Origin of the sequence: Luteimonas salinilitoris, from assembly GCF_041300785.1 — a bacterium.
In the GTDB taxonomy this organism is placed as follows: domain Bacteria; phylum Pseudomonadota; class Gammaproteobacteria; order Xanthomonadales; family Xanthomonadaceae; genus Luteimonas; species Luteimonas salinilitoris.
This window is the reverse complement of record NZ_JBFWIB010000007.1, coordinates 1-57671: the sequence shown is the minus strand read 5'-3', so window position 1 is coordinate 57671 and position 57671 is coordinate 1. Positions and strand designations below refer to the sequence as shown.

At 69.8% G+C, this 57671-nt stretch carries 43 protein-coding genes and 1 pseudogene (1 of these 44 running past the window's edge); 18 read left to right on the top strand and 26 right to left on the bottom strand.

Annotated features, from left to right (window positions below):
• From AB5T46_RS12080 to coxB, 5 genes and pseudogenes are all read right to left on the bottom strand, one after another.
• Positions 1-262, bottom strand: partial view of a cytochrome c oxidase subunit 3 gene (locus AB5T46_RS12080; RefSeq protein WP_370564218.1) — the start only. 629 nt of this gene lie to the left of the window's left edge; only the first 262 of its 891 coding nucleotides appear in the window; its start codon is at positions 260-262; its stop codon lies off the left edge, out of view.
• Between the two features lie 42 nt (positions 263-304).
• The gene (locus AB5T46_RS12075) at positions 305-892 is read right to left on the bottom strand and encodes a cytochrome c oxidase assembly protein (RefSeq protein ID WP_370564216.1); all 588 of its coding nucleotides are present in this window, start codon (positions 890-892) and stop codon (positions 305-307) included.
• The gene (locus AB5T46_RS12070; protein ID WP_370564215.1) at positions 889-1038 is read right to left on the bottom strand and encodes a hypothetical protein; all 150 of its coding nucleotides are present in this window, start codon (positions 1036-1038) and stop codon (positions 889-891) included. Before AB5T46_RS12070 ends, AB5T46_RS12075 begins: the two co-directional genes overlap by 4 nt.
• Positions 1039-1087: 49 nt before the next feature.
• Positions 1088-2704, bottom strand: a pseudogene (gene ctaD, locus AB5T46_RS12065) (cytochrome c oxidase subunit I); the annotation flags it as partial.
• A 35-nt stretch (positions 2705-2739) separates the two neighbouring features.
• Positions 2740-3687, bottom strand: coding sequence for a cytochrome c oxidase subunit II (coxB, locus tag AB5T46_RS12060; RefSeq protein ID WP_370564214.1), 948 nt, complete (start codon positions 3685-3687; stop codon positions 2740-2742).
• Between the two features lie 235 nt (positions 3688-3922).
• Between coxB and putA the strand changes: the two genes are divergently transcribed.
• Positions 3923-7177: a bifunctional proline dehydrogenase/L-glutamate gamma-semialdehyde dehydrogenase PutA gene (gene putA, locus AB5T46_RS12055; protein WP_370564344.1), complete on the top strand. Its 3255-nt coding sequence runs from the start codon at positions 3923-3925 to the stop codon at positions 7175-7177.
• Positions 7178-7235: 58 nt separating this feature from the next.
• Here putA and AB5T46_RS12050 read toward each other — a convergent pair whose 3' ends face one another.
• The 3 genes from AB5T46_RS12050 to AB5T46_RS12040 form a co-directional block, all read right to left on the bottom strand.
• Entirely contained in the window at positions 7236-8291 is a 1056-nt protein-coding gene (locus tag AB5T46_RS12050) for a LysM peptidoglycan-binding domain-containing protein (protein ID WP_370564212.1), read from the bottom strand.
• 107 nt (positions 8292-8398) lie between these two features.
• Complete coding sequence (locus AB5T46_RS12045; protein ID WP_370564210.1) at positions 8399-8872, bottom strand: hypothetical protein; 474 nt, start codon at positions 8870-8872, stop codon at positions 8399-8401.
• A 276-nt stretch (positions 8873-9148) separates the two neighbouring features.
• A complete protein-coding gene (locus tag AB5T46_RS12040) occupies positions 9149-10537 on the bottom strand; it encodes an OmpP1/FadL family transporter (protein WP_370564209.1) in 1389 nt (462 codons plus the stop codon).
• A gap of 216 nt (positions 10538-10753) precedes the next feature.
• On the opposite strand from AB5T46_RS12040, the gene AB5T46_RS12035 reads away from it, so the two are divergent.
• From AB5T46_RS12035 to AB5T46_RS12025, 3 genes are all read left to right on the top strand, one after another.
• A complete protein-coding gene (locus AB5T46_RS12035; RefSeq protein WP_370564208.1) occupies positions 10754-11446 on the top strand; it encodes a rhomboid family intramembrane serine protease in 693 nt (230 codons plus the stop codon).
• A 144-nt stretch (positions 11447-11590) separates the two neighbouring features.
• Positions 11591-11911: a DUF1820 family protein gene (locus tag AB5T46_RS12030; protein ID WP_370564207.1), complete on the top strand. Its 321-nt coding sequence runs from the start codon at positions 11591-11593 to the stop codon at positions 11909-11911.
• Between the two features lie 24 nt (positions 11912-11935).
• A complete protein-coding gene (locus tag AB5T46_RS12025) occupies positions 11936-12457 on the top strand; it encodes a hypothetical protein (protein WP_370564206.1) in 522 nt (173 codons plus the stop codon).
• Between the two features lie 143 nt (positions 12458-12600).
• Here the strand turns inward: AB5T46_RS12025 and AB5T46_RS12020 are convergent, their stop codons facing one another.
• The 3 genes from AB5T46_RS12020 to gpmI all read right to left on the bottom strand — a co-directional run bounded on the left by AB5T46_RS12020 (position 12601) and on the right by gpmI (position 17209).
• Positions 12601-14130: a S41 family peptidase gene (locus AB5T46_RS12020; protein ID WP_370564205.1), complete on the bottom strand. Its 1530-nt coding sequence runs from the start codon at positions 14128-14130 to the stop codon at positions 12601-12603.
• A 332-nt stretch (positions 14131-14462) separates the two neighbouring features.
• Positions 14463-15665 carry a murein hydrolase activator EnvC family protein gene (locus tag AB5T46_RS12015; RefSeq protein ID WP_370564204.1) on the bottom strand — a complete coding sequence of 401 codons (1203 nt, stop codon included), beginning with the start codon at positions 15663-15665 and terminating at the stop codon, positions 14463-14465.
• A 5-nt stretch (positions 15666-15670) separates the two neighbouring features.
• A complete protein-coding gene (gpmI, locus tag AB5T46_RS12010) occupies positions 15671-17209 on the bottom strand; it encodes a 2,3-bisphosphoglycerate-independent phosphoglycerate mutase (RefSeq protein ID WP_370564203.1) in 1539 nt (512 codons plus the stop codon).
• A gap of 127 nt (positions 17210-17336) precedes the next feature.
• On the opposite strand from gpmI, the gene AB5T46_RS12005 reads away from it, so the two are divergent.
• Both AB5T46_RS12005 and AB5T46_RS12000 read left to right on the top strand, forming a co-directional pair.
• On the top strand, positions 17337-18068 hold the full coding sequence (locus AB5T46_RS12005) for a DUF4097 family beta strand repeat-containing protein (protein ID WP_370564202.1): 732 nt from the start codon (positions 17337-17339) through the stop codon (positions 18066-18068).
• A 131-nt stretch (positions 18069-18199) separates the two neighbouring features.
• Positions 18200-19912, top strand: a complete 1713-nt coding sequence (locus tag AB5T46_RS12000) for a M28 family metallopeptidase (RefSeq protein ID WP_370564201.1) — start codon at positions 18200-18202, stop codon at positions 19910-19912.
• Between the two features lie 149 nt (positions 19913-20061).
• Here AB5T46_RS12000 and AB5T46_RS11995 read toward each other — a convergent pair whose 3' ends face one another.
• Both AB5T46_RS11995 and tyrS read right to left on the bottom strand, forming a co-directional pair.
• Positions 20062-20553 carry an MgtC/SapB family protein gene (locus AB5T46_RS11995; RefSeq protein WP_370564200.1) on the bottom strand — a complete coding sequence of 164 codons (492 nt, stop codon included), beginning with the start codon at positions 20551-20553 and terminating at the stop codon, positions 20062-20064.
• A 25-nt stretch (positions 20554-20578) separates the two neighbouring features.
• Positions 20579-21805, bottom strand: coding sequence for a tyrosine--tRNA ligase (gene tyrS / locus AB5T46_RS11990; protein WP_370564199.1), 1227 nt, complete (start codon positions 21803-21805; stop codon positions 20579-20581).
• Between the two features lie 190 nt (positions 21806-21995).
• Between tyrS and AB5T46_RS11985 the strand changes: the two genes are divergently transcribed.
• From AB5T46_RS11985 to zupT, 4 genes are all read left to right on the top strand, one after another.
• Positions 21996-23459 carry a M23 family metallopeptidase gene (locus AB5T46_RS11985; RefSeq protein WP_370564198.1) on the top strand — a complete coding sequence of 488 codons (1464 nt, stop codon included), beginning with the start codon at positions 21996-21998 and terminating at the stop codon, positions 23457-23459.
• Positions 23460-23607: 148 nt separating this feature from the next.
• Positions 23608-24807 carry an anhydro-N-acetylmuramic acid kinase gene (locus tag AB5T46_RS11980; protein ID WP_370564196.1) on the top strand — a complete coding sequence of 400 codons (1200 nt, stop codon included), beginning with the start codon at positions 23608-23610 and terminating at the stop codon, positions 24805-24807.
• Positions 24808-25093: 286 nt separating this feature from the next.
• Positions 25094-26383, top strand: a complete 1290-nt coding sequence (locus tag AB5T46_RS11975; protein WP_370564195.1) for an NAD(P)/FAD-dependent oxidoreductase — start codon at positions 25094-25096, stop codon at positions 26381-26383.
• 222 nt (positions 26384-26605) lie between these two features.
• Complete coding sequence (zupT, locus tag AB5T46_RS11970; RefSeq protein ID WP_370564194.1) at positions 26606-27415, top strand: zinc transporter ZupT; 810 nt, start codon at positions 26606-26608, stop codon at positions 27413-27415.
• Between the two features lie 307 nt (positions 27416-27722).
• Here zupT and rpoH read toward each other — a convergent pair whose 3' ends face one another.
• The 6 genes from rpoH to rhlB form a co-directional block, all read right to left on the bottom strand.
• Positions 27723-28601, bottom strand: a complete 879-nt coding sequence (rpoH, locus tag AB5T46_RS11965; protein WP_370564193.1) for an RNA polymerase sigma factor RpoH — start codon at positions 28599-28601, stop codon at positions 27723-27725.
• An 88-nt stretch (positions 28602-28689) separates the two neighbouring features.
• On the bottom strand, positions 28690-29406 hold the full coding sequence (gene ung, locus AB5T46_RS11960) for a uracil-DNA glycosylase (RefSeq protein ID WP_370564192.1): 717 nt from the start codon (positions 29404-29406) through the stop codon (positions 28690-28692).
• 377 nt (positions 29407-29783) lie between these two features.
• Positions 29784-30647 (bottom strand): response regulator, encoded by an 864-nt coding sequence (locus AB5T46_RS11955; protein ID WP_370564191.1) that lies wholly within the window; start codon positions 30645-30647, stop codon positions 29784-29786.
• Positions 30648-30657: 10 nt separating this feature from the next.
• Complete coding sequence (gene ftsX / locus AB5T46_RS11950) at positions 30658-31608, bottom strand: permease-like cell division protein FtsX (RefSeq protein ID WP_370564190.1); 951 nt, start codon at positions 31606-31608, stop codon at positions 30658-30660.
• Positions 31601-32290, bottom strand: coding sequence for a cell division ATP-binding protein FtsE (gene ftsE / locus AB5T46_RS11945; protein ID WP_370564189.1), 690 nt, complete (start codon positions 32288-32290; stop codon positions 31601-31603). The genes ftsX and ftsE overlap by 8 nt, the downstream gene beginning before the upstream one ends.
• 266 nt (positions 32291-32556) lie before the next feature.
• Positions 32557-34314, bottom strand: a complete 1758-nt coding sequence (rhlB, locus tag AB5T46_RS11940) for an ATP-dependent RNA helicase RhlB (RefSeq protein ID WP_370564188.1) — start codon at positions 34312-34314, stop codon at positions 32557-32559.
• A 189-nt stretch (positions 34315-34503) separates the two neighbouring features.
• Here rhlB and trxA point away from each other — a divergent pair, with 189 nt between their 5' ends.
• From trxA to AB5T46_RS11920, 4 genes are all read left to right on the top strand, one after another.
• A complete protein-coding gene (gene trxA / locus AB5T46_RS11935) occupies positions 34504-34830 on the top strand; it encodes a thioredoxin TrxA (protein ID WP_370564187.1) in 327 nt (108 codons plus the stop codon).
• 238 nt (positions 34831-35068) lie between these two features.
• Positions 35069-36793, top strand: a complete 1725-nt coding sequence (gene rho / locus AB5T46_RS11930; RefSeq protein ID WP_370564186.1) for a transcription termination factor Rho — start codon at positions 35069-35071, stop codon at positions 36791-36793.
• 182 nt (positions 36794-36975) lie between these two features.
• A complete protein-coding gene (locus tag AB5T46_RS11925; protein WP_370564185.1) occupies positions 36976-37503 on the top strand; it encodes a GAF domain-containing protein in 528 nt (175 codons plus the stop codon).
• A 222-nt stretch (positions 37504-37725) separates the two neighbouring features.
• Positions 37726-39558: a monovalent cation:proton antiporter-2 (CPA2) family protein gene (locus AB5T46_RS11920; protein WP_370564184.1), complete on the top strand. Its 1833-nt coding sequence runs from the start codon at positions 37726-37728 to the stop codon at positions 39556-39558.
• Between the two features lie 2 nt (positions 39559-39560).
• Here the strand turns inward: AB5T46_RS11920 and AB5T46_RS11915 are convergent, their stop codons facing one another.
• From AB5T46_RS11915 to AB5T46_RS11895, 5 genes are all read right to left on the bottom strand, one after another.
• Positions 39561-40406: an energy transducer TonB gene (locus tag AB5T46_RS11915; protein ID WP_370564183.1), complete on the bottom strand. Its 846-nt coding sequence runs from the start codon at positions 40404-40406 to the stop codon at positions 39561-39563.
• Between the two features lie 433 nt (positions 40407-40839).
• Entirely contained in the window at positions 40840-44130 is a 3291-nt protein-coding gene (locus tag AB5T46_RS11910) for an ankyrin repeat domain-containing protein (protein WP_370564182.1), read from the bottom strand.
• A complete protein-coding gene (locus tag AB5T46_RS11905; RefSeq protein WP_370564342.1) occupies positions 44123-44395 on the bottom strand; it encodes a YcgL domain-containing protein in 273 nt (90 codons plus the stop codon). The genes AB5T46_RS11910 and AB5T46_RS11905 overlap by 8 nt, the downstream gene beginning before the upstream one ends.
• Before the next feature lie 297 nt (positions 44396-44692).
• A complete protein-coding gene (gene cydB / locus AB5T46_RS11900) occupies positions 44693-45700 on the bottom strand; it encodes a cytochrome d ubiquinol oxidase subunit II (RefSeq protein WP_370564341.1) in 1008 nt (335 codons plus the stop codon).
• 70 nt (positions 45701-45770) lie between these two features.
• The gene (locus tag AB5T46_RS11895; protein WP_370564181.1) at positions 45771-47171 is read right to left on the bottom strand and encodes a cytochrome ubiquinol oxidase subunit I; all 1401 of its coding nucleotides are present in this window, start codon (positions 47169-47171) and stop codon (positions 45771-45773) included.
• A gap of 335 nt (positions 47172-47506) precedes the next feature.
• Here AB5T46_RS11895 and AB5T46_RS11890 point away from each other — a divergent pair, with 335 nt between their 5' ends.
• The 3 genes from AB5T46_RS11890 (at position 47507) to hemF (ending at position 51738) form a co-directional block, all read left to right on the top strand.
• Positions 47507-49864, top strand: a complete 2358-nt coding sequence (locus tag AB5T46_RS11890; protein WP_370564180.1) for a S9 family peptidase — start codon at positions 47507-47509, stop codon at positions 49862-49864.
• A 157-nt stretch (positions 49865-50021) separates the two neighbouring features.
• Complete coding sequence (locus AB5T46_RS11885) at positions 50022-50792, top strand: hypothetical protein (protein WP_370564179.1); 771 nt, start codon at positions 50022-50024, stop codon at positions 50790-50792.
• A 10-nt stretch (positions 50793-50802) separates the two neighbouring features.
• Positions 50803-51738 carry an oxygen-dependent coproporphyrinogen oxidase gene (hemF, locus tag AB5T46_RS11880; RefSeq protein WP_370564177.1) on the top strand — a complete coding sequence of 312 codons (936 nt, stop codon included), beginning with the start codon at positions 50803-50805 and terminating at the stop codon, positions 51736-51738.
• 96 nt (positions 51739-51834) lie between these two features.
• Here hemF and AB5T46_RS11875 read toward each other — a convergent pair whose 3' ends face one another.
• On the bottom strand, positions 51835-52452 hold the full coding sequence (locus tag AB5T46_RS11875; protein WP_370564176.1) for a trimeric intracellular cation channel family protein: 618 nt from the start codon (positions 52450-52452) through the stop codon (positions 51835-51837).
• A 273-nt stretch (positions 52453-52725) separates the two neighbouring features.
• Positions 52726-54927, bottom strand: coding sequence for a DNA helicase II (gene uvrD, locus AB5T46_RS11870; RefSeq protein WP_370564175.1), 2202 nt, complete (start codon positions 54925-54927; stop codon positions 52726-52728).
• A 623-nt stretch (positions 54928-55550) separates the two neighbouring features.
• Here uvrD and AB5T46_RS11865 point away from each other — a divergent pair.
• Entirely contained in the window at positions 55551-57113 is a 1563-nt protein-coding gene (locus AB5T46_RS11865; protein WP_370564173.1) for a sodium/sugar symporter, read from the top strand.
• Positions 57114-57671 lie beyond the last annotated feature (558 nt).

Genomic DNA, 57671 nt, shown 5'->3' with positions numbered 1-57671 from the left:
GGAACGAGGTGTCGACCTGCTTGTTGTAGTAGCCCGAGACCGATTCGAGGATCACGTCGGCGAACCACTTGAACAGGATCGCCGCCAGCCCGGCGACGCCGATGAAGAACACGGTCCGGCCCCAGCTGACGTCGTTGAACCAGCTCGCCAGGCCGAACATGGCGACGAACAGGGCGACCGAGGCGAACACCGGCCACCGGCTGCCGTGCGGCACGAAATAGAGGTTCGTGTCGTGCTGTTGCTGGGCGTGTGCTTGGGCCATGGCTCGGATTCCGGTTCGGGGACTGCGTGAGGGTGGGTTGGATCAGTGAGGGTTGGATCGGCGCGCCGCCAGCAACGCGGCGGTCGGCGCCGCCTGCGACAGGCGCTCGGTGGCGAAGTCGTTCTTGAAGAAAGTGTAGGACAGGGTGACGGTGTTGATCTCGGGCGGCAGCGCCGGGTCGATGATGAAGCGGACCGGCATGTCGCGGGTCTCGCCGGCGTCCAGCGTCTGGGCGGTAAAGCAGAAGCACTCGGTCTTCTGGAAATAGCCGGATGCGCGTGCGGGCGCCACCGACGGCGTGGCGCTGCCGACGATCGCCATGGCGCTGTCGTTGTGCGCGTAGTAGGTGGTCTCGTACTGCTCGCCCACGCGCACCTGCATCCGGGTCTGGTTGGGATGGAACGACCACGGCAGCTTCGAGTTGACGCTGCCGTCGAACTCCACCGTGACCACGCGTCCGGGCACCGATGCCGGCGCGTTCGCGGGCACCTCGGCGGCGGTGTTGTCCAGGCGGATGCCGAACACCTTCTCGCAGGCGATCCGGTACATCGGCACCAGCGAGAAGGTGAACGCGAACGCGGCCACCGCGATGCCGACCAGCTTGAGCACGTCGGGCTTGCGCGCGCTCATCGGGTCGCCACTCCGGACAGGATGAAGGCGGCGTAGATCGCGACCGCGATCACGGCGACGATCAGCGCGGTGCGCCGCGCGCGCCGCCGTCCCGCGGCGACCCGCGGATCGCTCGCGTGCGGCCGGTCGTCACGCTTCGCGGTCATTGCTGTGGCCCGCGGTGTCGAGGTGCGTACTGGTGTCGTCGTAGTCGAGATGCTCGAAATCGCCGTGCGCCAGGTCGCCGTCGCGGATCACCGGCGGCGTGCTGAAGGTGTGGTGCGGAGCCGGCGAAGGCACCGTCCACTCCAGGCCGCGGGCCGCTTCCCACGCACGCGCCGGCGCCGGCTCGCCGCGCTTGAGCGAGTGATAGAGGATCGCGAACATCATGAACGGGGTGGCGAACATGCCGAACGCGCCGATCGAGCTGATCAGGTTCCAGTCGGCGAACACCACGTTGTAGTCCGGAATGCGGCGCGGCATGCCGGCCAGTCCGAGGAAGTGCTGCGGGAAGAACAGCAGGTTGACGAACACCACGCTCCACCAGAAGTGGAACTGCGCCCAGCCCTGGCTGTACATCCGCCCCGACCACTTCGGCCACCAGTAGTACACCGCGGCGATGATGCCGAACAGCGCGCCGGTGACCAGCACGTAGTGGAAGTGCGCGACCACGAAGTAGGTGTCGTGATATTGGAAGTCCGCCGGCACGATCGCCAGCATCAGCCCGGAGAAGCCGCCGATGGTGAACAGCACGACGAAGGCGATCGACCACAGCATCGGCGCCTCGAAGGTGAGCGAACCCTTCCACATCGTGCTGACCCAGTTGAACACCTTCACGCCGGTCGGGATCGCGATCAGCATGGTCGCGAACATGAAGTAGATCTCGCCGCCCAGCGGCATGCCGACGGTGAACATGTGGTGCGCCCAGACGATGAACGACAGGAACGCGATCGCCGCGATCGCGTACACCATCGCCTGGTAGCCGAACAGCGGCTTGCGGCTGAAGGTCGGCAGGATCTCCGAGACCACGCCGAACGCCGGCAGGATCATGATGTAGACCTCGGGGTGGCCGAAGAACCAGAAGATGTGCTGGAACATCACCGGGTCGCCGCCGCCGGCGGCGTAGAAGAAGCTGGTGCCGAAGAACTTGTCCGTCAGCAGCATGGTCACCGCGCCGGCCAGCACCGGCATCACCGCGATCAGCAGGAACGCCGTGATCAGCCAGGACCAGCAGAAGATGGGCATCTTCAGCAGGTCGATGCCGGGCGCGCGCATGTTGAGGATGGTGGCGATGACGTTGATCGCGCCCATGATCGAGCTGATGCCCATCATGTGGATGGCGAAGATCGTGAACGCGACGCTGTTGCCGCCCTGCAGCGACAGCGGCGGGTAGAGGGTCCAGCCGCCGGCCGGGCCGCCGCCGGGCATGAACAACGTCATCAACAGCATGGTGAAGGCGAACGGCAGGATCCAGAACGACCAGTTGTTCATGCGCGGCAGCGCCATGTCCGGCGCTCCGATCTGCAGCGGGATCATCCAGTTGGCCAGGCCGACGAAGGCCGGCATCACCCCGCCGAAGATCATCACCAGCGCGTGCATGGTGGTCATCTGGTTGAAGAACATCGGCTCGACCAGCTGCAGGCCCGGCACCGTGAGTTCGGCGCGGATCACCACGCTCATCGCGGCGCCGATGATGAACATCAGGAAGCTGAACAACAGGTACAGCGTGCCGATGTCCTTGTGGTTGGTCGAGAAGAACCAACGCTCGACGAAGCCCTGCTTGTGCGCGTGCTCGGACGGGTGGTGATCGGCGGTTGCGGTATGCGTGGACATGAACGTCTGCCTGGAAAACTTTCAGTGGGATCGGATCAGCCGGCGGCGGGCGCGGCGACCGCGGAATCGGTGGATTCTGGGCTTGGCGCCGCGGCTGTCTCGTCCGTTTCGGCTGGTGCAGCCGGTTCTTCCGGCTGCGGCTGCGCCGGCTCCGCCGGGGGGTTGTTCTTCACCTTCTCTGCAGCCAGCCAAGCGTCGAACTCGTGGCGCGGCACCGCACGCACCACGATCGGCATGAAGCCATGATCCTTGCCGCACAACTCCGCGCACTGGCCGCGGTACACGCCCGGCTCGGTGATCTCGGTCCAGGCCTCGTTGACCAGGCCGGGGATCGCATCCTGCTTCCAGCCCAGGGCCGGCACCCACCAGGCGTGGATCACGTCGTCGGCGGTGATCACGAAACGGATCTTGGTGTCGGTGGGCAGCACCAGCGCGTTGTCGACGTCGAGCAGGTACGCCGGGTGGGCGTCGAACTCGGCGCGGGTGGCGGCGGGGTTCTGCCGCAGGCGGTCGCTGTCGCGATCCAGCCGGCTGGTGAAGGCCACGTCCTCGCCCAGGTACTCGTACTCCCACATCCATTGGTAGCCGGTGACCTTGACCGTCATCTCCGACTCGCGGGTGTCGTACATCGCGATCAGCTTGCTGGTCGCCGGCACCGCCATCACCACCAGGATGATGATCGGCACGATGGTCCAGATGATCTCGGCGGTGGTGTTGTGGCTGAACTGGGCCGCGACCGCGCCCTTGGACTTGCGGAACTTCACCATCGCGAAGGCCATGGCGCCGAACACCAGGATGCCGATGACCACGCAGACCCACAGCACGAACATGTGCGCGTCGTAGGCGTGCTGGGAGGAGGCGGTCACGCCACGTCCCATGTTCAGCTGCCAACGCTGGGGATCGGCGGACTGCGCGGACGCGCTCGCGGACAGCGCCATCGTGGCGAGGCCCAGGGCCCATTGCTTGAAACGACCGGCTTGCATCACTTTCGAACCCCGAATGCCTCGTTGGCGTCTGGCTGTTGGCTGGCGGGAGCGCGGCCGAACCCGCGCCCCGGCAGGGCCTGGGGCAGGACAATTCGACCGCGGGCTGTGGAAAACCCGCAAATGGTAGCGGCGACAGGCATTTGCGGGCAAGTCGTACGTGCATCGATCCGGACCGGAAAAGCAAGAAATCGGGCCCGAATGGGCCTGTCGCGACGTGACCGCAAGCCCTAGAATCGCCTGCCCTTGCCCGCCCCGGTGTGCCGTGTCCGCGATCCTGTCCCCCGAACTGCCCGACGCACCGCCACCGCCGCGCGCGGCGGTCACTGCGCTCTGGAGCCGCGACGAGGCCGAGCACCTGCGCGAGCTGCTGGAGCAGGCGCGCCTGCCGGAATCCGATCGCGCCGCGGTCCAGGCCGCCGCTGCCGACCTGGTGCGGCGGGTCCGCGCCCGCGCGCGGGACCAGGGCGCGATCGAGGCGTTCATGCAGCAGTACGACCTCGGCAGCGAGGAGGGCGTGCTGCTGATGTGCGTGGCCGAGGCGCTGCTGCGCATCCCCGACCAGGACACCACCGACAAGCTGATCCGCGACAAGCTCGGCGAGGCCGACTGGAAGCGCCACATGGGCCAGTCCGAATCGGTGCTGGTGAACGCCTCCACCTGGGGCCTGATGCTGACCGGGCACCTGGTCGACCTGGCCGACGACACCAAGCGCGACGTGCACAACGCCTTCAAGCGCGTGGTCGGCCGCGTCGGCGAACCGGTGATCCGGCTGGCGGTGCGCCAGGCGATGCGGATCATGGGCCACCAGTTCGTGATGGGCCGCACCATCGGCGAGGCGCTGGCGCGCAGCCGCAAGGGCCGCAACACCGACTACCGCTATTCCTTCGACATGCTCGGCGAGGCGGCGCTGACGGACAAGGACGCGCGACGCTACCTGCAGGCGTACCACGACGCGATCGATGCGATCGGCAGGCAGGCCGCGCCCCAGCGCCGGGGCGACGCCCGCGGGCCGGACGGCGATTTCGCCGCGTCCTCGATCTCGGTCAAGCTGTCGGCGCTGCACCCGCGCTACGAGCACGCCAAGCGGCGACGGGTGCTGGCCGAGCTGACCCCGCGCGTGCTGGAGCTGGCACGGCGGGCCAAGGCCCTCGGCATCGGCTTCACCGTCGACGCCGAGGAATCCGAGCGCCTGGAGCTGTCGCTGGACGTGATCGCGGCCGCCTACGCCGACCCGTCGCTGGACGGCTGGGAGGGCTACGGCCTGGCGGTGCAGGCCTACCAGAAGCGGGCGCCGGCGGTGATCGACTTCGTGATCGACCTCGCCCGCCGCCACGGCCGCCGCATCCCGTTGCGCCTGGTCAAGGGCGCGTACTGGGACAGCGAGATCAAGCGCGCCCAGGTCGAGGGCCATGCCGGCTACCCGGTGTTCACCCGCAAGCCGAACACCGACGTCTCCTACCTGGCCTGCGCGCGGCGCATGCTGGCGGCGACCGACGCCTTGTACCCGATGTTCGCCACCCACAACGCGCACACCATCTGCGCGATCGGGCGCATGGCGGCGCTCTACCTGCCGGAGGCGGCCCGGTCGCAGCCGACGCCGTACGAATTCCAGAAGCTGCACGGCATGGGCGACGACCTCTACGCCGAGGTCATCCCGGCCGACCGCATGGGCGTGCCCTGCCGCGTCTACGCGCCGGTCGGCAGCCACGAGGAGCTGCTCCCGTACCTGGTCCGGCGCCTGCTCGAGAACGGCGCGAACTCCAGCTTCGTCAACCGCATCAGCGACGAGGACGTGCCGATCGAGGACCTGATCCGCGATCCGGTCGAGACGGTCGACGCCTTCGACAGCATCCCCCACCCCCGCATTCCGCTGCCGGTCGATCTCTTCCGCAGCCAGGGCGCCGACAGGAGCAATTCCATGGGCATCAATCCCGCCGACGATGCGCAGCTGCGACAGCTCGCCGAACAGGTCAACGCGGCGGTCACCAGCGTTGCCGATAACGGCTGGCGTGCCGCGCCGCTGGTGCCGGGCGCGCAACCGGCCGGCCCCGACATCACGGTGACCAATCCCGCCGATCGCCGCGAGCGCGTCGGCCAGTGGCAGGCCGCCGACGAAGCGACGGTCGAGCGCGCCCTGGCCAACGCGGTCGCCGCCCAGCCCGGCTGGGACGCGACCCCCGCGGCCTCGCGCGCGGCGATCCTCGAGCACGCCGCCGAGCTGCTCGAATCGCGCATGGCGCAGTTCATCGCCCTGTGTACGAAGGAAGCCGGCAAGACGATTTCCGATGGCGTGGCCGAGGTGCGCGAAGCCGTGGACTTCCTGCGCTACTACGCCGGCCAGGCGCGCAAGCTGTTCGTGCCCGAGCCGCTGCCCGGCCCGACCGGCGAGACCAACACGCTGCAGCACAACGGCCGCGGCGTGTTCGTCTGCATCAGCCCGTGGAACTTCCCGCTGGCGATCTTCACCGGCCAGGTGGCGGCGGCGCTGGCCGCCGGCAACAGCGTGCTCGCCAAGCCGGCCGAGCAGACCAGCCTGGTCGGCTACTACGCCGTGCAGCTGCTGCACGAAGCCGGGATTCCCCGGGACGTGCTGCAATTCCTGCCCGGCGACGGCGCCACCGTCGGCGCGGCACTGACCAAGGATCCGCGCGTGGCCGGGATCGCCTTCACCGGCTCCACCTTCACCGCACGCGCGATCAACCGCGCGCTGGCCGCGCGCGACGCGCCGATCGGTGTGCTGATCGCCGAGACCGGCGGCCAGAACGCGCTGATCGCCGACTCCTCGGCGCTGCCCGAGCAGCTGATCAAGGACGTGATGGCCTCGGCGTTCACCTCGGCCGGACAGCGCTGCTCGGCGGCGCGCATCCTGTTCATCCAGGACGACGTGGCCGACAAGGTGATCGAGATGCTGGCCGGCGCCATGGCCGAGCTGCAGGTCGGCGATCCCGGCCTGCTGTCGACCGACGTCGGCCCGGTGATCGACACCGACGCGGTGAAGATGCTCGACGACCATGCCGAGCGCATGGCCGGCGAGGCGCGGCTGATCGCGCGGGCGCCGGGCAGCGACCATCTCGCCCACGGCACCTTCTTCCTGCCGCGCGCCTGGGAGCTGAAGTCGCTCGATCAGCTCGACCACGAGAAGTTCGGCCCGGCGCTGCACGTGATCCGCTGGAAGGCCGGCCGGCTCGACGACGTGATCGCCGCCATCAACTCCACCGGTTACGGCCTCACGCTCGGCATCCACTCGCGCATCGACGAGACCGTGGAGCGTATCGCCGCGCAGGCGCGGGTCGGCAATGTCTACGTCAACCGCAACCAGATCGGTGCGGTTGTCGGGGTGCAGCCGTTCGGCGGCCAGGGCCTGTCCGGCACCGGCCCCAAGGCCGGCGGCCCGCACTACCTGCCGCGCTTCGCCACCGAGAAGGCGGTGACCATCAACACCACCGCCGCCGGCGGCAATGCCTCGCTGCTGACGTTGGGGGACTGAACCGCGTCGCCTCCTCCCACACGGGTTTCTTGTAGGAGGGGCAGGCGTGGAGTGAACCCTAGGGCTGCCCGAGCGAATCGCGCAGGGCGCGGTCCTCGGCCTCGAGCGCGGCGATCGCGTCGGCGCGCTCGTTGACGAAGCGGTTGGCGACGCCTTCCTGCACGGCGGTGGAGTTGCGGCTGAAGTGCGCCAGCTCGCCATCGGCGTTGCGGCGCCCGCGCTCGTCGTAGACGGCATCGATCACGGCGCGATCGAAACCCGGCTCCCAGTCCTGCAAGCCGGAGTCGCGCGCGCCGTCCACGGCGTTGGCGACGATGTTGCTGTTCGGGCCGTGCTGCACCGCCGTCGACCAGGCGACGTTCTGCAGCGCGCGCGAATGCTGGGCGAGATCCAGGCCGGGCGTGACCACGCTGCCGTCGGCCGCGGTGACGGTGGTGCGGGACTCGACCCGGTCGGCCTGCACGCCGTAGTGGGTGCGTTCGATGTAGTCGTGCTGCGCCTGCCCGAACGCCTCCGGCTCGCGCGCGGCGACCTCGCGCCAGGTCTGGCTGAAGGCCGCGGTGCCCGGCTGCTGACCGGCGAATTCGCCTGCCCAGGTGGCGCCCTCGTTGGCCAGGAATTCCTGCGGCCGGCCGGCCGCGGTCGACAGCTGGTAGCTGCCGTAGGACACGCCGCCGATATCGCCGTTCCCGGTCGAGACCGTGCCCGGCCCACGGCCGCCGGTCTCGTAGTGCGCCGACAGCGAACCGAGTTCCGGCTTGTCCTGCGGCCCCGGCACGCTCAGCACGTCGCCCGGATAGACGGTCTCCAGGTTGACGATGCCGTTGGCCAGCGCCAGGTTGCGCATCTCGACGCCGAAGGCGGTGGCGATGTCCTGCAGCGTCTGTCCCGGCTGCATGGCGTAGCAGACCGGGCCTTCGAGCTCGATCGGTTGCTGCGTGGCGATCGCCTCGGCGACCTCGCGCTGCGCCGCCGGATTGTCGAAGGCGCTGCCGGCCTCCAGGCTGGACTGGGACAGGCCGGAGGCCGGGGTGCCGTTCTGGATCGAAGAGGAATCGGAACCGCCGCTCGCGGTGGAATGACCGCCGGTGGAATCGACGCTGCTGCTGTCCATGACGACCTCGTCGCAATCGCAAGATGCGTCAGGAATACCGGTCTATCGCCGCCGTCGATACTGGGGCCGACCCCAGAATCGGCCGGCGGATGTCTCAAGCAGTGACGTCATTCACGGTTCCAGCAGGCCCGCGGCAGCGGCGGACAGTCCGTCAGCAGCTGCGGCGCGGCGGGGCGGAGATAGCGCCCGTCCAGCACGGTGCGCAGCGGGCAGTAGTCGAAATCGCCGCTCAGCGTTGCCTCCTCGCCGTCGAATGCGAGTTCCAGCGCGCGCGGCCGCTCCGCGAGTTCGCGCGCCTCGAAACCGAGATCGACGCTCTCGAACGGCACGAAGCCGGCGCGCAGGCGATCACCCTCCAGCCGGCCCTCGGCCACCGCGTAGCAGTCGGCGCCGGTCGCCGCGCCGTCGCCGGGATCGCCCGCGCCGTGCACCTCGACCCGATACATGCCCGCGCGTTCCGGCAGCGCGACTACCCGCAGCTCGGCGAGCGCGGGATCAGGCATGGCATAGACGCCCTCGACCGACGACGGCGCATCTGCCGCGGCGCAGCCGGCCAGCAGCAATACGGTTGCCGCCAGCACGCGAGGCGGCCATACGAAGCAAGAACACAGCACGGAAACGGCGAGTCGCATCGGCGGCAGTCCTGATCCTTGGGAACGCCATATCTCTATCACATTCCGTGATGACGTCCCGAAGCGCCGTCACAGGAGCAAAGCGGCACGGCCTCGTTTGGCGGAGCTTGCCCGGCTCTGCATGCGGGGCTACGGAGTTCGACCTGGAAGATGCAGGCGCATGCGCCGACAGCAACGAAAAAGCCCCGCCGGAGCGGGGCTTTTCGGATCGCATGACGCGGTGGATCAGAACCGGTACTGCGCCGAGACGCCGAACAGGTTGGCGCCGCCGTCGTAGCGGCCGGTCAGGCGCGAGCCGCTGCTGGAGACGATGTCGACCTCCGGGTCGTCGGCCATCTGGATGCGGGTGTAGGCCGCGCTGAGCTCGAACTGGTCCGAGGCCGCCCAGCTCAGGCCGATCGCGTACCAGTTGCGGTCCTGGTCGGGCATGCGCGGGGTGCGGTGCTGGAAGGCGATCGGCGACTCGTCGCGGCCGATGCCGCCGCGCAGGGTGAAGCGGTCGTTGATCGCGTACTCGGCGCCGATCGTATAGAACCAGCTGTCGTGCCAGTTGTAGTCCTCGGCCGAATCGGGCTGGGCCGGGTTCTCGAACTGGATGCGCACTTCCTCCATCGAATCCCAGCCGGTCAGCGAGGCCTCGGCCATCAACGAGAGCTGGTCGGTCGCCTGCCAGGTGCCGCTGAAGGTGTGGGTGCTCGGCAGCACCAGGCGCGCGCCGCCGCCGGTGTCGACGAACTGGCCGGTACCGGCGAGGATCGGAGCGACGTTCGACGGTACGGTAAAGTCGGCGCTGCCGCTGATCTCGTGCTTGATCTCGGAGCGGTAGGCATAGCCCAGCGACACGCGGTCGGTCGGGCGGAAGTTCAAGCCGCCGACGAAGCCGAGGTTGGTGTCGTCGCCCTCGATCGAGACGAAGCCGTCGTTCTTCTGCGGGCCGTACGGGCCGGTGACCGGATCGGGCTGGAAGCACAGCGGCTGGGTGGCCGGGTTGGCGCACAGCGAGCTGCCGAAGTCGATGGCGTTGGACAGGGTGACGTCGGCGCGCTCGATGACGGCGCCGAAACCGACCGAGAAGCGGTCGGTGATGTCGATGGCGGCCGAGAGCGTCAGGTCGACGATGCGCACGTCCGACTCGACCGCGTGATAGCGGCCGACCCAGTCGGCGTCGTACTCGGTCTTCAGGCCGAACGGCGCACTGACCATAGCGCCGAGGGTCAGGTACTCGAAGCGGTCGCTCAGCGGCAGGATGAAGGACATCGCCGGGACCGGCGTGATGTCGCCGGCATCGCCGCCGTCGCCGCCGGTCAGCGGCTGCTGCAGCGGACTGCCCGCTGCCGCGCTGCCGCCGCCGTTGAACTCGAACGACAGGTCGATCGCGGTGACGTCGCCCTGCACGGTCTTCTGCTCGAAGGTCGACATCAGCGCCGGGTTGTTGACGACCACGGAAGCGTCGCCCTTGGCGGAGGCCGAACCGGCCATGGCGCGGCCCTGGGCCTTGACGCTGTTTTCCCGGAGTTCGAACGCGGAGGCATGCGCCTGGCCGGCGGCCGCCAGCACGCCGGCGACGCCGAGCGCCAGGGCGGAAATCGTAAGGATGCGGGGATGGGTATGCATTGCTGGATAGTCTCCGATGACTTTTTTTGATTGTCGCGCCGCAACATGCGCGGACCTTGTCCCGGTCCTGCGCCCTGCATCGGAAGCCCTCCCGACCGCAGCGCCGGCCGCACTATACCGTACTGGAGCGTGTGGTCACGGGAAGCGCGGCACGAATCGCCGCCGGCCATGCTGAACGGGTATCGTTGCCGATTCGCGCACCCGGACCCGGCCGGCATGTTCGTATCCATTCCCACCCGCACGCAGCCCGGCTTCCGCTGGGCGACGCCGACGCTGTGCGTGCTGCTGTGGCTGGCCTATTTCTGGGCCAGCATGCGGCCGGACAGCGTGCAGCACGACCTGCTGCTGGAATGGGGCGCACTGAGCGGCGGCTTGTCGCCGACCGAGCTGTTGCGCTCCTGGTCGGAGGCCGAGCGCTGGCTGCGGTTGCTGAGCGCGCTGTTCCTGCACGCCGACTGGGCACACCTGGTCGGCAACCTGGTGTTCCTGCTGATCTTCGGGCTGCCGGCGGAGCGGGCGATGGGGCCGTGGCGGTTCCTGACGCTGTTCCTGCTCGGCGGCGCGTTCGCCAATTTCATCGCCGCACTCGCGATCGGAGCGCCGGACCGGCTGATCATCGGTGCCAGCGGCGCGGTCTCGGCGATCATCGGCGCCTATCTGGCGCTGTTTCCGCGGGCGCGGTTGGGCGTGGTGCTGCCGCTGGGGCTGTTTTTGGAGTTCGTGCGCGCGCCGGCGTCGCTGCTGATCGGCATCTGGGCGCTGCTGCAGGTGGTGTTCGCCTACATCGGTCCGGCCTTCGGCATGATCGCCTGGGCGGCGCACGCCGGCGGCTTCGTGTTCGGCGCGATGTTCGCGCTGGCCTCGCGCGGGGCGATCGCGCGGCGCCTGCGCAAACGGCAGGGGTACTGATTGAGAGCCGGGATTGGGGATTCGGGATTGGGGATTTGCAGGAGCGGGGCGGCGGCGGTTTCCCGGGCCGGCTGGCCTTTTCCAATCACGAATCACGCATGACCAATCACGGAGAATGACCAATCACGGGAATATAATCGGCCCATGACCAAGCCGCTCTACAAGATCAGCTTTCTCAGCCACGGCAAGATCTACGAGCTGTACGCGCGGCGTGTGCAAAGCGGCAGCCTGTGGGGCTTCACCGAGGTCGCGGACCTGGTGTTCGACGTGCACGACGGCGTGGTGGTGGACCCGACCGAGGAACGCCTGCGCGACGAGTTCGGCGCGACCCGGGTGCTGCATCTGCCGATGCAGAGCATCCTGCGCATCGAGGAAGTCGAGAAGAAGGGCCAGTCGGCGATCCGCGACGCCGGGTCCGGCGAGAAGGTCGTCACGCCGTTCCCGCTGCCCGCCAAGCCACGCTGACCCGCCCACCAGGACCAGACCGCCATGTCGATTCGCCGCACCATGTTCGCACTCGCGCTGGCCCTCCTGCCGCTCACCGGCTGCGAGCGCGGCCCGACGCCCGCGGCCGATGCCGAAGCGCCGCCCGCAGCGGCGCCGATCGCCCGCGGCGACAACGGCTTCGAGGTCGTCGTCACCCTGTCCGAAACCGCCGCCCGCGCCCTGGCCGCCACCGGCGAAAGCGTGATCGTGGCGGCCGACTACTTCGGCTATCCCACGGTCGCCGCGCAGCAGCGCGAGCTGCCGGGCACAGAGGATCCGTGGTTGACGCTGCACCGGCAGCAGGTCGAACTGGAAGGCGCCGGTACCGCCGAGTTTCCTTCGGTGGCGCTGGACCCGGCGCAGCTCGAACTGGTCGAACGCGGTCGTCCGCAGCTGCTGATCAACGTCTATTCCGGACGCCGCTCGTCGGAGGACAACCTGCTCGACTGCGGCACGTTCCAGGATGCGCTGTCGCTGGCGGTGCGCAACGGCGTCGCGATCGAGTGCAAGCTGATCGCGGAGTAGACCGACGGACGCATTCGCGGAGCGTTCCATCGCCCTCCGTCCCTGTAGAGCGGAGCTTGCTCCGCTGCTTTCCGCTCCGGAGCCTGGAGCAGCGGAGCAAGCTCCGCTCTACGGGAATCCCGTCCCGCGAAAGCGGGACGCGGCTACCGCGAAGACGTCCGCGCCGCGACCGGCGGCAGCAGCGGCTTCTTCAGTTCCGCCAGCGCGGCCTCGATCGGGCCGTCGCCGTCGAGCACGTCGCCGGCGTTGTCGCCGGGCAGGCCCTCCTCGTCGCCGCGCAGGTGCCGGGGCAGCGCCGCCTCGGAATAGTCGCGGGCGATGCCGGCGGGGCGGTTCTCCGGCTCCAGCACCACGTCCGGATCGATGCCGCGCGCCTGGATCGAGCGCCCGCTGGGCGTGTAGTAGCGGGCCGTGGTCAGCTTCACCGAGTCGCCGTTGTCCAGCGGCAACAGGGTCTGCACCGAACCCTTGCCGAAAGTGCGGCTGCCGACGATGCGTGCGCGGCCATTGTCGCGCAGCGCGCCGGCCAGCACCTCGGAGGCGCTGGCCGAACCGGCATCGACGATCACCACCACCGCCGCGCCGTCGAGCAGGTCGCCCGGCGTGGCCGAGAATTCGGCATCGCTGATGCTGATGCGACCGCGGGTGCTGACGATGGCGCCTTCGTCGAGCAGGTCGTCGGCGATCTGCACCGCCGAGGTGAGCAGGCCACCGGGATTGGTGCGCAGGTCCAGCACCAGGCCGCGCAACGGTCCTTTTTCCTGCAGCTCGCGCAGGGTGCGCTGGAAATCGGCGGCGGTGTCGACCTGGAACGCGCTGATGCGGATGTAACCGTAGCCGGGCTCCAGCAGCCGCCCGCGCACGCTGGCCACGATGATGGTTTCGCGCTCGACCGGGATCTCCAGCGGCTCCGGCGCGCCCTCGCGCAGCACGGTCAGCAGCACCGAGGTGCCGGGTTCGCCGCGCAGGGGGCCGGCGCCCTCGTGGCTGGACGGGGTGAACGTCTCCCCGTCGGCGGCGATGATGGTGTCGCCGCTGCGGATGCCGGCGCGCGCGGCCGGGGTGTCGTCGATCGGCGCCACCACGCGCAGGCTGCCTTCGGGCAGCTGCATTACCTCCACGCCGATGCCGCTGTAGGCGCCGGTGGTGCTCTCGTCGAAGGCCTCGGCGTCGTCGCGGTCGAGGTAGGCGCTGTGCGGATCGAGATCCAGCAGCAGGCCGCGGATCGCCGACTGCATCAGCTCGCGGTCCTCGACCGGGTCGACGTAGGCCTCCTTGACCGCGTTGTAGACCGCGACATAGCGCCGGATCTCCTGCAGCGGCACCCGGCTCGAGGCGTTTTCGACGGCATCGGGATCGGTGCCGGGCGCGACCGCGCGTGCCTGCTCGCGCTCGTCGGGCGGTGCAGTCGCGGGCGCCGGAGGATCCTGGGCGTCCGGCGACGATTCCGGTGCCTCTTCCTCGCCTTCCTGGGCAGCCGGCGGCGATGCGGCGGGCGCCGGTTGCCGTGCGTCCGGCGGCGGTGTCGCGGCATCGGACTCGTCGCCGGATTCCGGCGGCGACGGCAATGCCCGCGGTGGCGGCGCCGGCGCCGCGTCACCGGCGCGCTCCTGCGCATGCAGGGGCGCCAGCAACAGGACGGCGGCGGCGAAGGACAACAGGCAACGACGCATGAACGACTCCGGGGGAATGCAAGAGATTCAGACCGCGGGGTGCGGCGCGGGTTCGTCCGATTATGCATGCCGCCCCGGAAGAGGCGAGTAAACGGGTCGGAAACGGAATGTGCGATGTCATCCGCCGTTCCTTTCCAGGCGAACCGCGTTTGCGCCGTGCTGAATGGTCGAGCTGGCGGGCATTGTTCGCCCTTGTGGGAGCGCCCCTCCGGCAGTCATGGCTCCCGCACCACGGCTTTCACAGTCGCGCTTCCGTAATCGCTGCTCTCGTGGTCGCCGCTCGCGATCCGGCAGCGGCTCCTGGGCACGGCCCGCCGATATCCGGCGCCGATTCAGCGCTTTTGCAGCCAGGCCGCGGGATCGATCGGCTTGCCGTCGCGGCGCAGCTCAAAATACAGCGCCGGCTGCCCCTGCCCGCCGGAGTTGCCGACGGCGGCGACGGCGTCGCCGCGGCCGACCCGGTCGCCGACCTCGCGCAGCAGCGCGTCGTTGTGCGCATACAGGCTCATGTGGCCGTTGCCGTGATCGACGATCACGATCAGGCCGTAGCCGGTCATCCATTCGGCGAACACCACGGTGCCGTCGGCGACCGCCTGCACAGCGGTCCCGGCCGCCGCCGCGATCAGCACGCCGGAGCTGGCGCGACCGTCGGGCATCCGGCCGCCGAATCCTGCCAGCAGGTTGCCCGACAACGGCCAGCCCAGCCCGCCGACCCGGATCGGCGCGCCGCGCGCGACCTGCGCCGGCGCCCGGCGGCTGTCGCCGCCATCGCGTCGCGCGCGAGCGGCGGCGGCCCGTTCGGCGGCCGCCGCCCGCGCCGCGGCCTCGCGCAACTGCGCCAGCACGTGCTCGAGCCCCTTGGCGTCGCGGCCCAGTGCCCGCTCGCGCTCGCGGCGGTCGGCATGGCGCCGCTCGAGTTGCGCGACGGTGTCGGCGCGCTCGCCGCGCTCGCGTTCGAGTTCGGCCAACTGCTCGCGCTGGCGCTGCCTGGCCTCCGCCAACGCCGCGGTGCGCGCGTCGATCTCGTGCTCCACGGTGTCCAGTTCGGCCAGTTCGCCGCGCAGGGTGTCGATGCGTTCGGCGCGCTGGCGCTGCAGATAGCGGTGGTAGGTCAGCGCGCGGTTGGCATCGTCGACGCGGTCCTGCGCCAGCAGCAGCTTGAGCGCGGCGTGATCGCCGAGGGTGTGGGCCGCGCGCAGCAGCCCGGCCAGTTCCTCGCGCTGGGCGCCGAGGCGCTGCTGCAGTTCACTGCGGCGCGCACCGAGTTCGGCCAGCGCCAGTTCCTCGCGTTCGAGCAGGGCCTCGGTCTCGCGCAGCGCGCGGGTGGCGGTCGCGACCCGTTCGTCCGCGGCGCGCAACTGGCGCGTCGCCGTGCCGCGCTGGCCTTCGAGCCTGCGGCGCTCGGTGGCGACGCTTTCGAGTTCGCGCTTGACCCGCTCCAGCCGGCGCTCGGTCTCGCGCTGCTCCTGCGCCGCAGCCGGCGTCGCCGCCGTGGCCAATGCCACGGCGAGCACGACATGACGCAGGATCGTCATCGGGATCAGCGCGGCGGCAACAGCGACCGGCCGGTCATCTCCTGCGGCTGCTCCAGGCCGAGCAGGTCCAGGATGGTCGGCGCCAGGTCGCGCAGTGCGCCGTCGCCGCGCAGCCCGCCTTCACGGTCGCCGACGTAGATCAAGTCCACCGGCCCGACCGTGTGCGAGGTGTGCGGCTGCCCGGTTTCCGGATCGCGCATCATCTCGACGTTGCCGTGGTCGGCGGTCACCAGCACTTCGCCGCCCTTGGCGCGCGCCGCCTCCACCACTTCGCCCAACGCCCGGTCGACCGTCTCGACGGCGCGGATCGCGGCCTGCAGGTCGCCGGTATGGCCGACCATGTCGGGATTGGCGAAGTTGCAGATCACCACGTCGAACCGCTCCGAGCCGATCGCCTCGACCAGCCGCGACGTCACCTCGGGGCAGCTCATTTCCGGCTGCAGGTCGTAGGTGGCGACCTTCGGGCTCGGCACCAGGATGCGCTCCTCGCCGGCGTACGGCGCCTCGCGCCCGCCGCTGAAGAAGAAGGTCACGTGGGCGTACTTCTCTGTCTCGGCGATGCGCAGCTGGGTCAGGCCGTGCGCCGCCAGCACCTCGCCCAGGGTGTTGGGCAGGTGGTCGGGCGCGAAGGCGACCGGCGCCGGCAACGTGGCGTCGTACTCGGTCAGGCAGACGAAGCGCGCGAGCCGCGGCCGGCGCGCGTCGAAGCCGTCGAACTCCGGCGCGACGAACGCGGCGCTGATCTGGCGCGCGCGGTCGGCGCGGAAGTTCATGAACACGACGGCGTCGCCGTCGGCGATGCCTTCGGCGCCGTCGAGCACCGTCGGCAACACGAACTCGTCGTTCTCGTCGCGCGCGTAGGCGGCCTGCAGCGCGGCCAGTGCATCCGGCGCGCGCTCGCCCTGGGCCTCGACGATCGCGTCCCAGGCCTTGCGCACCCGCTCCCAGCGCTTGTCGCGGTCCATGGCGTAGTAGCGGCCGCCGACGCTGGCGATGCGGGCGTTGCCGAGCGCATCGCACTTCGCCTGCAGCGCGCCCAGGCTCTCGGCGGCCGAGCGCGGCGGCGTGTCGCGGCCGTCGAGGAAGGCGTGCACCGCGACCTTCGGCACCCCGCGCTGCGCCGCCAGCTCGAGCATGGCGAAGATCTGCGATTCGTGGCTGTGCACGCCGCCGGGCGAGAGCAGGCCGAGCAGGTGCAGGGTGCCGCCGCCGGAATTGGCCGCATCGCAGGCGGCGACCAGCTCGGCGTTGTCGAAGAAGCTGCGGTCCTCGATTGCGGCGTCGATCCGGGTCAGCTCCTGGTAGACGATGCGCCCGGCGCCGAGATTCATGTGCCCGACCTCGGAATTGCCCATCTGCCCGTCCGGCAGGCCGACGAAACGGCCCTCGGTATGGATCAGCGTGTGCGGATGCGCCTGGTACAGGCGGCGCCAGTTGGGGATCTCGGCCAACGCCAGGGCGTTGTCGCGCGGATCCTCGCGATGGCCCCAGCCATCGAGGATCAGCAGGATGACCGGTTTTGGACGTTTGACGGCTGCGGACACGACGATGGGCCCCGTGACTTCGGACAGATGCGATTGTAGCGAAGCCGGAGCATGCTGGCGGTCAAGCGGAAACCGTGCGCCCGGCGCCGGTATCCTTGCCCACCCGCCGCAACACGAGAGACGCATCATGGCCCGTCGCCCCGCCCGCCTCACCCTCGCGCTCCTGCTCGCCCTGGCCGCCGCACCGGCGCTCGCGGAGGGCGAGAACATCAGCAAGGTCAACGGCAGCGTGACCGCCGAGGCCGGCCGCGAGTACGGCGACCTGAGCACGGTCAACGGCAGCGTCCGCGTCGGCGACGGCGCCCGGATCGAGGACGCGGAGACCGTCAACGGCTCCATCCGCATCGGCGATCGCGTCGAGGCGCAGAATCTGGAGACGGTGAACGGCGGCATCACCCTCGGCCAGGGCGTCACCGCGCGCAGCATCACCACCGTCAGCGGCGGCGTGCGCACCGGTCGCGACGCCCGCATCGGCGGCGGCATCGAAACGGTGAACGGCAGCATCTTCGTCGACCGCGGCTCCACCGTCGCCGGAGGCGTCAGCACGGTGAACGGCGGCATCGGCCTGGTCGATACCGACCTCGAGGGCGGCATCGAGACCGTCAGCGGCGACGTCACCGTCGGCGTCGGCTCGCACGTGCGCGGCGGCTTGCGGATCCGCAAGCCGAACTCGAGCTGGTTCCTGATCAACGTCAGCAAGCGCAGGCCGCGCGTGGTCATCGGCCCCGACGCGGTGGTCGAAGGCGAACTGGTGTTCGAGCGCGAGGTGACCCTGTACGTGCACGAAAGCGCCAGCACCGGCCGCATCAGCGGCGCAGAGGCGGTGCGCTACTCGGGCGCGCGGGCGCCGCGCGAATAAAGCGAGGAACGAGAAACGAGGATTGAGAAACGAGTAAAAGCAGCAGGCCTGCTCTTACTCGTTTCTCGTTCCTCTCCACTCGTTCCTCGCTCTACCGTTAGAATCGCGGATTCCCGTCACGGAGATTCCGCATGCAACGACTCCTGCTGATCAGCCTGGCTGCCGCGCTGGCGCTGGCCGCCTGCGGCGGCGAACGCCCGGCCGACACCGCCGACGACGCGCCGCAGGCAGATGCCGCGCCCGCCGCCGATGCCCACGCGTTTTCTCCGGAGATCAACGAAGCCGATTTCCGCGAGCTGGTGAAGACCCTCGCCTCGGACGAGTTCGAGGGCCGCGCACCCGGCTCGCCCGGCGGCGAAAAGACCGTCGAGTACATCCGTGCCCAGTACGAGCGCCTCGGCCTGCAGCCGGGCGGCGAGGACGGCGGCTGGTACCAGACGGTGCCGATGGTCGAGACCACCGCCGACGAATCCACGGTGCTGCGCCTGGACAGCAGCGGCGAGGCGCGCGAACTGCAGTTCGGCACCGACATGGTGATCGGCACCCGCACCGGCGAGACGCAAGTGAACATCGACGACAGCGAGCTGGTGTTCGTCGGCTACGGCGTCGACGCGCCGGAGCAGGACTGGAACGACTACGCCGGCGTCGACGTCACCGGCAAGACCGTGGTCATCCTGGTCAACGATCCCGGTTTCCACGCCGGCGACGACAAGCTGTTCGAAGGCAACCGGATGACCTACTACGGACGCTGGACCTACAAGTACGAGGAAGCCGCGCGCAAGGGCGCCGCCGCCGCGCTGATCATCCACGACACCGAGGGCGCCTCCTACGGCTGGGACGTGGTCCGCAACTCCTGGTCGGGAGCGCAGTTCGACCTGCGCGCAGCGGACGATCCGGAGCCGCGCCTGCCGGCACAGGGCTGGATCACCGGCGAGGTCGCGCGGCAGCTGTTCGCCGACTCCGGTCTCGATCTGGACGAGATGTACCGCGCAGCCAACCGCCGCGGCTTCGAGGCGGTGCCGCTCGAGGCGACGCTGTCGGTCGACCTGAAGAGCACGGTGGCCGAGAAGTCATCGCGCAACGTCATCGGCGTGCTGCCCGGCAGCGAGCGCCCGGACGAAACGGTGATCTACATGGGCCACTGGGACCATCTCGGCGTGCACGAGAGCGACGACGGCACGCGCGAGATCTACAACGGCGCGGTCGACAACGCCACCGGCATCGCCGGCATCATCGAGATCGCGGGCCGCTTCACCGGCGAGGCGCCGGCGCCGAAGCGCTCGCTGGCGTTCCTGGCGGTGACGCTGGAGGAGTCGGGCCTGCTCGGCTCGAAGTACTACGTGGCGCACCCGACCTTCCCGATGAAGAAGACGGTCGCGGTGATCAACCTCGACGCCATGAGCGTGGCCGGCCCGTCGCGCGACTTCGTCGTCACCGGCAAGGGCAACTCCGAGCTCGAGGACATCCTCGAGACCTTCGCCGACGAGCAGCAGCGCGTGCTGGTGGAGGAAGGCAACCCGGCCGGCGGCTATTACTTCCGTTCCGACCATTTCAACTTCGCCAAGGCCGGCGTGCCCGCGCTCTATGCCAAGGGCGGCAACGACCTGGTCGAAGGCGGCACCGCGGCCGGCAAGGCCGCGACCGAGGACTACGCCTCGCGCTACCACCAGCCCGGCGACGTCTATCGCGAGGAGTGGAACCTGGCCGGCGTGATCCAGGACCTGGACGCCCTGTACGGCGTCGGCCGCGTGCTGGTCGACGACGGCGACCGCTGGCCGAACTGGTACGAAGGCAATCCGTTCAAGGCCGCGCGCGACGAGCGAGAAACGAGAAATGAGGAGTGAGAAACGAGTGAGGCTACGCTTCGACTCGTTGCTCGCTCCATAGTTTGCTTTTCACTGCAAAACGGCGCCCACGGGGCGCCGTTTTCGTACCTGCGCGAAGAAGCCCAACGAGTATGGAACGGGCCAGCACGGCGCCTTTCACTCGTTTCTCACTCCTCGCCCTTCGCAATGCCCACGCGCCGCTCGTGCCGGCGCTCCCAGAACGAAAGCGCCACCAGCACGAACAACGCCAGCGCGGTGGCCATCAGCGCCAGCAGGTAATAGTCCAGTCCCGCCGCCACGCCGATCGCCGCCACCATGAGCAGCGAGGCGGCGGTGGTGATGCCGGCGATCGTTTCGCCGCCGCGGCGGCTCTGGCTGAAGATCGTGCCGGCGCCGATGAACGCCACGCCGGCGATCACCGCCTCGACCAGGCGGAACGGATCGACCTGCAGGATCGCGGTCGCCTGCCCGCCGGCGCGCTCGACCACCGACAACTGGCCGATGCCGATCAGCAGCGCCGCCGCGCCGGCGACCAGCATGTGGGTGCGGAAGCCCGCCGGCCGTTGCTTGAGTTCGCGTTCGTAGCCGATCAAGCCGCCGAGTAGCATGGCATAGGCCATGCTGACGACGACGCCGAACTGCCCGGTGAAATCGTCCATGGCGCGCAGCTTCGCGCCGCTTCCGTCATGACGCGGTGATCAGACGTACCCGTGCAAAATTGCGCTTGCCGACCGCCAGCACGCCCTCGAACCCGGGCGCGAACACCTGCTGCGCGTCCTCGACCACCGTACCGTCCACCTTCACCGCACGCTCCTTGAGCTTGCGGTTGGCCTCGGAATTGCTGGGCGTGAGCCCGGCGGCGGTCAGCAGGGCGGCCACGCGCAGGCCTTCGGCCGGCACCGCCACCTCCTGCAGCGGCAGCAGCGCCGTGTCGCCCTGTCCGCGGACGGCGGCGTCCCAGCCGGCGATCGCGGTCGCGGCGGCGCCGGCATCGTGGAAACGCGCGGCCAGCTCCCGCGCCAGGCGCTGCTTGACGTCACGCGGATTAAGCTGGCCGGCCTCGACCTCCTGCCGCAGGCGCCGCGCCTCGTCCGCGCCGATCTCGAGGCTGAGCAGCTCGATCCACTTCCACATCAGCGCATCGCCGATCTTCATCGTCTTGTTGACGATGTCGATCGCGGGCTCGTCGATGCCGATATAGTTGCCCAGCGACTTGGACATCTTCTGCACGCCGTCCAGGCCCTCCAGCAGCGGCATCGTCAGCACCACCTGCGGCTTCTGGCCGTGCGCTTCCTGCAGGCCGCGGCCCATCAGCAGGTTGAACTTCTGGTCGGTGCCGCCGAGCTCGACGTCGGCCTCGAGCGCGACCGAGTCGTAGCCCTGCACCAGCGGATACAGGAACTCGTGAATCGCGATCGGCTGCCGGCCGGCATAGCGTTTGGCGAAATCGTCGCGCTCGAGCATGCGCGCGACGGTGTGCTGCGCCGCCAGCCGGATCATGTCGGCGGCATCCATCTTCCCGAACCACTCGGAGTTGAAGCGCACCTCGGTGCGCTCGCGGTCGAGCACCTTGAACACCTGCGCGGCGTAGGTCCCGGCGTTGGCCAGCACATCCTCGCGGGTGAGTGGCTTGCGGGTGACGTTCTTGCCGCTGGGGTCGCCGATCATGCCGGTGAAGTCGCCGATCAGGAAGATCACCGTATGGCCGAGGTCCTGGAACTGCCGCATCTTGTTCAGCAGCACGGTGTGGCCCAGGTGCAGGTCGGGCGCGGTGGGATCGAAGCCGGCCTTGATGCGCAGCGGCCGGTCCTGGCCCAGGCGCGCGCGCAGCTCCTCGGGCTTGAGGATCTCGTCCGCGCCGCGGGCGATCAGGTCGAAGGCGGTCTGCACGGAGGCAGGCGTGTCTGGCACGGCGAAGATCTCGCGGGTCGCGGAGCGGGCGCACACCTGAATGTGACCCAGTTCCTGAAAATGGGGTTAAGTCGATGTTAACTGGAACGTTCGTGAAAATTACGAGCCGGCTCAAGTATTTGACGCGTGCAGCTCACGTCATTATGTTACCTCGCTGACGCATCCTTCACGCCACCTTCCGGAAACGCACATGACGCCACCCGCCGCGGATGCCGACCGCAACCGTCTTGTCCGTCTTTCCAACCAGCAGGCCGTCGCCCAGCGCGCGGCGCAACTCTCGCAGCAGGTCCCGGCGTTCATCGAACGCAATGGCTTCAACGGCCGCTGGACGCGCCGGCATTGGGCGCATGCCAGCCTGTTCGCCACCCTCGGTGCGCTGGTGGTCACGCTGGTACCGGGCTTCTCCAGTGCGATGCAGACCACGCCGGTCCACGGACAGGCGCTGACCACGATGGCGCTGCCGTTGCCGCCGCTGCCGGCCCGGAAGGCCAAGCACGCGGAAGCGGCGCAATGGGAACTGGTCACGGTGCAATCCGGGCAGACGCTGGGCGCGATCTTCGCCGAGCTCGACATTCCCGCCGCCACCTTGCACCGGATCCTCGAACACCCTTCCGCGAAGGACGCGCTGGCACGGATCCGTCCCGGCACCGAACTCGGCTTCGACCTGCATGGCGACGGCGCGCTGCGGGGCTTCCGCTTCGATCGCGGCGACACCGAACGCGTGCAGCTGAGCCTGCGCGACGACAGGATCGACGAACGGGTGATCGAACGCCCGGTCGAAAAGCACACGACCGTGGTCACCGGCGAGATCAGCAATTCGCTGTACGGCTCGGCGCGCCAGGCCGGGCTGTCGCCGAAGGTCATCCATACCCTGACCGACGGCATCTTCCAGTACGACATCGACTTCTCCCGCGAGATCCAGCCCGGCGACCGCTACAGCGTGGTGATCGAGGAGCTGTGGCGCGAGGGCGAGAAGATCGGCAACGGCGACGTGCTGGCCGCGACCTTCACCACCGGCGGCAAGACTTATTCCGGCTTCCGCTTCGAGCGTGACGGCAAGGCCGAGTACTTCACCGCCGACGGCCGCCCGTTGAAGAAGAGCTTCCTGCGCATGCCGATCGAGTTCGCGCGGCTGAGCTCCAGGTTCGGCAACCGCCGGCATCCGGTGCTGGGCACGATGCGCATGCACAAGGGCGTCGACTACGCCGCCGGCAGCGGCACGCCGATCAAGGCCGCCGGTGATGCCCGGGTGCAGTTCAAGGGCAAGCAGCGCGGATACGGCAACGTCATCATCCTCGATCACGGCCGCGGCTACACCACCCTGTACGCGCACATGTCGCGCTTCGCCAACATCCGCCAGGGACAGCGGGTGCCGCAGGGCCAGGTGATCGGCTACGTCGGCGCCACCGGCCTGGCCACCGGTCCGCACCTGCACTACGAATTCCGCGTCAACGGCGCACATCGCAATCCGTTGTCGCAGACGATGCCGCCACCGGAGCCGCTGAAGGGCGCGGCGCTGGCGCAGTTCAAGGCGCAGGCGGCACCGGCGCTGGCGCGCATCCAGCAGGTCGAGACCCTGCGCTATGCGCAGCGGCCGCCCGCGCCCGGCCGCGAAGTCGCCGTGGCGCGCAAGCCGGGCGCCAAGCGCGGCTGAGGCGGCGCGCGGCGCGCCCATCTCGATCGCGATCCCCAACCGCGCGGGCTGCGGCGATTGCCGCAATCCGCAGCGGCGCGCGTCGTCAGCGTCGGCGCCTGGCCGCATACTTTCGCGCCCGAGTCCGCGGCGCTGAAGAAGAGCCCCCATGCCGACCACTCCCGCCTCGTCTCTGTACCTGGGCCTGATCTCCGGCACCAGCGCGGACGGCATCGACGCCGCGCTGGTCGACTTCGACGATGCCCGGCCGCAGCCGCGCCTGGCCTTCGGCCGCACCTATCCGTGGGAGCCGGCGCTGCGCGCGCGCCTGGTCGAACTCGGCCAAGGCGGCGCGCGGCTGGGCCTCGACGAGTTCGGCGAGCTCGACGTGCGCATCGGCCACGCGTTCGCCACCGCCGCGCTGCAGGCGCTCGCCGACAGCGGCACGCCCGCCGCCGCCGTCGCCGCGATCGGCTCGCACGGGCAGACGCTGCGGCATCGGCCGCACGGGCGCGCGGGCGACGGCGGCTTTCCGTTCACCCTGCAACTCGGCGACCCGTCCACCCTGGCCGAGCGTGCCGGCGCGACCGTCGTCGCCGACTTCCGTCGCCGCGACGTGGCCGCCGGCGGCCACGGCGCGCCGCTGTTGCCGGCGCTGCATGCGGCACTGCTGGCCTCCGCCGGGGAGTCGCGCGCGGTGCTCAATCTCGGCGGCATCGCCAACCTCACGCTGCTGCCGCGCGACGGCGAGGTGCGCGGCTTCGATACCGGGCCGGCCAACGGACTGATGGACGCCTGGTGCCTGCGCCGGACCGGCGCCGGATTCGACGCCGGCGGCACGTTCGCGGCCTCGGGTCGCATCGACCAGGCGCTGCTGGCGCGGTTGCTGGACGAGCCCTGGTTCGCGCTGCCGCCGCCGAAGTCGACCGGCCGCGACCAGTTCCATCTCGGCTGGCTGGAATCGCGCCTGGTGGGCTCCGAGGCACCGGCCGACGTGCAGGCGACCCTGCTCGCGCTCAGCGTCCGCACCATCGCCGATGCGCTGCAGGCGGCCCAGCCCGATACCGCGCGCGTGATCGCCTGCGGCGGCGGCGTCCACAATCCGGTGCTGATGGCGGCGCTGTCGGCGGCGCTGCCCGGCTGCATCGTGGAATCGAGCGCGGTGCACGGCCTAGACCCCGACTTCGTCGAAGCGATGGGCTTCGCCTGGCTGGCGCGGCAGACGCTGCTGGGGCGGCCCGGCAATCTGCCCGGCGTCACCGGCGCGGCGGGTCCGCGCGTCCTCGGCGGCATCTATCCCGCCGCGCCAGGCAGTTTTTTCCGCTGCAGCGAGGATTGGGCCGTCGCCACGGGTGCCGCCAATGAATAGGCCGCGCCAGGCAGCCCTTTCCGCCGCAGCGAGAATTGGCCCGTCGCCACGGGCGCCGCCAATGAATCGCCGCACCAGCCAGCCCTTTCCGCCGCGCTGATCGGGTCCATCGCCACGGGCGATGCAAATCGGCAGCCGGGCCCTTCGCGATGGGCAGCAAACATCAAGGGCTGGAGCGTGGGCGATTCATTGGCGGCACCCGTGGCGACGGGCCTTGTTTCACCGCGGCGGAAAGGGCTGCCTGGCGCGGCCGCGTTGCGCAGGTGCGTGCCGATACAATCGGCCGATGTTCCAGGCCCCGGAAACCACCTCCGCACGAGCGGAGATCCCGCACGTCGTCATCGTCGGCGGCGGCTTCGCCGGCCTGTGGGCGGCGCGCGGACTCGCCCGCGCCGCGGTCCGGATCACGCTGATCGACCGCGGCAACCATCACCTGTTCCAGCCGCTGCTGTACCAGGTCGCGACGGCCGGGCTGTCGGCGCCCGACATCGCCGCGCCGCTGCGGCACATCCTGCGCAGGCAGCGCAATGTCGAAGTGCGCATGGCAACGGTCGCGGCCATCGAGCCGGGAGACAAGCGTCTCCGGCTCGCCGACGGCGAGACGCTCGGTTTCGACTATCTGCTGCTGGCAACCGGCGCCACCCACGCCTATTTCGGCAACGACGCCTGGGCCGCGCACGCGCCGGGACTGAAGACGCTGGACGATGCGCTGTTCCTGCGCCGGCGCCTGCTGACCGCATTCGAGCGGGCCGAAGCCGAGGTCGATCCCGGGCAACGCGCGGCCTGGCTGGACTTCGCCATCGTCGGCGGCGGCCCGACCGGCGTCGAGCTGGCCGGCACCCTGGCGGAGATCGCCCGGCACACCCTGCGCGACGAGTTCCGCCACATCGAACCGGCCACGGCCCGGGTGCGGCTGATCGAGGCCGGGCCGCGGGTGCTGCCGTCGTTCCCCGAGCGGCTGTCGGAACGCGCGCGGCGCCAGCTCGAACGCCTGGGGGTCGAGGTGCTCACCGACGCGCCGGTGACCGGCATCGATGCCGAGGGCTGCCGCCTCGGCGAACGCCTGGTGCCGGCGCGCACCGTGGTCTGGGCCGCCGGCGTCGCCGCGTCGCCGCTGGCGCGCACGCTCGGCGTTCCGCTCGACCGCGCCGGCCGCGTGCCGGTGCAACCCGACCTGAGCGTCGCCGCACACCCCGGCATCTTCGTCGCGGGCGACCTGGCGACGGTGGCGCAGGAGGACGGACGGACGGTGCCCGGCGTGGCGCCGGCGGCGAAGCAGATGGGCCGGCATGTCGCCCTGACGATCCGCGCGCGTCTGGACGGCCGTCGCGGCAAGCCGTTCCGCTATCGCGACTTCGGCAATCTCGCCACCATCGGACGCGGGGCCGCGGTGGTCGACTTCGGCCGGTTGAAATTCTCCGGCATGCTCGCCTGGTGGTTCTGGCTGGTCGCGCACGTGTTCTTCCTGATCGGCTTCCGCAACCGCCTGACCGTCCTGCTCAACTGGACGTGGGCCTATTGGACGTGGCAGCGCGGCGCACGGATCATTCTCGGCGGCGGCGACGACAAGCGGTAAGACCCGCTGCCCCGGAAGGAACGACATCGATCGCGACCTGGGTCGAAGGCGCCGGTTCGATCGGCGCCGGCCCGACCGTCATCCGGGCGAAAACCGGCGTCCGCGCACAAGCCATGTCCCTTTCGCTAGGATGGCGCCATCGCATGGCGGCACGCGCCGGACTTGCGCTACTCCCGAAACCGCCGCCGGCGTCGCGTCCGGCCTGACAGGACCGCACCCGGCATGATCGACGTCTCGCTGCACCAGGTTCTCGTCGCGCTGGCGGTGACCACCGCCGCCGGCCTGGCGACCGGCCTCGGCGGCCTGCTGGTGTTCACCACCAAGACACCGAACGCCCGCATGCTGGCGTTCGGGCTGGCCTTCGCCGGCGGCGCGATGGTGTACGTCTCGCTGTCGGAGATCCTCAACAAGTCGATCGCCTCCTTCACCAGCGTCTACGGCGACGCGCAGGGCTTCTCCTACGGCACGCTAGCGTTCCTGTCGGGCGTGATGCTGATCGTGCTGATCGACCGCCTGATACCCAATCCGCACGAACGCCTCGAGGCGGACGACCCGTTCTTCCGCGAGCACAACCGCGAGTACATCCGCCGCGTCGGCCTGCTGACCGCGTTCGCGATCACCGCGCACAATTTCCCCGAGGGCCTGGCAACGTTCTTCGCCACGCTGGAGGACCCGAGCGTGGGCCTGCCGCTGGCGTTCGCCATCGCCATCCACAACATTCCCGAAGGCATCGCCATCGCGGTGCCGGTGTACTACGCCACCGAGAACAAGCGCTACGCCTTCGTCGCCTGCCTGCTGTCGGGACTGGCCGAACCGGTCGGCGCGATCCTCGGCTACGCGGTGCTGGCGCCGTTCCTGTCCGAAGGCATGTTCGGTGCGCTGTTCGGGATCATCGCCGGCGTCATGGTGTTCCTGGCGCTGGACGAGCTGCTGCCGGCGGCCAAGCGCTACGCCAAGGGCCACGAGACCGTCTACGGCCTGGTCGCCGGCATGGCCGCGCTGGCGATCAGCCTGATGCTGTTCAAGTGGTGAGCGAACCCGCGATGGAGCGACGACAGTCGCGGCTTCGTTCCGAGGCCTGTCGCGACTTCCCGGCGGTGGCATCCATCGCCACTCCCACAACGAAAGCGGCTGATGCTGTTCGACAGGTGGGCGGATACCTGTGGGAGCGACGAGAGTCGCGACTTCTGTCTGGCACGGCCGCGGCTTTACTCGCCGCTGCGCGGCTCGCCCTTCGGGCCGGCTTCGCCGTTAGCTCGCTACGCTCGTTTCGCCGCCCGCACACGAAAACGGCCCGGTGCATGCCGGGCCGTGTCGTCGGTGCAGATGAAAGAAGCCGTCAGGCCGCGAACAGCGCCTTCATCTTCTTCAGCGCGTTGGCCTCGACCTGGCGGATGCGCTCGGCCGAGACGCCATACTCGTCGGCCAGCTCCTGCAGCGTCACCTTGTCCTCGTCGGCCAGCCAGCGCCGCTGGATGATGTCGCGCGAACGACCGTCGAGTTCGGCCAGTCCTTCGCGCAGCAGCGCCAGCTGGCTGTCCTCGCTGTCCTCGCGCTCGTAGGCCTGGGCGGGATCCTCGTCCTGCGCCATCAGGTAACCCGACGGCGCCGGCGGCGCGTGGTCGTCGTCCTCGTTGGCGGGCGCGTCGAAGCCGACGTCGCGGCCGGACAGCCGCGACTCCATCTCCATCACCTCGCGCTCGGAGACCTTGAGGTCGGCGGCGACCACGCGCACTTCCTCGGCATTCAGCCAGCCCAGGCGCTTCTTGCTCTTGCGCAGATTGAAGAACAGCTTGCGCTGCGCCTTGGTGGTGGCGACCTTGACGATGCGCCAGTTCTTGAGGATGTATTCGTGCATCTCGGCACGGATCCAGTGCACCGCGAACGACACCAGGCGCACGCCGACGTTCGGATCGAAGCGCTTGACGGCCTTCATCAGGCCGATGTTGCCTTCCTGGATCAGATCGCCGAGCGGCAGCCCGTAGCCGTTGTAGCCGCGGGCGACATGGACCACGAAACGCAGGTGCGAATGCACCAGCTCGCGCGCGGCGTCCAGGTCCTCCTGCTCGCGATAGCGGCGTGCAAGCGCCTGCTCGTCCTCGACGGACAGCACGGGGATCTGGTGTACCGCGCCGATGTAGGCGTCCAGCGACCCGAGCGCACTCGGGACCGGCAGGTTGTTGGCGACCAGGGCGGTGGTGGGGGTCATCTGGGTCATGGCGGCCATTTTAGCAGTGTCCACATCTGACTGCTAAGCACATGGGAAGTTCCCAGCGTTCCCTGGCTGGAACGAATTCGCTCGCAAGTCATTGATTTTTCATTTCGGCCTGGTCCTTCGGCGGCAGCGACCAGTCGATGGGCATCTGTCCCTGGCGGGTCAGATAGTCGTTCGCGGCCGAGAAATGGCCACAACCGAGGAAGCCACGATGCGCCGACAGCGGTGAAGGATGGGTGGTCCTGAGCACCCGGTGGCGGCGCGGGTCGATCACCTTGCCCTTGGCTTGGGCGTAGCTGCCCCAGAGCAGGAATACCAGGCCCTCGCGCTCGCGGTTCAGGGTCTCGACGACATGGTCGGTGAAGCCCTCCCAGCCCTTGCCCTGGTGCGCGCCGGCGCGACCCTGCTCGACCGTGAGCACGGCGTTGAGCATCAGCACCCCCTGCCGCGACCACGGCAGCAGGCAGCCGTGGTCGGGGCGCGCGATGCCGAGGTCGCGCTGGATCTCCTTGAACATGTTGTCCAGCGACGGCGGTACCGGCACCCCCGGCTGCACCGAGAAGCACAGCCCGTGCGCCTGGCCGGGACCGTGGTACGGATCCTGGCCAAGGATCACCACCTTGACCGCATCGAACGGCGTGGCCTCGAAGGCGCCGAAGATCCGCGGCCCGGGCGGGAAGATCCGCGCCCCGGCGGCCTTGCGCTCGCGCAGGAAAACCGACAGCGCCTGCATTTCCGGGCGCAGCAGATAGTCGCCGACGTGCGCCTTCCAGGAGGGCTCGAGCTTGATGTGTTCGGTATCGGGCATGGAGAGTGGACGGGAATCGGGAATCGGGAATCGGGAATCGGGAATCGGGAATCGGGAATCGGGAAAGGCTAAGGCTAAGGCTAAGGCCTCGTCGTCCCGGCGCAAGCTGGGACCCATCTTGATTTCTCCCAAGATAATGGTGGGCCAAGGCCCACCCTATGCGGGTGATAGGGTGGGCCTTGGCCCACCATTATCGTCCGCGATGACGCGCCGTCCATCCTCCACGCCACCTCGCCCCGGCCCTTGCGCAGAGCGCAAGGGCGTTCAGGCGTGCGCGAGCCAATGGCTCGCAAGCAGCACGCCTTCACCCCAAAGGGAGAAGGGAAATGCAAATGGATCCCGGCCTTCGCCGGGATGACGGTGTCGGCGCCTTTCGCCTATTCCCGATTCCCGATTCCCGATTCCCGGATTCCAGCCAGCCGCAACTGGAACAGCGTCTTGGTCACCAGCAGCCGCTCCTCGATCGGCTTGAGCACCAGGTCGTTGGCGCCGTCGCGCAGCAGGCCCATCTGGTTGACGCGGTTTTCGTCGCCGGTCATCACCAGCACCGGCAGCCGGCGCTTGCCGTAGCCCAGTTCGCCGCGGACCGCCTGCAGCAGGTCGCGCCCGCTGAGCTCGCCCTTGAGATAGACATCGGTCAGCAGCAGGTCGACGCCGGGCGCGTCGTCGCCGGCGCTGCGTTCGCGCAGCCATGCCAGCGCCTCCTCGGCGCTGATCACGTGGGTGACCTGCATGCCGTGCGACTGCAGCATGCGCCGGGTCGCCAGCGCCACGGTACGGCTGTCCTCGACATAGAGCACGTGCGCACCGGGGATCGGCTCGGGCATCACGTAGCCGCGGATGAAGGTCGCCAGCGCCTGGTGGCCGTTGCCCTTGTCGAAATAGTCGGTGACGTCCTCGGTGAAGCGGCGCGATTCCAGGTGCGCCTGCGCGTCGCCGGACACCACGATCACCGGCACGTAGCGCTGCGCCGCCGCCTGCCGCACCACCCGTGCCAGCTGCAGTCCGTCGCCGTCCGGCAAGACCAGCGCGGTGCTGACCAGGTCGACCGGTGCCGCCTCCAGCGCCGCACGCGCTTCGGCCAGCCCGGCGCAGGCCACGACTTCGACCGCCGGCAGCTGCTTGCGCAGCACATCGCCGATCAGCCGGCGCACCAGCTTCGAGCCGTCCACCACCATGATCCGCGGCGAATCGCTGACCAGGTGACGGAGATCGTGCGCGTCGGTCTGCCCGTTGCCCATGCGGTTCCCGTCAGGTCTCCGTCGGCCGCGTCTGCCGCAGGAAATGCCCGGTGACCAGGCTGGCGCCGAGCCAGCCGAGCGCGGCGGCGACCAGCAGCACCGTCAACACCTGCCCCGGGCCGAATCCGGCCAGGGCGAAACCGCTGCCGTAACTCGCGGCCAGCGCCGCCACCGGCTCGCGCAGCGCCAACCCGGCAGCCGCCAGCAGCGCCAGCGCCAGCGCCCCGGCGACCAGCCCGTACCAGGTGCCCAGGTACAGGAACGGCCGGCGGATGAACCCGTCGGTGGCGCCGAGCAGCTGCAGCACGCCGATCTCCTCGCGCCGCGACTGGATGTCCAGGCGCACGGTGTTGCCCACCACCAGCAGCGCGCCGAGCCCGAGCAGCGCCGCCAGCACCCAGACCAGGCGGCCGCCGAAGCGCAGCCAGTCGTCGAGCCGGCGGCGCCATTCGGCGTCGTGCTGCACCAGGTCGGCCTCGGGCAGCTGCTGCAGCGAGGCCGCGAGCAGGGTCTCGTCGCCGGCCGGCGATACGATCAGCACGAACGGCAGCGGGTTGTCGCCGACCGCATCGATGGCCTCGCCGAGACCGCCGCGCTCGCGCAGTTCCTGCAGGCCCTGTTCCGGCGTGCGCAGCTCGACCGCATCGACGTTGGCGCGGCCGCGCAATTCCTCGGCCAGCGCCTGCGAACGCTCCGCCGTCACGTCCTGCTTCAGGAACACGCCGATCGCGCGCGACGCCTGCACGCTGCCCGACAGCCGCTCGAGATTGTCCAGCACCAGCCACAGGCCGAGCGGCAGTGCCAGCGCCACCGCCATCACGCCGATCGTGAGCGCGGTGGCCCACGGCCGCCGGAACACGCGTCCGAGGCTGGAGACGAAGCTGTACAGGTGGTGGTCGGCCCAGGTGCCGATCCGCGACTGGGTGTCGCGTACGGGCGCGTTGTCGCGTGCCTCAGGCATCGGCCAGGTCCTCCGGCGCGATGTCGTCGGCCAGGCGGCCGTGATCGAGCACCAGCACGCGCTTCCTCATGCGCTTGACCAGCGCCAGGTCGTGGCTGGCGACCAGCACGCTGGTGCCGCGTCCGGGCAGCTCCGCGAACAGCGCCATGATCTCGGCCGACAGGGTCGGATCGAGATTGCCGGTGGGCTCGTCGGCCACCAGCAGCCGCGGCTCGCCGACGACGGCGCGGGCGATGCCGACGCGCTGCTGCTCGCCGGCCGACAGCTGGGTGGGCAGCGCGCGTTCGCGCGCGTCCAGGCCCAGCCGCTCGAGCACGCCGCGCACGCGCTTGCCGATCTCGCCACGGCGCATGCCGCGCAGGATCAGCGGCAGGGCGACGTTCTCGTAGACGCTGCGATCGGTGAGCAGGCGATGGTCCTGGAACACCACGCCGACTTCGCGGCGGTGCATCGCCACCCGGCGTCCGCGCACCCGCAGCAGGTTGCGCTCGGCGAACAGCACCGCGCCGCGGCTCGGCCGTTCGGCCAGGTGCACCAGCTTCAGCAGCGTGCTCTTGCCGGCACCGGAATGACCGGTGATGAACAGCATCTCGCCGGCGGCGACGTCGAAGCTGAGCTCGGACAGGGCGACGTGCCCGCCGGGATACTGCTTGCTGACGCTGTCGAAGCGGAGGACGCTCATGCGGCGGGACCGGAGATCGCAAGACGATGGCCGCCAGAGCTTAGCGGACTTCGCGCACCGCAGCCCGGCGCAGGGTGCAAATCGCCGCGACCGACGGGCTTTCGCGGGCGCGGCGCGGATGCGCCCCCGGACGACGGGCAGGACGCGTGGCTGCGAACGGATCCCCGGCGGTCCGTCCCCGTCAGCGCCCGGCCGCGGGAACGGCGCGGTTCCGGGAACGCGGCCGATGCCGGCGCGGACATCGCGTTCCGGCGTCGTCCGGAACCTCAGTGCTGCGAGTTCGGCGCCCGCGTGACCAGTTTCTTCAGTCCGCGGCCGATGCGCGACAGCAGCGAAGATTCGGCGGGCGCCGCTGCCGGTTTGACCGCCGGACGCGATGCGGACCTGAACTCGCTGGCGGGCTTCGGCTTGCGCGGTGGAGCTTCGGCTTTGGCGCCGTTGCGCGGCGCGGCGGCCTGCGCTCCGCCCTCGCCGCCCTCGACGCGGCGGCCGCCACGCCGGCGGCGGGGCTTGCGCGCGGGGCGCGCCTCGCCTTGCGCACTCGCGGCGTCTTGTTGCGGCGCGGACGGCGACGGGGGCGCGACCGCCTTCACCTCGTCGGCGGCAGGCGCCGGACGGGCACGGTGTGCGCCGGCATCGCCGCCCGCACCGCCACGACCGCGACCGCCGGCCGGTTTGCCCGTGCGTCCACCCTCGCTACGGCGACCGCCACCGCGCGTGCCGGATCCGCCGCCGCCGCGGCGGGCGTCGTCGGCGGCGCGCTGCTCGCGCGCCTCGCGGAAGATCTCGCCGATGCTCTCGCCGTCCTCCGGCTGCGGCTCGACACCCTCGCGCGGCTTGCGCGGCAGCGCCTGCAGCAGTTCCGGCGTGACCGGCTCGACCGGGATCTTCTGCTCGATGAAGGCCTCGATGTCCGGCAGGCCCTGGGCGTAGATCTCGCAGGCGAAGCTGATCGCGTCGCCCTCGGCGCCCAGGCGCGCGGTACGGCCGATGCGATGCACGTAATCCTCGGCGTCGAACGGCAGGTCGTAGTTGTAGACGTGCGACACGCCGTCGATGTGCAGGCCGCGGGCGGCGACGTCGGTGGCGACCAGCAGCTCGAGCTGGCCGGCCTGGAACTTCTTCAGCAGGCTTTCGCGCTTCTTCTGCGGCACGTCGCCGGACAGCACGCCGACCCTGTAGCCGCCGCGCTCGAGCGCACGCGCCACCCGCTCCACCCAGGCCTTGGTGTTCACGAACACCATCGTGCGCGCGCCCTCGGACCGCGACAGCAGGCCGAGCAGCAGCGGGACCTTCTCCTCGTTGGCCGGGAAGAAGACCTTCTGCCGCACCTTGGCCGCGGTGATGAACTCGGTCTCGACCACGACCTTCTCGGGCTCGTTCATGTGCTCGTAGGCGAGCTCGAGCACGCGATGGCTCAGCGTCGCCGAGAACAGCAGCGTCTGGCGCTCGGTGCGGATCGGCATGCGCCGCAGCAGGAAGCGGATGTCCTTGATGAAGCCGAGGTCGAACATGCGGTCGGCCTCGTCCAGCACGCATATCTCGCAGGCGTGCAGGCTCACCACCTTGTGCTGCTTGACGTAGTCGATCAGGCGCCCCGGCGTGGCGATGATCACGTCGGCGCCTTCCTGCAGCAGCTGGCGCTGCTTGTCGTAGTCGACGCCGCCGTAGACCAGGGCGAACTTGAGGCCGAGGTCGGAGGCGAACTTCACCGCGTCCTTGTGGATCTGGATCGCCAGCTCGCGGGTCGGCGCCAGGATCAGCGCGCGCGGATCCTCCGGCTTGCGCTCGGCCAACGCCGGCTGCGACAGCAGGCGGTTGACCACCGCGACCAGGAAGGCCAGCGTCTTGCCGGTGCCGGTCTGGGCCTGGCCGGCGACGTCGCGTCCGGACAGGGCGAGCGGCAGGGTCAATGCCTGGATCGGCGTACAGCGGAGGAATCCGGCGGCTTCGATGCCGGCGAGCAGCTGCGGATGCAGCTCGAATTCGGAGAAGGGGATATCGGTCAGTGGTTTGTCTGTCATGCCTGGAATGGTCTGTGCGGCGGGGCGCGGTTGCGCAGGGGGCGACCGCGTCGCAGACTGCCGAACCGTGAATAGAAGGCTGTGCGGACCCGGGGGTCGCCCCCTTGATCCAGCCTGATAACGCCCCAGTTTAACAGCACAACGCCGCCCCGCCCGTCACGGCAGGCGGCCCGATCCCAGGAGAACTCCGTGAACGACAAGGTCATCCACGCCGGCGACAGCGATTTCGACGCCACCGTGCTGCAGTCCGAAGAGCCGGTGCTGGTCGATTTCTGGGCCCCCTGGTGCGGCCCGTGCAAGATGATCGCCCCGGCGCTGGACGAGCTTGCCGAGAGCTACGCCGGCCGCGCCAAGGTGGTCAAGGTCGATATCGACCAGAACCAGGGCATCGCGATGAAGTACCACGTGCGCTCGATCCCGATGCTGCTGCTGTTCAAGGACGGCCAGGTGCAGGCGACCCAGATCGGCGCGGTCGGCAAGGCACAGCTGTCGCAGATGCTCGACAAGGCGCTCTGAGCGCAGCCCACCCGCACGGCGCGATGCCGCGCGATCCGTCTCCCTGGCCGCCGCGGGCGCCCTGCCGTACGCGGCGGTCAAGCTTAACGGCCGCGCACGATGGCTTGCCGCGAACGTAAGGCAATGCTAGCGTTGTCCCATCCGGCGCGGAAGCCAGCGCCGCACCCCTTCTGAAGATCACCCTTCCCAACCCTCCGCCCGCCTCCGCGGGCGCTCGCAGCTAGCGAGGATTTCACACTTGTCCGACAACACTCCCGATTCCGGCGAAACCGCCGAGAAGCGCGTGCGCAAGCCGCGCGTCACCAAGACCGCCAAGGTCGCCAAGACCGCCCAGGCCGATGCGCCGGCGCCTGCGGCGCCCCCGGCACCGACACCGCCGGCCCCGGCCGCCAGGCAGGCGCCCGCGGCCGAACCGGCGTCCGCACCTGCGCCGCCCGCGCCCGATGCGCCTCCCGCACCTGCCGCGGATGCCTCCGGCGGCGATGGCGGCAACGAGCAGTCACGCGAATCGCGGGAGCAGCGCGAGGGCGGCCGTCAAGGCAACCGCCGCGATCGTTTCCGCAGTCGCCGCGAACGCGGCGGTGGCGGTGAACGCGGCGGCGGCGGCGGTGGCGGCCGCGGCCGCGACGACGGCCTGCCGCAGGACGGCGGCGACCAAGGCCAGCGCCTGCCGCCGCCGAACATTCCCGAAGACTTCCCGCAATACACGCTCAGCGACCTGAAGCGGATGCCCGCGCAGAAGCTGATGGATATCGCCGAGCAGCTGGGCATCCACGATGGCGTGGCCCGCGCCCGCAAGCAGGACGTGATCTTCAACCTGCTCAAGGTGCTGACCCGGCACGGCGAGGGCGTGGTCGCCGACGGCGTGCTGGAGATCCTGCCCGACGGCTTCGGCTTCCTGCGTGCCGCCGAGGCCTCGTATCTCGCCGGTCCCGACGACGTCTACATCTCGCCCAGCCAGATCCGCCGCTTCAACCTGCGCACCGGCGATCACCTCTCCGGCCGCATCCGCTGGCCCAAGGACGGCGAGCGCTACTTTGCCCTCTCCGTGGTCGACACCATCAACGGCGAACCCCTGGAAGCCAGCAAGGGCAAGGTGCTGTTCGAGAACCTGACCCCGCTGTTCCCGCGCAAGCGCTTCAAGCTCGAGCGCGGCGACGGTTCCACCGAGGACATCGCCGGCCGCATCCTCGACCTGATGGCGCCGCAGGGCAAGGGCCAGCGCGCGCTGATCGTCTCCCCGCCCAAGGCGGGCAAGACGATGATGATGCAGCAGGTCGCCACCGCCATCACCACCAACCACCCCGACGTGCACATGATCGTGCTGCTCATCGACGAGCGGCCCGAGGAAGTCACCGAGATGCAGCGCACCGTGCGTGGCGAGGTGATCTCCTCCACCTTCGACGAGCCGGCTGCGCGCCACGTGCAGGTCGCCGAGATGGTGATCGAGCGCGCCAAGCGCCTGGTCGAGCACAAGCGCGACGTGGTGATCCTGCTCGATTCGATCACCCGCCTGGCGCGCGCCTACAACAACGTCGTCCCCAGCTCCGGCAAGGTGCTGACCGGCGGCGTCGACGCCAACGCCCTGCACCGGCCGAAGCGCTTCTTCGGCGCCGCGCGCAACGTCGAGGAAGGCGGCTCGCTGACGATCATCGCCACCGCGCTGGTCGACACCGGCAGCGCGATGGACAAGGTGATCTACGAGGAGTTCAAGGGCACCGGCAACTCCGAGATCCACCTGGACCGCCGCATCACCGAGAAGCGCGTGTACCCGGCGATCAACGTCAACCAGTCCGGCACCCGCCGCGAGGACTACCTGATCGAACCGGAGATGCTGCAGAAGATCTGGATCCTGCGCAAGCTGCTGCATCCGATGGACGAGATCGCGGCGATGGAGTTCCTGCTGGACAAGATGAAGACGACCAAGTCCAACGACGAGTTCTTCGCCGCGATGCGGCGCTGAGACGCGGCGGGCACCCGCATCGACCGGAGTGCCCGCCTGCCGCAACCGCTTCGGCGGGATAGCGGCCACATCGTCAGCAGCTTCCCGTGCCCGTCGTGACCCCGCGGCGGGCGCGCGCTAGCATGGCGCAGCTGCACGGGAGCCATCGAACGCCCGGCAACGCCACGACGGATCGGGAAGCCATGTCCAGCGCCGCAGATGCATTCCTGGAACACGCCGGCCGGCGGCTCGCCGCATTGGTCGGCGAGTTGCAGGGCGCCGCCTCGCCGGTCGAGGTCGCCTGGATCCTGTGCGACTTCGCCGGCCAGGAACTGGTGCTGGCCGATTGCGTGGTCTACCTGCTCGAGGGCGACGGCCGCACGTTGATGCAACAGGCGGCCTGGGGACCCAAGCGCGCCGCCCCGCGGGTACTGGAATCGCGCATCCGGCTCAAACTCGGGCAGGGGATCGTCGGCAAGTGCGCGCAGCTGCGCCTGCCGCAGCGCACGATCGATGCGCGCCAAGATCGGCGCTACGTGGTCGACGACCAGTTCAACCTGTCGGAACTGGCGGTGCCGATCTGCATCGACGGCACGCTGTTCGGCGTGCTCGACAGCGAACATCCCGATGCCGGGTACTACGGACTGGCGCACGAGCATGCGCTGTACGCGATCGCCGAGCGCGGCGCGATCCGACTGCGCGAACTGGCGCAGGCGGCGCCTTTGCGTTGAAAGAAGGCCGCTGACCCGCTCGGCGGCACGATTCTTCGAGCGATTCGTCGTTCCCGCGAAGGCGGAATCCGGTGACCTGCCGAAGCAGCGAAGGCGCCGGGGGACCAGCCATTCGGCTGTCGTAAAACGCTTCCCGCCGTCGCGGCGGTTGACGATGCACGAGGAAGCGTCGTCGGTCCATTCGCGCCGCACGACCGTGCATACTCCGGGCAGGAGGTGCGCATGCACGGGAGTGGTCTGCAACTGGCGCTGGTGTTCCTGCTCGCCGCGGTGATCGCGGTGCCGCTGTTCAAGCGCTTCGGGCTGGGCGCGGTGCTGGGCTACCTGGCCGCCGGCGTGGCGCTGGGACCGGACGGGGTCGGCGTGGTTGCGCATGCCGAACCGGTGCTGGCCGCAAGCGAGATCGGCGTGGTGATGATGCTGTTCGTCATCGGCCTGGAGCTGTCGCTGGCGCGGCTGAAGCTGATGCGCCGACCGGTGTTCCTGACCGGCGGGCTGCAGGTCGTGCTCTCGGGCCTGGTGTTGGCGGCGCTGGCGGCGCTGGCCGGCCTGGGCTGGAAGGTCGCGCTGGTGGTCGGCCTGGGGCTGGCGCTGTCCTCGACCGCGTTCGGGCTGCAGCTGCTGGCCGAGCGCAAGGCGCTGCACAGCCCGCATGGGCGGCTGGCGTTCGCGATCCTGCTGTTCCAGGACCTGGCCGCGGTGCCGCTGATCGCGGCGATCCCGCTGCTCGCCCACGCCGCCGCGCCGGAATCCGGGCACGCCGGCTGGGCGCTGCTCAAGGCGGTCGCCGCGCTGGCCGCGGTGTTCTTCGGCGGCCGCTACCTGCTGCGCCGGCTGTTCCGCACCGCGGTGCGCATCGGCGTGCCGGAGATGCAGACCGCGAGCGCGCTGCTGGCGGTGCTCGGCGCGGCCTGGGTGGTGCAGTTGGCCGGGCTGAGCATGGGCCTGGGCGCGTTCCTGGCCGGCGTGCTGCTGGCCGAGTCGGAGTTCCGCCACGAGATCGAATCGCAGATCGAACCGTTCAAGGGCCTGCTGCTGGGGCTGTTCTTCATGGCGGTGGGGATGAGCATCGACCTGGCGCAGGTGGCGGCGGAGCCCGGCTTCGTGCTACTGGCGACGCTGCTGCTGATGGCGGTGAAGTTCGCGGTCCTGTTCGGGCTCGGCCGGCACCCGGGTGGGCTCGGCATGCGCGAGGCGCTGCGCCTGGGCGGGGTACTGTCGCTGGGCGGCGAGTTCGCGTTCGTGGTGTTCGCCGAGGCGGCCGGCGCTGGGCTGCTGGAGGCGGCAATGCACAACCGCCTGCTGGCGGTGGTCGGCCTGTCGATGGCGCTGACGCCGCTGCTGATGATCGCGCTGGCGCGCCTGCTCGACGGACGCGACGATGCGGGGGCGCCGACCCGCGAATACGATCCGATCCACGACCACGGCCACCCACAGGTGATCATCGCCGGTCTCGGGCGTTTCGGGCAGATCGTCGCGCGCCTGCTGGTGGCGCAGAAGATCCCGTTCGTCGCGCTCGACGCCGACCCTGGCACCGTGGAGGCGCTGCGGCGCTCCGGCAATCCGGTGTACTTCGGCGATCCGACCCGTCCTGAGCTGCTGCGCGCCAGCGGCGCCGCGCACGCCCGGGTGTTCATCAATGCCGTCGACGATCGCGAGGCGAGCCTGCGCACCATGCACCTGGTGCGGCACCTGTATCCGCACCTGCGGGTGTTCGCGCGCGCCCACGACCGCCGCCACGCCTGGCAGCTGATGGACCTGCAGGTCGAGGCCTTCCGCGAGACCTTCGCCTCGGCGCTGGAGATGGGCCGCGAGGTGCTGGTAGCGCTGGAGGTGCCGCGCGAGATCGCCGAGGACCGCACGCGGCGCTTCCGCGAGCACGACGAGCGCCTGCTCGCCAGCCATCACCGGATCTACAACGACGAGTCCGCCCTGCTGCAGGCGCTGCGCGAAGGCCGTGCCGAACTGGAGCACCTGTTCGAAGCCGACCAGGCGCAACAACCGGCGCGTGCCGACCCGGAACCCGGTGCCGATGGCCGCGACGGCGTGAGCTGAACTTAGCCCCGCTCCTGCTCCTGCTGCAGCGGCGTCAGCAGCTGCATGCCGATGCCGACCTGATGCACCCGACCCGCGACCAGCGCATCGGGCGCGCCATCGTCTTCCGGCGCCCAGTCGGGCTGCTGCCGGGGACCGGGAATATAGGCCTGCCATTCACCGTAGCCGGGTCGCCGATCCTCGAAGTCATAGTCGACCGGCATGCGCACGATCCAGGCGCCGGCATCGGCATGTTCGCCCATGGTCGGCACCTCGAACGTCCAGGCCCGGGCCGCCACCAGGCTGGCGCGCACGAGCAGGCGCCGTGCCCTGTCCATCTGGTGGCTGTTGCCGACCACCCGCAGATTGACCTGCTCGGGAACGACGTCCTCGACCGTGCCCTGCTCGCCGATGCGCAACAGCAGGTAGACGGTACCGGTGACGCCGGCGTGCAGCGCATCCAGCGGATAGGCCGGCGGTTTCATGTCCCGGCCCTCGACCGTCTCGTCGGGCGTGTTCCGGTCGGCGAAGTGCGCGTGGTGGATCCCCAGCTCGTAGTTGCCGTCCTCGAGCCGCCGGGCCACCAGGTTGAGGCTCATGCGCGCGGTGGCGGACACCGGCTCGCCGTTGCGGCGCGCCGGCTCGAAGCGCCAGTGCGGCGCGGCGCCCTCGATCAGCCGGACGACCCCTTCGGGCAGTTTCTCGCTCTGGTCGAGATCCAGCCCGGCGACGCTGCCGTCGCGCGCGACCTCCACCGAGCCGGTCACCAGCATGCTCATTTCCGCCTGCTTGCGCACGCCCCGGGGGCCGGCGGCCAGCGCCGCGCACGACAACAGCAGGACCAGCAGGCCCAGACTCCAGCGTTTCATCCGTGATCTCCAGGGAGCGTCGACCGCGAGTCTAGCAGGGAGGGCGGTGCGTTCCCGAGTCGCTTTTCCGGCCCGGATGAGCGCTCCCGGCCCCGGATCACGCGGCAAAGCGATGTGAATAAACGATTCTATCCCTGAGATTTTCCACAAATGATTCAACGGTTTGGTCGCTCCCCCTTTGAAAAAGGGGGTTGGGGGGATTTGCTCGGTGCCCTACCAACCAACAGCAACAGCAAATCGCTGCGCGATTCCCGGCCCCGCGCAGCGCGCGGGGCGCTCAAGCCGCCGCAAGCCTGCGGCTTGCAAGCGACGGCTTTCGCCCCCCTCAATCCTCCTTTTTCAAAGGGGGAAGGCAAGCGCAAAAAAAATGCGGGGAAACCCCGAGATCTATCCGCGTTGATCCGCGTTGATCCGTGTCGAAAAAACAAAGCGCTCAGCGCGGCTCGCGCAGGAACCGCGCCATCGACACACCCGGCCGGGTCTGCGTCGGCGCCAGTTCCGCGGCGACATCGACGAAGCCGCGCATCACCGCGATCTCGCGCGGGGTGCGGTTGAGGGCGTCGCGCAGGTCGGGATCGGCGCCGGCGCGCAACAGCCGGCGGGTGAGCTGCAGCAGGCCGTGCAGCGCGGTGAGGTGCAGGGGACCGAAGCCGCGCGGGTCCTGGGCTTCCAGCGCCACTTCCTCGTCGAGCAGGTGGTCGAGCCCGTCCAGCACCACCTCCTCGTCGCAGGCGGTGCCGGGCTCGGCGCGGGCGCCGAGCAGCAGCAGCAGTGGGGTGACGCCGCCGGCGGCCGGCGCATCGACTTCGGCGCCGGCCAGCAACAGGGTGTCGAACAATGCCAGCAGGCGCGGACGGTCGCGGCAGGTGAAGCCGTACAGCGCCGCGCAATGCAGCGGCCCCAGTCCCTGCGCATCGGTGGCGTGGACGTTGGCGCCGGCGGTGAGCAGGCGCGCGCACAGGTCGGGCAGGCCGAACGCCGCGGCCAGCATCAGCACGGTGACCTCGCCGGGCAGGCGCTGCTCCAGCTTGGCGCCGGCATCGAGCAGGCGGTCGACGATCTCGCCCTGGCGCATGCTCACCGCCGCCGACAGCGGCGTGGCGCCGGTATGGGCGGCGTATTGCGGATCGGCGCCACGCGCCAGCAGCAGGTCGACCGCGGCGCGATGGCCGCCGCCGGCCGCGCGCAGCAGCGCGGTGCAGCCCTGGCTGTCGGGGGTGTCGACCGCGAAGCCGAGATCGAGCAGGCGGCGCAGCGCATCGGCGTCGCCGACGATCGCCGCGGCCGGCAGGTCGGCCGGCCGCAACGCACGTCCGGGCAGCGCCCAGCCGCGCCAGTCGAGCCAGTCGGCAAGATCGCGGCGTCCGCCGGACAGCGCGACGCCGAGCGGCGTCTGCCCGTCGGCGGCGCGCACGTCGGGCGCCGCACCGTGCCGCACCAGGGTCTTGAGCGCGGCTTCGCGCCCCAGCGCGGCGCACAGGTGCAGGGCGGTCATGCCGTGGCTGTCGCGGGCGTCGAGATCGACGCCGACCGCGATCAACCGGTCCATCAACCGGGTCCAGCCCAGGCGCACCGCCAGCGCCAGCGGCGGATCGCCCGTTTCGGCGGCGGCGAAGGGATCGGCGCCGCGCTCGAGCAGCTCCAGCGCCAGTTGCTCCAGCCCGCGGCCGGCCTGTTCGCTGCGCGCGCAGGCGGCGAGGAAGCGTGCCAGGCCGCCGGCGCCGGCGGGCGACACGTTGCGGCGCAGCATCGCCTGCAGGGCGTCGACCGCGTCCGGTCCCAGCGCCAGCAGGCGGAACACCGCGCTGTCGGCGAATCCGTCGCGGACTTCCGGGTCGGCGCCGTGCGCGAGCAGCCAGTCGATGCGTTCGGCCGACAGCGGCGCCTGTTCGTCGAGCAGCAGGCCGCCCAGTTCCTGCGGGCCGAGCAGCTGCAGCAGGGCGTCGAGATTGTCGTAGCGGCCGGCGCGCAGGCTGTCGCGCAGCAGCGACAGCGGTGCACGATCCGGGACCTCGGTTTCGCCGGCCTCGGGCAGGATGCTGGCCGGCAGCGCGTAGTCGGGATCGAGCAGCGCCACCAGCGACCAGCGTCCGGCCGCCGCGGCATGATCGACCGGGCTCCGGCCGTCGGCGTCGGCCGCCTGCGGGTCGGCGCCGAGTTCGAGCAGGCGCCGCACCAGCGGCGGCGACGGCGTCTCCGCCAGGCAGGCCAGCGCCAGCGCGCCGCGGCCGGCGCCATCGACGGCGTCGATCTCCACCTGCACCGCGACCAGCGCCTCCAGCGTCGACAGGCGGCCGCCGCGGGCGGCATCGAGCAGCGGCGTACGGCCCTGCGCATCGCGCACCTGCACGTCCGCGCCGGCGGCCAGCAGGGTGGTCGCGATCTCGGCATGGCCGGCGAACGCGGCCTCGTGCAGGGCGCAGCGGTCGTTGGGATCGCGGGCGGCGGCCTTGGCCTTGTGCTTGAGCAGCAACTGCACGCCGGCGACGTCGTCCTCCTCGCCGCCGGCGGCCGCCAGCAGTGCCGGTGTGCCGGTCCCGGTGTCGGCATGCGCGCCGCGCTCGAGCAGGAACCGCGCCAGGCGCCAGTTGCCGACGCCGCAGGCGACCCCGAGCGGCGTCAGCCCGTCGGCGTTGACCGTGTCGAGCTCGGCGGCGGCATCGCGCAGCAGCGCGACAACCCCGGGATCGGAACTGCGCGCGGCATGGTGCAGCGGCGTATTGCCGTCGGCATCGGTGGCGCGCGGGTCGGCGCCATTGGCGAGCAGGGTCATCACCGCCTCGGGGCGGCCGTGCCAGCTGTCGCGCGTCGCCGCCAACAGCGGCGTCAGGCCGGCGTGGGTGGCATTGAGGTCGACACCCCGCGCGATCAAAGCGCGCAGCAGGCGCAGGTCCGGCAGCACCGCCGCCAGCACCGGCAGGCTGCGCTGGTCGCGCTGCTCCGGCGCCGGCAGGCCGTGCGGATCGGCGCCGAGGTCGAGCAGCTCCAGCGCGCGGTCGACGCGTCCGCCGCGGGCGGCGGTGTACAGCGCGACGTCCAGGTCGCCCTCGGGCAGGTCGTCGGCAGCGGCGAGGGCCGGTCCCGGCATCTCCACCACCGCCATCGGCAGTTGCGCCGCCGGCGCCAGCCGCTGCAGCAACCAGTGCGCGCCCGGCCATAGTCCGACACCCGCGATCGCGAGCACCCAGCGCGCCGGCGGCGGCAGCAGGCCGGGCCAGGCCAGCAGCAGCGTGGCCGCCAGCACCGCCGCCACGCACAGCGCCAGCACCGCACCGCGCAGGGCCGAGGCATCGTGGTCCGCCAGCCCGCGCCAATGCCGCGGCAGGCCGCCGCCGTCGCGCTCGAGCGCGTGCCACAGCGGCCACAGCCGCCACAGGCCGATGGTGCAGATGCCGGCCATCGCGCTCACCCCGAGCGCGGCACCGAGCGTGCCGCCCTGGCGCAATGCCGACAGCGGCCAGGCCAGCAGCAATGCGCCCGCGGCCAGCGCGATCCCCCAAAGCGCCAGCAGCTCGAGGACCTCACGGCGCAGCGCGGGCGGCGCCATCGTGTTCGCCGCCGGACCGGTCCCGCGCCACCAGCGCACCGCCAGCGCGAACGCCGGCTGTGCCAGCCACATGCCCAACGCGGCGGCGGCGCCGCCGAATCCGGCGATCAGGCTGAGGACGGCTCCGAAAACGAACGCAAGGGCGACGCGCCGGCGCGGGCGCTGCGAATCAGGCATCGGTGCCCCAGTCTTCGGTCAGCGGATCGCCGGCGGCCGAGGGCGGCACCTGCAGATGGAAACCGCGCAGCACAAGATGCTCGCGCACCGCATTCACATCCTCACGCGCCAACTTGCGCTCCGGGGTCAGGGCGACGTCCAGCACGAACTGCAGCGTGCCCAATCGCTCGCGCAGCGCGCCGGGCAATCGCGAGAAATCATCGCGTGCGGCGAGATAGACATAGGTGTCGGCCTTGCGCAGGCTCTTGTAGACGTAGGCGTGCATGGCCCGGGGAACGGCTCGATCCAGGCGATTGTGCTTTAAAAGCCGGGATTGGGGAATGGGGAGTCGGGAATCGGGAAGAAGCGCAACGCTTTTGCTCGTCATCCCGGCGAAGGCCGCGCCAGGCAAACGTATCCGTTGCGGTGAGGTCAGGCCCGTCGCCACGGGCGGTGCCAACGAAGGGCCGGGATCGTCTGTTGACGTAGCTCCATGAAAGTCACTGGATCCCGGCCTTCGCCGGGATGACGGATCCTTGGTCTTTCCCGATTCCCGATTCCCCATCACCCCATTCCCGGCTCCTCAGTGATACCCGGCATCCGCCTCGATCTTGCCGCGGAACACGCGGTACGACCATGCCGTATAGCCGAGGATCATCGGCAGCAGCACCACCAGGCCCACCAGCACGAAACCCTGCGAGGAAGGCGGCGACGCCGCTTCCCAGATGCTGAGGTCGGGCGGCACAATGTTCGGCCAGATGCCCAGCACCAGCCCGGCGAAGCCCAGCACGAAGAAGCTCAGGGTGAGCAGGAAAGGCATTGCGTCGCGTCCCTCGCGCATCGTCGCGCGCCACAGCCAGAAGACGTTCGCCAGCGCCAGCAGCGGGACCGGCGACAGCCACCAGAAATTCCCGTCCTCGAACCAGCGCGCCATGATCCGCGAATCCAGGAATGGCAGCCAGGCGCTGACCAGGCCCATGAACGCGGCCACCACCAGCACCAGCGGCCGGGTCAGGGTGCGCGCGATCTGCTGCATGCGGCCGCCGGTCTTGAGGATCAGCCAGGTGCTGCCGAGCAGCGCGTAGCCGAACACCACCGCCACCCCGGTCAGCATCGAGAACGGGCTGAACCAGGCGAACGCGCCGCCGATGTAGCGGCCTTCCTGCAGCGGCATGCCCTCGACCAGGGCGCCGAGGATCACGCCCTGCGCGAACGCGGTGAACATCGAACCGAGCGCGAACGCCGCGCCCCAGAACGGCTTGCCGCGCCGCGCCTTGAAGCGGAACTCGAACGCCACGCCGCGGAACACCAGCGCGATCAGCATCAGCAGCACCGGCAGGTACAGCGCCGAGAGCACCACCGCGTAGGCGCGCGGAAACGCCGCCAGCAATCCGGCGCCGCCGAGCACCAGCCAGGTCTCGTTGCCGTCCCAGATCGGCGCGGCGGTGTTCATCATATGGTCGAGTTGGCCGCCGTCCTCGGCGAACGGCGCCAGGATGCCGAGGCCGAGCACGAAGCCGTCCAGCAGCACGTACATCAGCACGCCGAAGCCGATCACGCCGAACCAGAGCACGGGCAGCCAGAATTCCATCGCGGTCATCTCCCGGTTCCAACACCGAATCGCGGTACGCCACACGCTCTGCGCTGCTCGACGACAGTCCTCATGCGTCTCTCTCCACCGGCTCGTCCGCCGCCGAGATCGGCCGCATCGGCGTCTTCTCGCCGCCCTCGGCCTCCGACGACTCCACGAAGTGCTGCGGGCCGGTGCGGACCATCTTGACGATGTAGCCGCCGCCGGCGCCGAATACCACCGCATAGGCCACCACGAACGCGATCAGCGACGCCACCACGCTGCCGGCGCCGATGTCGCTGACCGCGTCCGCGGTCCGCAGCAGTCCGTAGATGACATACGGCTGCCGCCCGATCTCGACCACGATCCAGCCCGCCACCACCGCAACGAACCCGGCGAGCGTCATCAGCCGCCAGCCGTCGAGCAGCCGGGGCGATGCATAGAGCGTGCCGCACCGCAGCTTCCAAACCGACCACAGCGCCAGCGCCAGCATCGCCAGGCCGATGCCCACCATGATCCGGAACGCGAAGAACACCGGCGTCACCGGCGGCCGCTCGTCGGCCGGCACCGCGGTCAGCGGCTGCACCTCGCCGTCCCAGCTGTGGGTCAGGATCAGGCCGCCCAGGCGCGGGATCGCGAATTCGTAGTCGTTGCGCTCCGCCTCGGCATTGGGCAGCGCGAATACCACGAACGGGGTGCCGGTCCCGGGCGGTCCCTGTTCCCAGTGCGCCTCCATTGCCGCGACCTTGGTGGGCTGGTACTCGCTGGTCTTCAGCCCGTGCAGGTCGCCGACCAGGATCTGCGCCGGTACCGTGATCGCCGCGAACACCGCCGCCAGCTTCAGCATCCTGCGCCCGGCCTCGACGTGCTCGCCGCGGCGCAGGTAGCGCGCGCCGACCCCGCCGATCACGAAGCAGGTGGTGATGAACGCCGCCAGCACCATGTGCGCCAGCCGGTACGGGAACGAGGGATTGAAGATCACCTCGCGCCAGCTGGCCGGGTGGAAGACGTCGCCGACCATTTCGTAGCCGGCCGGGGTGTGCAGCCAGCTGTTGGCGGAGATGATCCAGAAGGTCGAGATCAGCGTGCCAAGCGCCACCATGCAGGTGGCGAGGAAGTGCAGCTTCTCCGGCACCTTGCGCCAGCCGAACAGCATCACGCCGAGGAAGGTGGCCTCGAGGAAGAACGCGGTCAGCACCTCGTAGGAGAGCAGCGGTCCCAGGATGTTGCCGGCGCGCTCGCTCAGCACCGACCAGTTGGTGCCGAACTGGAAGCTCATCACGATGCCCGACACCACACCCATGCCGAACGAGACCGCGAAGATCCTCAGCCAGAAGAAATACAGGTCGCGCCAGACCGTCTCGCGCGTGCGCAGCCAGCGCCATTCCAAGAATGCCAGCCAGCTCGACAGGCCGATCGTGAACGCCGGGAACAGCACATGGAAGGAAATCACGAAGCCGAACTGGATCCGCGACAACAACAGGGCGTCCACGCCTCGCTCCGGGCAACGGTTCGATTGGCGCCATTGTGCACCGTCACGCGTCGAGAGCGGGTGCGACCGATGGTCGCAGCGATTCGCGCGATGCGGGCGCCGACGCGGCTCCCCGCGCCACGCAATCCCCGGAAACGAGAACCCCGTCGCGGCAGGCGCCGGTTCCGGCTGGTAAACCTGCACCCACAGGGATCCTCCGGAACACCGGGACAGGGAAGTACGCAGGGGCGCATCGCGCCCCTGCCTCGTTCTGGCGCGTCGGCATGACCTGTGGCCCAGCCGGCCGCGCGGACGGACTGCTACCCTGCGGCGGTTTGCATCGCCACGAGGGCGCCATGATCCGATCGCTGCCGCTGTCCCTGCTGCTGTTCGCCGCCGCCGCCGCCGCGCAACCGGCGCAACCGCTCACGATGGCGCGGATCATGGCCAACCCGGACTGGATCGGGCCGCCGGTGGAACAGGCCTGGTGGTCGTGGGACGGCCGGCACGCCTACTACTCGCTCAAGCGCGACGGCAGCGACATCCGCGACACGTACCGGCAGGCGATCTCCGGCGACGAGGCGGCCCTGATCGACGGCGCCGCGCGCGCCGAAATCGACGGTCTGCCGCCGGTCTACGACGCCGCGCGCGCGCGCGCGGCCTTCATCCGCGACGGCGACGTGTTCGTGCGCGACCTGCGCAGCGGCGCGCTGACCCAGCTCACCCGCGGCGACGAGAGCGCGGCCTCGCCGCGCTGGAGCGACGACAGTGCGCTGGTGTGGCGCATCGGCGACGACCGCTGGTTCCGCTGGACCGCGCGCGACGGCGTCACCGAGGCCGCGATCCTCAAGGCCGAGGACGATCCCGGCAAGCCGCCGAAGCCCGACGCGCTGCGCGAGCGCCAGCTGCGCCTGTTCGAGACGCTGCGCACCGAACGCGAACGCCGCGAAGCGCAGCGCCTGCAGGAACTGGACTGGCGCCATACCGATCCCACCCGTTCCCCGCCGCCGGTCTACCTGGGCAATGACGTGGAGATCGCCGCCAGTGCGCTGTCGCCCGACGGCCGCTGGCTGCTGGTCGCCACCCATGCCAAGGACGCCGACAAGGGCCAGGATGGCAAGATGCCGAAGTACGTCACCGAATCCGGCTACGAGGAATTCGAGGACGTGCGCACCCGCGTCGGCCGCGACGATCCGCTGCCGCAGACCTTCTGGCTGGTGGACATGGCCGACGGCAAGTCGCGCAAGCTCGACCTCGCGGGCCTGCCCGGCATCGATCGCGATCCGCTCGCCGAACTGCGCGAAGCCGCTGGCAAGCAGCCGCTGGAGGGCCTGCGCGCGGTGCGCATCGAGGACGCGGGCCCCGACGCGATGCAGTGGAACGGCGACAGCCGCAGCGCGGCGCTGATGCTGCACTCGGTCGACAACAAGGACCGCTGGCTGGTGACGGTCGAGCCGACGGACGCGACGGTGCGCACCCGCCACCGCCTGACCGACGCCGCCTGGATCAACTGGGGCTTCAACGAATTCGGCTGGATGCCCGACAATCGCACGCTGTGGTTCCTGTCCGAGCAGAGCGGCTGGTCGCACCTGTCCCTGAGCGACGGCGACCGCGCCCGCGCGCTCACCTCCGGCCGCTGGGAATCCTCGGAGCCGGTGCTGGCGGCCGACGGTCGCAGTTTCCTGTTCGTCTGCAACCGTGCCCGTCCGGGCGACTACGAGGTCTGCACGGTACCGGCCGACGGCGGCGAGGTACGCGAGATCACCGACCTGGACGGCGTCGAGGGCTTCACCGAATCGCCCGACGGCGCGCGCCTGCTGGTGCGGCATTCGGAAAGCTACGTGCCGCCGCAGCTCGCGGTGGTCGGCCTCGACGGCGGCGGCTACCGCGCCCTCACCGACACCCGCAAGGAGGAGTACCGCACACACCAGTGGCTGCAACCCGAGTACGTGCAGGTGCCGTCGAAGCACGGCGCCGGCACCATCCGGGGCAAGTACTACGGGCCGGCGGATCCGGAGCCCGGGCGCGCGTACCCGGTCGTGCTGTTCGTGCACGGCGCCGGCTACCTGCAGAACGTCAGCGACCGCTATCCGAACTATTTCCGCGAGCAGATGTTCCACAACCTGCTGGTGCAGAACGGCTACATCGTGCTCGACCTCGACTTCCGCGCCTCGGCAGGCTACGGCCGCGACTGGCGCACCGCGATCTACCGGCAGATGGGCCACCCGGAACTGGAGGACTACCTGGACGGCATCGACTGGATCGTCGAACAGAAGCAGGGCGACCGCGACCGCGTCGGCATCTACGGCGGCAGCTACGGCGGCTTCATGACGTTCATGGCGCTGTTTCGCGAGCCGGGCACGTTCAAGGCCGGCGCCGCGCTGCGCCCGGTCACCGACTGGACCCAGTACAACCACGCCTACACCGCCAACATCCTCAACACCCCGGAGCTCGACCCCGAGGCCTACCGCAAGTCCTCCCCGATCGACTACGCCGACGGCCTGCAGGACCACCTGCTGATCGCCCACGGCATGATCGACGACAACGTGTTCTTCAAGGATTCGGTGATGCTGACGCAGCGGCTGATCGAACTGCGCAAGGACAAGTGGGAGATCGCGCCCTACCCACTGGAGCGGCATTCCTTCCAGCACGCCGACAGCTGGTACGACGAGTACCGCCGGATCTTCGAACTGTTCGAGCGGGCATTGAAGTAGAAAGCCCTGAGGAACACTGTGATTGTGGAAAGGCCCGCTCTGGCCAGGGGTTTCCGGCATGCGGCCTTTCTGCGCCATCGCTATGTCGCCGCGAACCACACCTGCCTGATGGGAGGTATCATCCAATTTTTCCGACAACTTGCCCGGAGCCGTTCCGATGCCGACCTCCAGCCGTGTCCTGCTGCTCGTACTGGCAATTGCGTGTTTCGCCCCGCACGACACGCTTGCCCAGGCACCGGCCATGAGCCCGGAGAAGTACGCGCAAGCCGCCCAGATGCGCGACTTCGTCGCTTCTTTCATGCACGGCCAGGTCGTGGCCACATGTGCGCAGCAGGGCTACGGACGGTCCGAGCAGCTCACCGCCTCGTATGCGGCTTGGCAGGAGCCCGTGGCGGATTCAATCGCGGAGGGAGAGACCGTGATGCTGGAAACGTATCCGGAGGACTTCGATGGCTCGAAGGAAAAATTGCGGGAAGAAATGCTCAAGCGATACCGGAAGGACACTGAGCCAGTCGTCGTCTCCAGGGTAGGCGAAGTCTGCGATGCTCGCCTTATGCTTCTCGAAACTGGTCTTCCAATACCATCCAGCGGCACCACCGCCACCGCTCCGACACTGCGCGCGGACATCTTCTCGCAGGGCATGATGGCCACGACCTGCTGGGCCATCGAGTCGATCGAGATGTCGGTCGTCAAGGCCGACCCGGCGGCAACATCCGAGGAGCAATGGATCTTCAGCGGCTGCGGCAAGCCGGTCGCGACCACGGTCACTTACTCGGCCAACCCCACAGGCGGGACAAACTTCGTCGTAGGCATGAAAAGCGATGCCCTGACTCCCGCGGAGAGGAGACAGCGCCTGGAAGCGGCCAAGCGTCAACTCGAGGAAGCCAAGAAGGCCCAGGCCACCGGGAACGCCGCGAACCAGCCCTGAATGCAATGTCATGGGCCAGCACCTTGGTACCACGTTGGACAGCATCGCCGTCACCCGCAGCTACCTGACCGGCCTGCAGGACCGCATCTGCGGCGCCGTCGAGCATGCCGACGGCGCGGCGCGTTTCCGAGAGGACGCGTGGGTGCGTGCCGAGGGCGGCGGCGGCCGCACCCGCATCCTGCGCGAGGGCGCGGTGTTCGAACAGGCCGGAGTCGGGTTTTCCGACGTCTCCGGCAGCCGGCTGCCGCCATCGGCGAGCGCGGCGCGGCCGGAGCTCGCTGGCGCATCCTGGCGTGCGGTGGGGGTGTCGCTGGTGCTCCACCCGCGCAACCCCTACCTGCCGACCACGCACGCCAACGTGCGCCATTTCCGCGCGCAGCGCGACGGCGAGACGGTGGCCTGGTGGTTCGGCGGCGGCTTCGACCTGACGCCGTTCTACCCCGTCGACGAGGACGTGCTGCACTGGCACCGCACCGCGCGCGCGATCTGCGAACCGTTCGGCGGGCAGGCGCGCTACGACATCCACAAGCGCTGGTGCGACGAGTACTTCTTCCTCAAGCATCGTGGCGAGACGCGCGGCGTCGGCGGCCTGTTCTTCGACGACCTGCACGACGACTTCGAACGCGATTTCGGCTACCTGCGTGCGGTCGGCGACGGCTTCCTCGATGCCTACCTGCCGATCGTCGAACGCCGACGCGACACGCCTTACGGCGAGCGCGAGCGTGAGTTCCAGCTGTACCGGCGCGGGCGCTACGTGGAGTTCAACCTGGTCTGGGATCGCGGCACGCTGTTCGGACTGCAGTCGGGCGGGCGCACCGAGTCGATCCTGATGAGCCTGCCGCCGCTGGCACGCTGGGAATACGGCTACACGCCGGAGCCCGGCAGTACCGAGGCGCGGCTGGCCGACTACCTGCGCCCGCGCGACTGGCTGACCGAGCTGGCCTGACGTCTTCCCGTGCCGATGCAGGCATTGCGTCGCGCAATGACGGTCAATCTCCGGCCCGGCATCTGCACCGAAGGACCGGCAACATTCTCGCACCTATCAGTCCCAATCCTCCTGATAGACGAACTTGGGCATTTCCCATCCGTAGCGGATCGCGAGCACGCGCATGGCGAAGCCGGCGACCATGGCGACGACCATCGCGACGCCGTGCATCACCCCGGCATGCTGCAGGCCGAGATAGAGCAGTCCCGTCAGCAGCGATGCCGTGGCGTAGAGTTCCCTGCGAAACAGCAGCGGCGTCCGGTTGCAGAGGATGTCGCGCAGCACGCCGCCGAAGGTGCCGGTGATCATGCCGGCGACCACCACGATGAAGAACGGCAGGCCCATCGAGGCGGCGACGTTGCAGCCGATCACCGTGAACACCACCAGCCCGAGCGCGTCCAGCAGCAGGAACAGCGTCCGCAACCGCTTCATCACCGGTGCGATGAAGGCGGTGAGGATGGCCGCGGCCAGGGTGATGCCCAGGTACAGGGGATGCTCGATCCAGACCAGCGGATGATTGCCGAGCAGCACGTCGCGTACCGTACCCCCGCCCAGGGCGGTCACGCAGGCGATCACGCCGACGCCCAGCCAGTCCATGTTGCGGCGGCCGGCGGCCAGCGCCGCGGTCATGGCCTCGGCGGTGATGGCGACGAGATAGAGGCTGTGCAGCAGCATGGGAGCCATCCATGATGCGGGAAGCGACAGTATGCGCGGGTGCCGCCCGCCTTGCGAACGGGAGCAAATCGCTGCGCGATTCCCGGCCCACGCGCAGTGCGCGTGGGCGCTCGAGCCGCCGCAAGCCTACGGCTTGCGAGCGGCGGCTTTCGCCCCCTCAATCCCCCTTCTTCGAAGCGGGAAGCACAGCCAAGGCGATCGTCGCGCGATTGTTCCGGTTCGTGCGGGAGCGCTCGGCCAGCGCCCCTTCGCTACGGATTCGGCGCCTTCCGCTCAGGCCGGCTGCAGGTTGGCGTAGGCCAGCACCAGCCACTTGCTGCCGACGTCGTCGAAGTTGACCTGCACCCGCGCGTGCGCGCCGCTACCCTCGACGTCGGTGACCACGCCGGCGCCGAACTTCGCGTGCGTCACGTTCTGCCCGAGCCGCAGGCCGGGGCTCTCGTCGACCAGGGCATGCCCACGGTTGCGCCTGGGCGCCGCCGCGAACGCCGGCCGCGACACCTGCACCCGCGGGCGCACCTCGTGCAGCAGCGGCGCCGGGATCTCGCGCAGGAACCGCGACGGCACGCCGTACATGTCCTGGCCGTGCAGGCGCCGCGCCTCGGCATAGGTCAGCACCAGTTTCTGCCGCGCGCGGGTGATGCCGACATAGGCCAGGCGGCGCTCCTCCTCCATGCGCCCGGCCTCGTCGGCCGAGCGCTGGTTGGGGAACAGGCCTTCCTCCATCCCCGCCAGGAACACCAGCGGGAACTCGAGCCCCTTGGCGCTGTGCAGGGTCATCAGTTGCACGCCGTCCTCGCCGGCCTGGGCCTGGCCCTCGCCGGCCTCGAGCGCGGCGTAGGCGAGGAAGGCGACCAGCTCGGTCAGCGCCGCCGACTCCTCGTCGTCGCTGCGGACGAAGCGCGAGGCCACCGACACCAGTTCGTCGAGGTTGTCGGTGCGCGATTCGGAATCCAGGCCGCCGCGGCTCTCCTTCGACCAGTGCTCGCGCAGGCCGGAACGCACCAGCACGTGGTCGATCTTGTCCGGCAGCGGCAGGTCGTCGACCTCGCCGGCGAGCGCGTCGACCAACGCGTGGAAACCCGCCAGCGCGTTGCGCGCACGCGCGGTCACCACGGCGCCCCGCGCGATCCGCAGCGACGCGTCCCACAGCGACAACCCCTCGCCGCGCGCCGTGCGCCGCACCTCGTCCAGGGTGCGCTCGCCGATGCCGCGCGTGGGCGTGTTGACCGCGCGCTCGAACGCGGTGTCGTCGCTGCGGTTGGTCACCAGGCGCAGGTAGGCCAGGGTGTCCTTGATCTCGGCGCGCTCGAAGAAGCGCACGCCGCCGTAGACGCGGTACGGGATCTGCCCGGCGACCAGCTGCTCTTCCAGCGCGCGCGACTGCGCATTGCTGCGGTAGAGCACGGCGCAGTCGCCGTAGCTGCCGCCGTCGCGGACCCATTGCTCCACCCGCTCGACCACGAAGCGCGCCTCGTCGATCTCGTTGTACGCCGCGTACAGATCGACCGGATCGCCTTCGCCGCTGTCGGTCCACAGGCGCTTGCCGAGACGGTCGGGGTTGTGCGCGATCACCGCGTTGGCGGCGTCGAGGATGTTGGCGCTGGAGCGGTAGTTCTGCTCCAGGCGGATGGTGCGCGCGCCGCTGCCGTCATCGGACCCGAAGTCCTGGAGGAACTTCTGCACGTTCTCGACCTTGGCGCCGCGCCAGCCGTAGATCGCCTGGTCGTCGTCGCCGACCACGAACACCTGGCCGGTCTCGCCGGCCAGCACCCGCACGAAGGCGTACTGGATGCTGTTGGTGTCCTGGAACTCGTCGACCAGCAGCTGCCCGAAGCGCTGCCGGTAGTGCGCCAGCAGCGCCGGGTTGTCGCGCAGCAGCTCGTGCGCGCGCAACAGCAGCTCGGCGAAGTCGACCAGGCCGGCGCGGTCGCAGCGCTCCTGGTACAGCGCGTAGCTGCGCCGCATCACGTCGGCCCACTCGTCGTCGCCGGACTGGATGTGCTGCGGGCGCCGGCCCTCGTCCTTCTGCGTGTTGATCCACCAGGCGATCTGCCGCGGCGGAAACCGCGCCTCCTCCAGCTCCAGCTGCTGCGCCACCCGCTTGACCAGGCGCAGCTGGTCATCGCTATCGAGGATCTGGAAGCCTTCCGGCAGCTTCGCGTCCTGCCAGTGCAGGCGCAGCAGGCGATGGGCGAGACCGTGGAAGGTGCCGATCCACAAGCCGCGGCTCCCGTGGCGCAGCAGCGCGCCGGCGCGGTGGCGCATCTCGCCGGCGGCCTTGTTGGTGAAGGTGACCGCGAAGATGCCGTGCACCGGCACGCCGTGGACCTCGTTGAGCCAGGCGATGCGGTGGGTCAGCACGCGGGTCTTGCCGGAGCCGGCGCCGGCCAGCACCAGATAGTGCCCGGCGGGCGCCGACACGGCCTCGCGCTGGGCCGCGTTGAGGCCGTCGAGCAGGTGGGAAACATCCATCGTGCGCATTTTACGCGAGGCGCGGGGCGCGGCCGCGAAGCAGGCTCTGGAGTCGCAATCCCGTAGAGCCGAGCTTGCTCGGCTATGTAGGCTCCGGAGCCGAGAGCAGCGGAGCAAGCTCCGCTCTACGGGTCGGGTCCCGTTCGGCCGTGCGGTTCCCGGAGCCGCAATCCGTAGAGCCGAGCTTGCTCGGCTATGCAGGCTCCGGAGCCGGATCAGGTTCCACACCATGCGGGCACGATGGCCAAAGCCGCATTGCATCACGGCACGCGCTCATCGACAGACGGCACCGCAGATCGCGACACGACAGCGCACTTACCAGCCGCGCCTATCGGAGCAGGTCCGTTGACAGCGTTGTCAGCGACGCGTACAACCGGCCGAGGCAGCGCCCGACCAAGACCGTTCACGGAAACGGCGCATCCCACCATTCGACATGGCTGCCATCCCCGGGGAGGGAACAACATGCGCAATTTGCAACTGCCGTGCGTCCGATCGCCCGCACCGGCCTCTTCCGGGCTCGTCACACCCGCCTTCGCAGATGAGGCGAAAGACTGCGGGATGCACCCGGCATGCGCATCCCGCGGCGTGCCAGGTCCGCAACCTCACCAGGGTGGATCCGTGACATGACGCTTTCCACCCTCGACGCCGGCATCGTGCTGGCCTACCTGGCCGGCATCTTCATCCTCGCGCAATGGGTCTCGCGCGAGCGCGCCGGGCACAAGAAGTCCGCGCAGGACTACTTCCTCGCCGGCAGGGCACTGCCGTGGTGGGCGATCGGCGCTTCGCTGATCGCCGCCAACATTTCCGCCGAGCAGATCATCGGCATGTCCGGCTCCGGATTCGCGATCGGCCTGGCCATCGCCTCCTACGAGTGGATGGCGGCGGCGACGCTGCTGATCGTGGCCAAGTACTTCCTGCCGATCTTCCTGCGCAACGAGATCTACACGATGCCGCAGTTCCTGGAGCGGCGCTACGGCAGCCGGATCCGCACGCTGATGGCGGTGTTCTGGCTGGGACTGTACGTGTTCGTCAACCTGACCTCGATCCTGTGGCTGGGCTCGCTGGCGATCTCGTACGTGGCCGGGATCGACCAGACCACCGTGCTGCTGTGCCTGGCTGCGTTCGCGCTGGCCTACCAGATCTACGGCGGGCTGAAGGCGGTGGCGTTGACCGACATCGTGCAGGTCACGTTGCTGGTGCTGGGCGGCCTGCTGCTGGTCGGGATCGCCATGGACCGCATCTCGGACGGCGCCGGCGTGCTGGCCGGGTTCGAGCGGCTGCGCACCGAGATCCCCGGCCACTTCCACATGATCCTCTCGCCCGACCATCCGTTCTACAAGGACCTGCCGGGCCTGAGCGTGCTGCTCGGCGGCATGTGGGTGATGAACATCAGCTACTGGGGCTTCAACCAGTACATCATCCAGCGCGCACTGGCGGCCAAGAGCCTCGGCGAGGCGCAGAAGGGCGTGCTGTTCGCCGCCGGCCTGAAGCTGCTGATGCCGGTGATCGTGGTGCTGCCGGGCCTGGCTGCGGTGTTGCTGGTGCCGGACCTGTCGCGTCCCGATGCCGCCTATCCGGCGATGATGTCGCTGCTGCCGGTCGGGGTGCTGGGCGTGGTGTTCGCGGCGTTGATCGCGGCAATCGTGTCCTCGCTGGCGTCGATGACCAATTCCATTTCCACCATCTTCACGCTCGATTTCTACACCCGGCTGGGCCGCGAACACAGCCAGCGGCGGATCGTGCGCACCGGTCGCATCACCGCGGTGGTGGCGATGCTGCTGGCGGTGCTGGCGGCGCGGCCGTTGCTGGGCAGCTTCGACCAGGCATTCCAGTACATCCAGGAGTACACCGGCTTCTTCACGCCGGGCATCGTGACGATCTTCCTGCTCGGCCTGTTCTGGAAGCGCGCCAACGAGGCCGGCGCGATGGCGGCGGCGATCGGGTCGTTCGTGCTCTCGGTGGTGTTGAAGCTGGCCTGGCCGGCCCTGCCGTTCATCGATCGCGTCGGCCTGGTGTTCCTGCTGGCGACCGTGCTCGCGGTGGCGGTGTCGCTGTTCACGGCGCGTGCGCCGGACAAGGATTTCATCCACACCGAAGACGTGCGCTACGCCACGTCCTCGACCTTCAACATCGGCGCGTTCGCGGTGATCGCGATCCTGGTTGCGCTGTACGCGAGCTTCTGGTGATGCGGGTGTTCTAGCGGCTGCGGCGTTGTGCCGTTGCGGGCTGAAGCCGGAGAGTCCTCCGAAGCAGAGGTTTCGGCAGTCGCGCGGGAGCGGGCGCCACGGCGCGGGGATCGCTCCGCCCTTCCGTCCGGCCATCCATGGCCGGAGTCAGGGCCGCAGGCCCGTGCCGCTTCACGGTCCGGCCCGGCGCAGCGCGCCGGGCGTTCGCACGGGCCGCGCGGCAGTGCCGCGCAAGCGGCTTGGGCTCACCCATGGCCTGCTCTCCGCGACCCCCACACCGCGACGCCGCAGCCAACTCTGGCCGGCTTCGAAAGAGCAGGGCACCGGAAGGGAAGCTCTCACCGGATTCGAGTGGCACCGGCGAACACGCAAGCAAGTTCTTTCGGTTCCCGTCTTCGAAGGGGAGGCAAGGCAATGCAAAAATTGCAGCTCAGCCTGCTGAAGTGGTGGAGCCAGTGAAAACAAGTTGGCGCCGATCTTCGCTGCTGAAGAAACCGGCAATCCCAAATCGCCGGTGGGGGGGGGGGGGGGGGGGGGGGGGGGGGGGGGGGGGGGGGG

Bases quoted from the DNA above. Each gene is read 5' to 3' on its own strand.
- AB5T46_RS11890 (WP_370564180.1), top strand. From the start codon at position 47,507: ATGATCCGATCGCTGCCGCTGTCCCTGCTGCTGTTCGCCGCCGCCGCC.
- AB5T46_RS12050 (WP_370564212.1), bottom strand. From the start codon at position 8,291: ATGGACAGCAGCAGCGTCGATTCCACCGGCGGTCATTCCACCGCGAGC.
- AB5T46_RS11915 (WP_370564183.1), bottom strand. From the start codon at position 40,406: ATGAAACGCTGGAGTCTGGGCCTGCTGGTCCTGCTGTTGTCGTGCGCG.
- AB5T46_RS11985 (WP_370564198.1), top strand. From the start codon at position 21,996: ATGACGCCACCCGCCGCGGATGCCGACCGCAACCGTCTTGTCCGTCTT.
- AB5T46_RS11865 (WP_370564173.1), top strand. From the start codon at position 55,551: ATGACGCTTTCCACCCTCGACGCCGGCATCGTGCTGGCCTACCTGGCC.
- AB5T46_RS11885 (WP_370564179.1), top strand. From the start codon at position 50,022: ATGCCGACCTCCAGCCGTGTCCTGCTGCTCGTACTGGCAATTGCGTGT.
- AB5T46_RS12005 (WP_370564202.1), top strand. From the start codon at position 17,337: ATGGCCCGTCGCCCCGCCCGCCTCACCCTCGCGCTCCTGCTCGCCCTG.
- cydB (WP_370564341.1), bottom strand. From the start codon at position 45,700: ATGGAATTCTGGCTGCCCGTGCTCTGGTTCGGCGTGATCGGCTTCGGC.
- AB5T46_RS12030 (WP_370564207.1), top strand. From the start codon at position 11,591: ATGACCAAGCCGCTCTACAAGATCAGCTTTCTCAGCCACGGCAAGATC.
- AB5T46_RS12070 (WP_370564215.1), bottom strand. From the start codon at position 1,038: ATGACCGCGAAGCGTGACGACCGGCCGCACGCGAGCGATCCGCGGGTC.
- AB5T46_RS11875 (WP_370564176.1), bottom strand. From the start codon at position 52,452: ATGCTGCTGCACAGCCTCTATCTCGTCGCCATCACCGCCGAGGCCATG.
- hemF (WP_370564177.1), top strand. From the start codon at position 50,803: ATGGGCCAGCACCTTGGTACCACGTTGGACAGCATCGCCGTCACCCGC.
- AB5T46_RS11955 (WP_370564191.1), bottom strand. From the start codon at position 30,647: ATGGGCAACGGGCAGACCGACGCGCACGATCTCCGTCACCTGGTCAGC.
- AB5T46_RS11975 (WP_370564195.1), top strand. From the start codon at position 25,094: ATGTTCCAGGCCCCGGAAACCACCTCCGCACGAGCGGAGATCCCGCAC.
- rhlB (WP_370564188.1), bottom strand. From the start codon at position 34,314: ATGACAGACAAACCACTGACCGATATCCCCTTCTCCGAATTCGAGCTG.
- AB5T46_RS11925 (WP_370564185.1), top strand. From the start codon at position 36,976: ATGTCCAGCGCCGCAGATGCATTCCTGGAACACGCCGGCCGGCGGCTC.
- zupT (WP_370564194.1), top strand. From the start codon at position 26,606: ATGATCGACGTCTCGCTGCACCAGGTTCTCGTCGCGCTGGCGGTGACC.
- AB5T46_RS12075 (WP_370564216.1), bottom strand. From the start codon at position 892: ATGAGCGCGCGCAAGCCCGACGTGCTCAAGCTGGTCGGCATCGCGGTG.
- coxB (WP_370564214.1), bottom strand. From the start codon at position 3,687: ATGCAAGCCGGTCGTTTCAAGCAATGGGCCCTGGGCCTCGCCACGATG.
- AB5T46_RS11920 (WP_370564184.1), top strand. From the start codon at position 37,726: ATGCACGGGAGTGGTCTGCAACTGGCGCTGGTGTTCCTGCTCGCCGCG.
- uvrD (WP_370564175.1), bottom strand. From the start codon at position 54,927: ATGGATGTTTCCCACCTGCTCGACGGCCTCAACGCGGCCCAGCGCGAG.
- ftsX (WP_370564190.1), bottom strand. From the start codon at position 31,608: ATGCCTGAGGCACGCGACAACGCGCCCGTACGCGACACCCAGTCGCGG.
- AB5T46_RS11995 (WP_370564200.1), bottom strand. From the start codon at position 20,553: ATGGACGATTTCACCGGGCAGTTCGGCGTCGTCGTCAGCATGGCCTAT.
- ftsE (WP_370564189.1), bottom strand. From the start codon at position 32,290: ATGAGCGTCCTCCGCTTCGACAGCGTCAGCAAGCAGTATCCCGGCGGG.
- AB5T46_RS12035 (WP_370564208.1), top strand. From the start codon at position 10,754: ATGTTCGTATCCATTCCCACCCGCACGCAGCCCGGCTTCCGCTGGGCG.
- AB5T46_RS11905 (WP_370564342.1), bottom strand. From the start codon at position 44,395: ATGCACGCCTACGTCTACAAGAGCCTGCGCAAGGCCGACACCTATGTC.
- AB5T46_RS12020 (WP_370564205.1), bottom strand. From the start codon at position 14,130: ATGCGTCGTTGCCTGTTGTCCTTCGCCGCCGCCGTCCTGTTGCTGGCG.
- AB5T46_RS11980 (WP_370564196.1), top strand. From the start codon at position 23,608: ATGCCGACCACTCCCGCCTCGTCTCTGTACCTGGGCCTGATCTCCGGC.
- AB5T46_RS12000 (WP_370564201.1), top strand. From the start codon at position 18,200: ATGCAACGACTCCTGCTGATCAGCCTGGCTGCCGCGCTGGCGCTGGCC.
- rpoH (WP_370564193.1), bottom strand. From the start codon at position 28,601: ATGACCCAGATGACCCCCACCACCGCCCTGGTCGCCAACAACCTGCCG.
- AB5T46_RS11910 (WP_370564182.1), bottom strand. From the start codon at position 44,130: ATGCCTGATTCGCAGCGCCCGCGCCGGCGCGTCGCCCTTGCGTTCGTT.
- AB5T46_RS12025 (WP_370564206.1), top strand. From the start codon at position 11,936: ATGTCGATTCGCCGCACCATGTTCGCACTCGCGCTGGCCCTCCTGCCG.
- AB5T46_RS12040 (WP_370564209.1), bottom strand. From the start codon at position 10,537: ATGCATACCCATCCCCGCATCCTTACGATTTCCGCCCTGGCGCTCGGC.
- ung (WP_370564192.1), bottom strand. From the start codon at position 29,406: ATGCCCGATACCGAACACATCAAGCTCGAGCCCTCCTGGAAGGCGCAC.
- AB5T46_RS12015 (WP_370564204.1), bottom strand. From the start codon at position 15,665: ATGACGATCCTGCGTCATGTCGTGCTCGCCGTGGCATTGGCCACGGCG.